49 protein-coding genes, 2 tRNA genes and 1 pseudogene are annotated in these 55,552 nt (G+C 65.0%); 29 read left to right on the forward strand and 23 right to left on the reverse strand.

From position 1 onward, the window contains the following. The 3 genes from A5740_RS17635 to A5740_RS17645 form a co-directional block, all read left to right on the forward strand. Nucleotides 1-195 (forward strand): isocitrate/isopropylmalate family dehydrogenase (locus tag A5740_RS17635; protein WP_254849234.1); only part of this gene is annotated, 195 nt, incomplete at its 5' end. 5 nt (nt 196-200) lie between these two features. After that, nucleotides 201-782, forward strand: a complete 582-nt coding sequence (locus tag A5740_RS17640) for a hypothetical protein (RefSeq protein WP_076196042.1) — start codon at nt 201-203, stop codon at nt 780-782. 110 nt (nt 783-892) lie between these two features. After that, entirely contained in the window at nt 893-1,507 is a 615-nt protein-coding gene (locus A5740_RS17645; protein ID WP_076196044.1) for a dihydrofolate reductase family protein, read from the forward strand. Between the two features lie 100 nt (nt 1,508-1,607). Here A5740_RS17645 and A5740_RS17650 read toward each other — a convergent pair whose 3' ends face one another. After that, nucleotides 1,608-2,798 carry an MFS transporter gene (locus A5740_RS17650; protein ID WP_076196046.1) on the reverse strand — a complete coding sequence of 397 codons (1,191 nt, stop codon included), beginning with the start codon at nt 2,796-2,798 and terminating at the stop codon, nt 1,608-1,610. A 117-nt stretch (nt 2,799-2,915) separates the two neighbouring features. On the opposite strand from A5740_RS17650, the gene A5740_RS17655 reads away from it, so the two are divergent. The 5 genes from A5740_RS17655 (at nt 2,916) to A5740_RS17675 (ending at nt 6,718) form a co-directional block, all read left to right on the forward strand. Then, nucleotides 2,916-4,061 (forward strand): S9 family peptidase, encoded by a 1,146-nt coding sequence (locus tag A5740_RS17655; protein WP_076196048.1) that lies wholly within the window; start codon nt 2,916-2,918, stop codon nt 4,059-4,061. Nucleotides 4,062-4,120: 59 nt separating this feature from the next. Beyond that, on the forward strand, nt 4,121-4,912 hold the full coding sequence (locus A5740_RS17660) for a fumarylacetoacetate hydrolase family protein (protein WP_076196050.1): 792 nt from the start codon (nt 4,121-4,123) through the stop codon (nt 4,910-4,912). Between the two features lie 9 nt (nt 4,913-4,921). Next, nucleotides 4,922-6,388: a glutamate--tRNA ligase gene (gene gltX, locus A5740_RS17665; protein WP_076196052.1), complete on the forward strand. Its 1,467-nt coding sequence runs from the start codon at nt 4,922-4,924 to the stop codon at nt 6,386-6,388. A gap of 114 nt (nt 6,389-6,502) precedes the next feature. After that, nucleotides 6,503-6,577 (forward strand) — tRNA-Gln (locus A5740_RS17670). A 68-nt stretch (nt 6,578-6,645) separates the two neighbouring features. After that, nucleotides 6,646-6,718 (forward strand) — tRNA-Glu (locus tag A5740_RS17675). 257 nt (nt 6,719-6,975) lie between these two features. Here the strand turns inward: A5740_RS17675 and A5740_RS17680 are convergent. After that, a complete protein-coding gene (locus tag A5740_RS17680; protein ID WP_076196054.1) occupies nt 6,976-7,677 on the reverse strand; it encodes an IclR family transcriptional regulator in 702 nt (233 codons plus the stop codon). A 119-nt stretch (nt 7,678-7,796) separates the two neighbouring features. On the opposite strand from A5740_RS17680, the gene leuC reads away from it, so the two are divergent. From leuC to A5740_RS17695, 3 genes are all read left to right on the forward strand, one after another. Further along, a complete protein-coding gene (leuC, locus tag A5740_RS17685; protein ID WP_076196056.1) occupies nt 7,797-9,251 on the forward strand; it encodes a 3-isopropylmalate dehydratase large subunit in 1,455 nt (484 codons plus the stop codon). Between the two features lie 13 nt (nt 9,252-9,264). Further along, nucleotides 9,265-9,858 (forward strand): 3-isopropylmalate dehydratase small subunit, encoded by a 594-nt coding sequence (gene leuD / locus A5740_RS17690; RefSeq protein ID WP_076196058.1) that lies wholly within the window; start codon nt 9,265-9,267, stop codon nt 9,856-9,858. A gap of 214 nt (nt 9,859-10,072) precedes the next feature. After that, nucleotides 10,073-10,717, forward strand: a complete 645-nt coding sequence (locus A5740_RS17695) for an HU family DNA-binding protein (protein WP_076196060.1) — start codon at nt 10,073-10,075, stop codon at nt 10,715-10,717. 79 nt (nt 10,718-10,796) lie between these two features. On the opposite strand, the gene A5740_RS17700 is transcribed toward A5740_RS17695, so the two are convergent. From A5740_RS17700 to cofC, 3 genes are read right to left on the reverse strand one after another with little or no spacing between them, the layout of a single operon-like run. Beyond that, the gene (locus tag A5740_RS17700) at nt 10,797-11,753 is read right to left on the reverse strand and encodes a bifunctional NUDIX hydrolase/histidine phosphatase family protein (RefSeq protein ID WP_076196128.1); all 957 of its coding nucleotides are present in this window, start codon (nt 11,751-11,753) and stop codon (nt 10,797-10,799) included. Between the two features lie 48 nt (nt 11,754-11,801). Beyond that, nucleotides 11,802-14,009, reverse strand: a complete 2,208-nt coding sequence (locus A5740_RS17705) for an RNA degradosome polyphosphate kinase (RefSeq protein ID WP_076196062.1) — start codon at nt 14,007-14,009, stop codon at nt 11,802-11,804. Between the two features lie 27 nt (nt 14,010-14,036). After that, nucleotides 14,037-14,702: a 2-phospho-L-lactate guanylyltransferase gene (gene cofC / locus A5740_RS17710; RefSeq protein ID WP_076196064.1), complete on the reverse strand. Its 666-nt coding sequence runs from the start codon at nt 14,700-14,702 to the stop codon at nt 14,037-14,039. Between the two features lie 82 nt (nt 14,703-14,784). Between cofC and A5740_RS17715 the strand changes: the two genes are divergently transcribed. The 3 genes from A5740_RS17715 (at nt 14,785) to A5740_RS17725 (ending at nt 18,068) form a co-directional block, all read left to right on the forward strand. Next, nucleotides 14,785-15,765 carry an NAD(P)H-dependent glycerol-3-phosphate dehydrogenase gene (locus tag A5740_RS17715; protein ID WP_139335198.1) on the forward strand — a complete coding sequence of 327 codons (981 nt, stop codon included), beginning with the start codon at nt 14,785-14,787 and terminating at the stop codon, nt 15,763-15,765. A gap of 13 nt (nt 15,766-15,778) precedes the next feature. After that, on the forward strand, nt 15,779-16,885 hold the full coding sequence (locus A5740_RS17720) for a cystathionine gamma-lyase (protein WP_076196068.1): 1,107 nt from the start codon (nt 15,779-15,781) through the stop codon (nt 16,883-16,885). A 61-nt stretch (nt 16,886-16,946) separates the two neighbouring features. After that, entirely contained in the window at nt 16,947-18,068 is a 1,122-nt protein-coding gene (locus A5740_RS17725) for a D-alanine--D-alanine ligase family protein (protein ID WP_076196070.1), read from the forward strand. Between the two features lie 4 nt (nt 18,069-18,072). Here the strand turns inward: A5740_RS17725 and A5740_RS17730 are convergent, their stop codons facing one another. Beyond that, nucleotides 18,073-18,654: a DUF3515 domain-containing protein gene (locus A5740_RS17730; protein ID WP_076196072.1), complete on the reverse strand. Its 582-nt coding sequence runs from the start codon at nt 18,652-18,654 to the stop codon at nt 18,073-18,075. Nucleotides 18,655-18,664: 10 nt separating this feature from the next. Further along, nucleotides 18,665-18,907, reverse strand: a complete 243-nt coding sequence (locus tag A5740_RS17735) for an Lrp/AsnC ligand binding domain-containing protein (protein WP_076196074.1) — start codon at nt 18,905-18,907, stop codon at nt 18,665-18,667. Nucleotides 18,908-19,015: 108 nt separating this feature from the next. Here A5740_RS17735 and A5740_RS17740 point away from each other — a divergent pair, with 108 nt between their 5' ends. After that, a complete protein-coding gene (locus A5740_RS17740) occupies nt 19,016-19,996 on the forward strand; it encodes a thiamine-phosphate kinase (RefSeq protein ID WP_076196076.1) in 981 nt (326 codons plus the stop codon). Between the two features lie 24 nt (nt 19,997-20,020). Next, on the forward strand, nt 20,021-20,761 hold the full coding sequence (locus A5740_RS17745) for a uracil-DNA glycosylase (protein WP_371454768.1): 741 nt from the start codon (nt 20,021-20,023) through the stop codon (nt 20,759-20,761). A 4-nt stretch (nt 20,762-20,765) separates the two neighbouring features. Here A5740_RS17745 and A5740_RS17750 read toward each other — a convergent pair whose 3' ends face one another. Together A5740_RS17750 and rpmB are read right to left on the reverse strand one after the other, a co-directional pair. After that, entirely contained in the window at nt 20,766-20,957 is a 192-nt protein-coding gene (locus tag A5740_RS17750) for a hypothetical protein (RefSeq protein WP_076196078.1), read from the reverse strand. Between the two features lie 137 nt (nt 20,958-21,094). Next, the gene (gene rpmB, locus A5740_RS17755; protein WP_075923345.1) at nt 21,095-21,289 is read right to left on the reverse strand and encodes a 50S ribosomal protein L28; all 195 of its coding nucleotides are present in this window, start codon (nt 21,287-21,289) and stop codon (nt 21,095-21,097) included. Nucleotides 21,290-21,558: 269 nt separating this feature from the next. On the opposite strand from rpmB, the gene A5740_RS17760 reads away from it, so the two are divergent. The 3 genes and pseudogenes from A5740_RS17760 to A5740_RS17770 form a co-directional block, all read left to right on the forward strand. Next, a complete protein-coding gene (locus tag A5740_RS17760) occupies nt 21,559-23,199 on the forward strand; it encodes a DAK2 domain-containing protein (protein ID WP_076196080.1) in 1,641 nt (546 codons plus the stop codon). Next, complete coding sequence (gene recG, locus A5740_RS17765; protein ID WP_076196132.1) at nt 23,199-25,448, forward strand: ATP-dependent DNA helicase RecG; 2,250 nt, start codon at nt 23,199-23,201, stop codon at nt 25,446-25,448. The genes A5740_RS17760 and recG overlap by 1 nt, the downstream gene beginning before the upstream one ends. After that, nucleotides 25,445-25,717, forward strand: a pseudogene (locus A5740_RS17770) (hypothetical protein); the annotation flags it as partial. The gene recG and the pseudogene A5740_RS17770, both read left to right, overlap by 4 nt. Before the next feature lie 141 nt (nt 25,718-25,858). Here the strand turns inward: A5740_RS17770 and A5740_RS17775 are convergent. The 8 genes from A5740_RS17775 to A5740_RS17810 form a co-directional block, all read right to left on the reverse strand. Continuing rightward, nucleotides 25,859-29,371, reverse strand: a complete 3,513-nt coding sequence (locus A5740_RS17775; protein WP_076196084.1) for an NACHT domain-containing NTPase — start codon at nt 29,369-29,371, stop codon at nt 25,859-25,861. A 309-nt stretch (nt 29,372-29,680) separates the two neighbouring features. Then, nucleotides 29,681-30,199: a thermonuclease family protein gene (locus tag A5740_RS17780; protein ID WP_076196134.1), complete on the reverse strand. Its 519-nt coding sequence runs from the start codon at nt 30,197-30,199 to the stop codon at nt 29,681-29,683. A gap of 435 nt (nt 30,200-30,634) precedes the next feature. After that, nucleotides 30,635-32,263: a UvrD-helicase domain-containing protein gene (locus A5740_RS17785; protein ID WP_217696702.1), complete on the reverse strand. Its 1,629-nt coding sequence runs from the start codon at nt 32,261-32,263 to the stop codon at nt 30,635-30,637. 29 nt (nt 32,264-32,292) lie between these two features. Further along, nucleotides 32,293-34,194 carry a hypothetical protein gene (locus A5740_RS17790; protein WP_076196088.1) on the reverse strand — a complete coding sequence of 634 codons (1,902 nt, stop codon included), beginning with the start codon at nt 34,192-34,194 and terminating at the stop codon, nt 32,293-32,295. A 377-nt stretch (nt 34,195-34,571) separates the two neighbouring features. Beyond that, nucleotides 34,572-34,997, reverse strand: a complete 426-nt coding sequence (locus tag A5740_RS17795) for an ankyrin repeat domain-containing protein (protein ID WP_076196090.1) — start codon at nt 34,995-34,997, stop codon at nt 34,572-34,574. Between the two features lie 21 nt (nt 34,998-35,018). Then, the gene (locus A5740_RS17800; RefSeq protein WP_076196092.1) at nt 35,019-35,450 is read right to left on the reverse strand and encodes an ankyrin repeat domain-containing protein; all 432 of its coding nucleotides are present in this window, start codon (nt 35,448-35,450) and stop codon (nt 35,019-35,021) included. Next, nucleotides 35,440-36,099: a hypothetical protein gene (locus tag A5740_RS17805; protein WP_139335195.1), complete on the reverse strand. Its 660-nt coding sequence runs from the start codon at nt 36,097-36,099 to the stop codon at nt 35,440-35,442. Before A5740_RS17805 ends, A5740_RS17800 begins: the two co-directional genes overlap by 11 nt. Beyond that, nucleotides 36,099-37,784: a GH-E family nuclease gene (locus tag A5740_RS17810; protein WP_076196097.1), complete on the reverse strand. Its 1,686-nt coding sequence runs from the start codon at nt 37,782-37,784 to the stop codon at nt 36,099-36,101. The genes A5740_RS17805 and A5740_RS17810 overlap by 1 nt, the downstream gene beginning before the upstream one ends. A gap of 749 nt (nt 37,785-38,533) precedes the next feature. Between A5740_RS17810 and A5740_RS17820 the strand changes: the two genes are divergently transcribed. The 4 genes from A5740_RS17820 (at nt 38,534) to A5740_RS28760 (ending at nt 40,681) form a co-directional block, all read left to right on the forward strand. Continuing rightward, nucleotides 38,534-39,124: a DUF4433 domain-containing protein gene (locus A5740_RS17820; RefSeq protein WP_076196101.1), complete on the forward strand. Its 591-nt coding sequence runs from the start codon at nt 38,534-38,536 to the stop codon at nt 39,122-39,124. Beyond that, nucleotides 39,108-40,253 (forward strand): macro domain-containing protein, encoded by a 1,146-nt coding sequence (locus A5740_RS17825; RefSeq protein ID WP_076196103.1) that lies wholly within the window; start codon nt 39,108-39,110, stop codon nt 40,251-40,253. Before A5740_RS17820 ends, A5740_RS17825 begins: the two co-directional genes overlap by 17 nt. 66 nt (nt 40,254-40,319) lie before the next feature. Continuing rightward, the gene (locus tag A5740_RS17830) at nt 40,320-40,541 is read left to right on the forward strand and encodes a hypothetical protein (protein WP_139335196.1); all 222 of its coding nucleotides are present in this window, start codon (nt 40,320-40,322) and stop codon (nt 40,539-40,541) included. Further along, on the forward strand, nt 40,538-40,681 hold the full coding sequence (locus A5740_RS28760; protein ID WP_175616279.1) for a hypothetical protein: 144 nt from the start codon (nt 40,538-40,540) through the stop codon (nt 40,679-40,681). Before A5740_RS17830 ends, A5740_RS28760 begins: the two co-directional genes overlap by 4 nt. Nucleotides 40,682-40,860: 179 nt before the next feature. Here the strand turns inward: A5740_RS28760 and A5740_RS17835 are convergent, their stop codons facing one another. Together A5740_RS17835 and A5740_RS17840 are read right to left on the reverse strand one after the other, a co-directional pair. Further along, entirely contained in the window at nt 40,861-43,401 is a 2,541-nt protein-coding gene (locus A5740_RS17835; RefSeq protein WP_076196108.1) for a DEAD/DEAH box helicase, read from the reverse strand. Continuing rightward, entirely contained in the window at nt 43,398-45,407 is a 2,010-nt protein-coding gene (locus A5740_RS17840; protein WP_076196110.1) for a site-specific DNA-methyltransferase, read from the reverse strand. The genes A5740_RS17835 and A5740_RS17840 overlap by 4 nt, the downstream gene beginning before the upstream one ends. Before the next feature lie 235 nt (nt 45,408-45,642). Here A5740_RS17840 and A5740_RS17845 point away from each other — a divergent pair, with 235 nt between their 5' ends. After that, nucleotides 45,643-46,509 carry a restriction endonuclease gene (locus A5740_RS17845; RefSeq protein WP_256386377.1) on the forward strand — a complete coding sequence of 289 codons (867 nt, stop codon included), beginning with the start codon at nt 45,643-45,645 and terminating at the stop codon, nt 46,507-46,509. A 102-nt stretch (nt 46,510-46,611) separates the two neighbouring features. After that, a complete protein-coding gene (locus A5740_RS17850; RefSeq protein WP_076196114.1) occupies nt 46,612-46,878 on the forward strand; it encodes a helix-turn-helix transcriptional regulator in 267 nt (88 codons plus the stop codon). A gap of 233 nt (nt 46,879-47,111) precedes the next feature. On the opposite strand, the gene A5740_RS17855 is transcribed toward A5740_RS17850, so the two are convergent. Further along, nucleotides 47,112-47,774, reverse strand: a complete 663-nt coding sequence (locus A5740_RS17855; protein ID WP_076196116.1) for a hypothetical protein — start codon at nt 47,772-47,774, stop codon at nt 47,112-47,114. A 27-nt stretch (nt 47,775-47,801) separates the two neighbouring features. Beyond that, complete coding sequence (locus A5740_RS28445; protein WP_139335197.1) at nt 47,802-49,133, reverse strand: hypothetical protein; 1,332 nt, start codon at nt 49,131-49,133, stop codon at nt 47,802-47,804. 880 nt (nt 49,134-50,013) lie between these two features. Here A5740_RS28445 and A5740_RS17860 point away from each other — a divergent pair. The 3 genes from A5740_RS17860 to A5740_RS17870 are packed head-to-tail and all read left to right on the forward strand — an operon-like array spanning nt 50,014 to nt 52,541. Then, complete coding sequence (locus A5740_RS17860) at nt 50,014-50,739, forward strand: peptidase E (protein ID WP_076196118.1); 726 nt, start codon at nt 50,014-50,016, stop codon at nt 50,737-50,739. A gap of 3 nt (nt 50,740-50,742) precedes the next feature. Continuing rightward, nucleotides 50,743-51,738, forward strand: a complete 996-nt coding sequence (locus tag A5740_RS17865; protein WP_076196120.1) for a GNAT family N-acetyltransferase — start codon at nt 50,743-50,745, stop codon at nt 51,736-51,738. Between the two features lie 2 nt (nt 51,739-51,740). Continuing rightward, nucleotides 51,741-52,541: an SDR family oxidoreductase gene (locus tag A5740_RS17870; RefSeq protein WP_254849236.1), complete on the forward strand. Its 801-nt coding sequence runs from the start codon at nt 51,741-51,743 to the stop codon at nt 52,539-52,541. A gap of 278 nt (nt 52,542-52,819) precedes the next feature. Here the strand turns inward: A5740_RS17870 and A5740_RS17875 are convergent, their stop codons facing one another. Continuing rightward, the gene (locus A5740_RS17875; RefSeq protein ID WP_076196122.1) at nt 52,820-53,392 is read right to left on the reverse strand and encodes a chloramphenicol phosphotransferase CPT family protein; all 573 of its coding nucleotides are present in this window, start codon (nt 53,390-53,392) and stop codon (nt 52,820-52,822) included. Between the two features lie 72 nt (nt 53,393-53,464). Here A5740_RS17875 and A5740_RS17880 point away from each other — a divergent pair, with 72 nt between their 5' ends. Further along, nucleotides 53,465-54,976, forward strand: a complete 1,512-nt coding sequence (locus A5740_RS17880; RefSeq protein ID WP_076196124.1) for a glycosyltransferase family 39 protein — start codon at nt 53,465-53,467, stop codon at nt 54,974-54,976. Between the two features lie 25 nt (nt 54,977-55,001). On the opposite strand, the gene A5740_RS17885 is transcribed toward A5740_RS17880, so the two are convergent. Next, entirely contained in the window at nt 55,002-55,478 is a 477-nt protein-coding gene (locus A5740_RS17885; protein WP_254849237.1) for a TetR/AcrR family transcriptional regulator, read from the reverse strand. Nucleotides 55,479-55,552 lie beyond the last annotated feature (74 nt).

Raw genomic sequence — 55,552 nt, forward strand, 5'->3', positions numbered from 1 at the left:
GCACCTGACATCGCGGGGCAGGGGATCGCCGATCCGACGGCCGCGGTGATGAGCGTGGCCCTGCTGCTCGCCCACCTTGGTGAAACCGATGCAGCGGCGCGGGTCGACAAGGCGGTGTCCGAGCACCTCGCGACCCGTGGTGAGGCGAAGCTGTCCACTTCGCAGGTGGGCGAGCGGATCCTGTCACTGCTGTAGGCGCCATGCCGCGGCTCGCGACCCTGACCCGGCAGTGCTGGCTGTTCGCGATCGGGTCGGCGTTCTTCGCCGTCGCCACCATGCCGGGATTCCCCATGGTGGCCGGCGCAGGTACGACGAATGTGCTGTGCTTTCTCGGCTCCTGGTTCTTCACGACGGCGGCGTGGATGCAGTTGGTTCTGGCGGACCGCGGCGCCGGATGGTGGGCGGCGGCCACACAGTTCGCCGGGACCCTGCTGTTCAACCTCAGCACGGGCGCGTCGGTGTGGGCACATGCGGTTCTGGCCGAGCGGCGCTACGTATGGGCACCCGACGCCACCGGTTCCCTGGCCTTTCTGATCAGTGGGGTGCTGGCGGTGGTGGCTGTCGGCCTGTGGTCACCGAAATCCCTTGACTGGCAGGCGTCGTGGATCAACCTGGCCGGTTGTGTGGCGTTCGGTGTCTCGGCCCTTGCCGCATTTGTTCGCAAGACCGGTGTCACCGTCGACGAAAGGCTGGCCAACTTCGGCACTTTCGTCGGGGCGCTGTGCTTCTTGCTGGCGGCCTTGATGCTGCGTCCCCGGTCTGCGGCATCGACTCTGCGTTGAGGGGCGCTTGCCACTGGCACTTTTACGCCCTGATTGCCGGCTCAACAAGGGGACGCGCTTCACCGCCTCGGCCCCGATGAGTTCTGCGATGCCCACGGGTCTGTACGGGCATGGGAGTAATCGATATCGAACTTTTCGCCACGCTGGACCTCGTCGGGCAGGCACCGGGCGGTCCCGACGAAGATACCGAGGGATTCTCGTTCGGTGGTTGGCAGGCGCCGCTGATCGACGAGGTCTCTGGCGCACAGGTCGACGCCGCCTACCAGGGCACCGATGCGCTGCTGCTCGGCCGGCGCACCTATGACATCTTCGCTGCGCACTGGCCACAGCAAGACGACGAGTTCGGTGCGCTGTTCAACAGCATCCCGAAATACGTGGCCTCGCGCGGTACACCGGATCTGTCCTGGGCGGGGTCGGTGCAACTCGGTCCTGATCTGGTGGGCGCAGTGCGTGAGATCCGGGATCGCCACGAGAAGGTGAAAGTCGTCGGCAGCCTGCAATTCGTTCAGACACTGTTGCGCGAGAAGCTCTTCGACCGGATCGACCTCTGGGTGCACCCGATCATGCTCGGTGCCGGGAAGAAGGTGTTCGACGGTGGCGTGGTGCCGACCAACCTCACGTTGCTGCAGCCGCCGGCGGCCAGCCCGAGCGGCATCGTGTATCTGCAGTACGGATTCGTCGACGGGGTGCCGGAGACGGGGGACATGGGCGAGCTGAATCAGTAGTCTCGGCCGACTGTCGGGGCTGGGACCGGTTCTGCTGGGCCGAAACGGAAGCCGCCGATCGAGTGGGAATGCCCGGTCTCGTCAGCGCGGCGGATGGCGCCTAGAGTTCTTCGCGCACCGGATCCGCCGGCACCAGCGGCACCGCCAACAACGGCAACAACGCACACACGGCGAACGCCGCCGGATAACCGGCCACGCCGATCAGTGCACCGAACAGCGGCGCCGAGCTGGCCGTCGCCAGATGTTGGCTGGTGTTCTGCGTACCCAGCGCGCGTCCGCTCCAGAACGGCCCGGCGATCTCGGCGATCGCCGTGAACGCCAAGCCGTTGTCGGACACCGTGATCACCGAGGCGATCACGATCAACGCGACGCTGATCGGTGAGCCCAGCCAGTCGGTGAGAGCCAGTAGTGCCATCGTGGCTGCGGCCGCCAACGCGATGGTGCGGATGGGCCGAAGCCGTTGGCCCACCACATCGGACCATCGGCCGGCGGCGATACGGCCTGCCGCACCGAGCAATTGGGCGAGCGTGACCAGGGTGCCGGCGGCCGCGGCGGACCAACCTCGATCGCTCATCAACCACACCAGGGTGAAGGTCCACACCATGCCCTGCGGCACCACCAGCAGCACCGATACGGCGTGGATGCGCCACAACACATTCGAGCCGCGATACGGGTTGGCCAGGTGCTCAGCAGGTGCTTCGTGCCGGGGTGGCCGTGGCGGATCCAGCACGCCGACAGCGCACATCACCGCCGACAGCACGCACACGATCGCGGGGAAGAGCAACGCGGCTGTCACCCCGTGCGATTCGGCCAGGCGCGGAATGACCAACGCTCCCAAACCGACGCCCAAAGGGGTTGCCGTCTGCCGGATCCCCATCGCCAAACCGCGCTGTTCGGGCGGGAACCAGCCGACCACGACCCGCCCGCTGGCCGAATTGCTGCTGGCCGCGGCCATTCCGCCCAGCAGCAGAAACGCACCCACCGCGACCAGGGAATCGGCCGAAGCCGCTGCGAATGCCGCTGCGGCGGTCAACGCCGAACCGACCGTCAATACGATCCGCTCGCCGAACCGGTCGACGATGTACCCCCAGGCGATGAGGGTGATTACCAGCCCGAAGCTCGGCATCGACGACAGCAGACCCGCTTTCGCGAGGTCCAGCCCCCGCTCGGAATGCAGGGTGGGGATGAGGAACGCCGCGCCGTTGATGAACACGTTGGCGCACGTGGTCGCGGTGAGTGCGAGCGCCAGCATCGACCAACGGCGGAACGTGCTGATCGATGAAACGGACATGACAGCATGGTTTCACGGATGTCCCAAAATATTGAACTCGAATACCACTATATGAGACGCGATCCGCTGCCATAGGCTGTGCGGGTGAAGTTGTGGCTGACGGCAACCGTCTTACTCATGTGTGGATTCCTGGCAGCGCCGACCGCGGCTGCGGCGGCGCCGAACTGGTCGGGATTGGATGCCCGCCACTACGACGCGCCGATTCCTCCGGCCGGCAGCCTGATCGAGGTGGTGCCGTTGGATCCGGCCCTGTCGGTAGCCGGAGCGGAACGCGCTTACCGGATTCTGTATTCGACAGTCGATCAACATGATTCACTCGCACTGAGTACCGCGGCCGTGTTCCTTCCACGGGGCGAGGCTCCCGAGGGCGGGTGGCCCACGATCGCCTGGGCGCACGGAACTGTCGGTCTCGGCGACGATTGCACGCCCTCGGCGCAGCCCCGCAGCGACCGGGACGTCGAGTACCTGACGCACTGGCTCGATCAGGGTTACGCCGTCGTCGGCTCCGACTATGCCGGGCTGGGCACGCCCGGCCTGATGAGTTACCTCAACAGCGTGGCGACCGCCCACAGCGTCGTCGACTCGGTGATCGCGATGCACCAGATGGACCTACCGCTGTCGCGCAAGTGGGCCATCGTGGGCCAGTCCCAGGGCGGTGGCGCCGCGGTCAACAGTGCCCGCTGGGCCACCGAGTTCAGCCGGGGCACCGGTCTGGACTACCGCGGAGTGGTGGCCACCGGAACGCCGTTCAACGTCGAGAGCGTCGTCAAACAGGCCGGGCCGGACATGGCGTTGCCGCCGAACCTCGGACCGGCCGCCAACAGCTACACCGGCTACATCCTGGCCGGCTTGCGTGACGCGCGCCCAGATCTCGACATCGACAGCGTGCTCACCCTGGCGGGCCGGGACGCAGTCGACAAGGCCGAGACGTTGTGCAAGCCCCAACTCGACCAGCAGCTCACCGCCATGACACCGACCGGGTACTTCAGCGCCCCGCTGGCCACCCTGCCCGGTGCAGCCGAAGCCATCGACGCCTACCTGGGCACACCGACCACCGGGTACGACCGGCCGATCTTCCTCGGCGTCGGGATGCTGGATCATGATGTCCCGCCGAACATGTCGCTGCAGCTCGACGAACAGCTACGGGCCAACGGCGAGAATGTCACCCTCAAGGTCTATCCCGACGAAGATCACTCCGGCACTGTGCTGGCGTCGATCCCGGACTCCACGCCGTTCCTGGCCGCGGCGTTCGCCGGTGACTGACGCAATCTGACAGGAGGCGTCGGCACTGAGCGTCAACCGCCGCGCACTACCCTGGACAAATGCGCTTAGGTCGAATCGCCAGTCCGGACGGTGTCGCTTTCGTCAGTGTCGAAGGCGACGGCGCCGACGCCGTCTGCAAAGAGATTGCCGAACATCCCTTCGGCAATCCCAACTTCACCGGACGGAGCTGGCCGCTGGCCGACGTCCGTCTGCTGGCGCCGATCCTGGCCAGCAAGGTCATCTGCATGGGCAAGAACTACGAGGCGCACGCCGCGGAGATGGGCGCGGTGGCGCCGGAGGATCCGGTGATCTTCCTCAAGCCCAACACGTCGATCATCGGGCCCAACGTGCCGATCCAGCTTCCGGCCGACGCCAATCCCGTTCACCACGAGGGCGAACTCGCCATCGTGATCGGACGGCCCTGCAAGGACGTGCCCGCCGCGCGGGCCGCCGAGAACATCCTCGGCTACACGATCGCCAACGACGTGTCCGCACGTGACCAGCAGGCCAAAGACGGTCAGTGGATGCGGGCCAAGGGGCACGACACGTTCTGCCCGGTCGGTCCGTGGATCGTCACCGACCTGGACCCCGCGGACCTGGAGATCCGCACCGAGGTGACCCGTGGAACTGCCGGCGGCGAGGTGCGGCAGCGCAGCCGCACGTCGCTGATGATCCATGACATCGGTGCCATCGTCGAGTGGGTTTCGGCGGTGATGACGCTGCTGCCGGGCGATCTGATCCTCACCGGAACCCCTGAGGGCGTCGGCCCGATCGAAGACGGGGACTCCGTGAGCGTCACCGTCGAAGGTATCGGCACCCTGACCAATCCTGTTGTACGCAAGCAGAAGTAGAGGTAAGTGATGACATCCCCGTCTGGTCCGGTCAGGGTCCGTTTCTGCCCGTCACCGACCGGCACGCCGCACGTCGGCCTGGTCCGCACCGCACTGTTCAACTGGGCTTACGCCCGACACACCGGCGGTACGTTCGTCTTCCGGATCGAGGACACCGACGCCGCGCGCGACAGCGCCGAGAGCTACGCGGCGATCCTCGATGCACTGCGCTGGTTGGGCCTGGATTGGGACGAGGGTCCCGAGGCCGGCGGTCCGTACGAGCCCTACCGGCAGTCGCAGCGCAGTGAGATCTACCGGGACGTGATCGCCCAGCTGCTGGAGGCCGGCGAGGTGTACGAGGCGTACTCGACACCCGAAGAGGTCGAGACCCGTCACGTGGCGGCGGGGCGCAATCCCAAACTCGGGTACGACAATTACGACCGCGACCTCACCGACGAGCAGCGCAAGGCGTTTGCCGACGAGGGGCGTAAGCCGGTGCTGCGCTTGCGTATGCCCGACGAGGACCTCGGCTGGACCGACCTGGTGCGTGGGCCGGTGAGCTTCCCGGCCGGCTCGGTGCCGGACTTCGCGATCACCCGGGCCAACGGAGATCCGTTGTACACCTTGGTCAATCCGGTCGACGATGCGCTGATGAAGATCACGCACGTGCTGCGCGGCGAGGACATCATGCCGTCGACGCCGCGCCAGATCGCGCTGTACCGGGCGCTGATGCGGATCGGGGTGGCCGAGTGGGTCCCCGAATTCGCACATTTGCCAAGCGTTCTCGGCGAGGGCAACAAGAAGCTGTCCAAGCGCGACCCGCAGTCGAATCTGTTCCTGCACCGCGACCGCGGCTTCCTGCCCGAGGGGCTGCTGAACTACCTGGCGCTGCTCGGTTGGGGCATCGCCGATGATCACGACATCTTCAGCCTCGACGAGATGGTGGCCGCGTTCGACGTGGCGGACGTCAACTCGAATCCGGCCCGGTTCGACCAGAAGAAGGCCGACGCGATCAACGCCGAGCACATCCGGCTGCTGACGCCGGAGGATTTCACCGCCCGACTGCGGGCCTATCTTCAGGCGCACGGCCACGACACCGGACTGGACGACGCGGCATTCGCCGAAGCTGCCGGTCTGGTCCAGACGCGCATCGTCGTACTCGGCGATGCATGGGGGCTGCTGAAGTTCTTCGATGACGACTCGTACGAGATCGACGAGAAGGCCGCCGGTAAGGAGTTGCGCGAAGAGGCTGCGCCGGTCCTGGACGCCGCGCTGAGCGCACTGGAAGGCGTCGGGGAGTGGAACACCGCCAACATCGAAGCTGCGCTCAAGGCGGCCCTGCTGGACGGTCTGGAGCTCAAGCCCCGTAAGGCGTTCGGTCCGATCCGCGTTGCGGTCACGGGTGCGACGGTCAGCCCGCCGCTGTTCGAGTCGATGGAATTGCTCGGCGCCGACCGCAGTCTGACGCGGCTGCGGGCCGCTCGGGGCCGGGTGTGAAAAAGGCTCCGAAATCTTTGGTAGTCTGCTCGTCGGCCCGAAAAGCAAAGCGGGGAAGCCCCCACTGAGCCGATCGGATCGAAATTGCCCTGACCTGCAGTGATGGGCAATTAATGGGGTATGGTGTAATTGGCAACACAGCTGATTCTGGTTCAGCCATTCTAGGTTCGAGTCCTGGTACCCCAGCCATCCGGAGCGGATCAGCCGGATTAGGTGAGTACGACCGCCTGAGCTATGCTGACCATCCGGAAGTTCTAGCCCCCGTCGTCTAGCGGCCTAGGACGCCGCCCTCTCACGGCGGTAGCGTGGGTTCGAATCCCATCGGGGGTACAGAAGTAGAAGCGCCCAGTTCGTGAGAACCCCCCCCCCGGGGCCCACCCCCGCCCCCCCCCCCCCCCCCCCCCCCCGCCCCGCTTCTGCGTTGTGTGGGTTCGGACTGCCGGTTCGTCATTTGCCCGGTTTCACGTGCCCGGTTTCTCACGTGGCCGGTTTGTCACGTTGGAGTGGCGTAGGAGCTCGACGGCCACGCTGGCGTGACGCTCGGCGGGGACGCACCCGACGGCATCAGCGGCGGGCTGAGATTCGCCTCACAGTCGACGGGTCAGGGCGTCGGCGGCGGCGAGCAGATCGGCGGCCCAGCGGGCCCCGGGGCGACGACCCATTCGGTCGATCGGCCCGGACACCGACACCGCGGCGATCACGGCGCCGCGGCCGTCACGCACCGGTGCCGAGACGCTGGCCACACCTGGCTCGCGTTCGGCGGCGCTCTGGGCCCAGCCGCGCTTGCGGACCTCGGCCAGCGCGCGATCGGTGAACTTGGCGGTCGACAGCACCGCCTGCTGGGTGGCCGGATCGGCGTAGGCCAGCAGCACTTTGGCTCCAGAGCCCGCCGTCATCGGCAGATGGGTGCCCACCGGCACGGTGTCGCGCAGCCCGGCCGGGGGTTCCAGTGCGACCACGCAGACCCGCGATTGACCCTCACGGCGGTACAACTGCACGCTCTCGCCGGTGATCTCACGCAGGCGGGGCAGTACCGCGGCGCCGGCGGCCAGCAGCGGATCGTTGACGTGCGAGGCCAATTCGGTCAACGCCGGGCCGAGGCGCCAGCGGCCGTCGCCGTCGCGGGCCAGCAGCCGGTGGGTTTCGAGCCCGGCGGCCAACCGGTGCGCGGTCGCGCGGGGGAGCCCGGTCCGCTCGCAGAGTTCGGCGAGCCCGCAGGGTGACTCGGCCACGGTGTGCAGCACACCCACCGCTTTGTCGAGAACGCCGATGCCGCTATCATTTCTCACAGAGAGATACTAACGTCTCGCATTGTGAGATGACAGGCGAGATGACGACAGTACCGCCCCAGCCCGGCGGACTCTTGATGCCAGCCCGCATTTGCCGTTAATCGAATCGAGAAGTAGCGATGGACCAGCCGACACAGACATCCGTGAAGCCACGCACCCTGGCCGAAAAGGTTTGGGACGACCACGTCGTGGTGCGCGGCCAGGGGGAGGGCGCGGCCAAAGAGCCCGACCTGATCTACATCGACCTGCATCTCGTCCACGAGGTCACCAGTCCCCAGGCATTCGACGGACTGCGGCTGGCCGGGCGGCCGGTGCGACGCCCGGATCTGACGATCGCCACCGAGGACCACAACGTCCCCACGATCGACATCGACAAGCCGATCGCCGATCCGGTGTCACGCACGCAGGTCGAGACATTGCGGCGCAACTGCGAGGAATTCGGCATCCGGCTGCACCCGATGGGCGACGCCGAGCAGGGCATCGTGCACATCATCGGACCGCAGCTCGGTCTGACCCAGCCGGGCATGACGGTGGTGTGTGGGGACAGCCACACCTCGACCCACGGTGCGTTCGGCGCCATAGCGATGGGCATCGGTACCTCTGAGGTCGAACATGTGATGGCCACGCAGACACTGCCGCTCAAGCCGTTCAAGACCATGGCGGTCAACGTCGACGGTGTCCTGCCGCCGGGCGTGAGCGCCAAGGACATCATCCTGGCGGTGATCGCCAAGATCGGCACCGGTGGCGGGCAGGGGCATGTCATCCAATACCGGGGCAGCGCCATCGAAGCGCTGTCCATGGAAGGCCGGATGACGATCTGCAACATGAGCATCGAGGCCGGGGCGCGGGCCGGCATGGTCGCTCCCGACGAGACCACCTTCGAATTCCTCAAGGGCCGCCCGAACGCTCCCAAGGGAGCCGACTGGGACGCCGCAGTCGCGGCATGGCGTGAGTTGCGTACTGACGAGGGCGCAGAATTCGACACCGAGGTCTACCTGGACGCCGCCGCCCTGAGCCCATTCGTCACCTGGGGCACCAACCCGGGCCAGGGGGTTCCGCTGTCCGCGTCGGTTCCCGATCCCGAGCTGATGGGCGACGACGCCGAGCGTCAGTCGGCGGAGAAGGCGTTGGCCTATATGGATCTCCGTCCCGGGATGGCGATGCGTGACATCGCCGTGGACACCGTGTTCGTCGGGTCCTGCACCAACGGTCGCATCGAGGATCTGCGGGTGGTGGCCGACGTCCTGCGTGACCGCAAGGTGGCCGACGGGGTACGGATGCTGGTCGTGCCAGGCTCGATGCGGGTTCGCGCCCAGGCCGAATCGGAAGGCCTCGACGCGGTATTCACCGCCGCCGGCGCGGAATGGCGTCAGGCCGGTTGCTCGATGTGTCTTGGTATGAACCCCGACCAATTGTCTCCGGGACAACGTTGCGCTTCGACGTCCAACCGGAATTTCGAAGGCCGACAGGGCAAGGGTGGCCGAACCCACCTGGTCTCCCCGGCGGTCGCGGCTGCCACCGCCGTCCGCGGAAAGCTGGCGTCCCCTGCCGATCTGCCCGCCGCGGCGTCCTGAGAGGAACCCAAGAATGGAAGCGTTCAACACTCACACCGGCATCGGCGTCCCGCTGCGGCGGTCCAATGTCGACACGGATCAAATCATCCCGGCCGTCTATTTGAAGCGGGTCACCCGAACGGGTTTCGAGGACGGATTGTTCGCCGCCTGGCGCACAGATCCGTCGTTCATTCTGAATCTGCCGCCATTCGACAAAGGCTCCGTGTTGGTCGCCGGCCCCGATTTCGGTACCGGATCATCGCGCGAACATGCCGTCTGGGCACTCATGGACTATGGCTTCCGGGTGGTTATCTCATCCCGTTTCGCCGACATTTTCCGCGGCAACGCCGGCAAGGCCGGGCTATTGGCGGCCGAAGTCGCTCAGGACGATGTCGAGCTCTTGTGGAAGCTCATCGAGCAGAATCCGGGCCTGGAAATCACTGTGAATCTTCAAGATCGCAATGTCGTCGCCGGAACGGTTGTGGTGCCGTTCAGAATTGACGACTATACGGCCTGGCGGCTGCTCGAGGGACTCGACGATATAGGCCTTACGCTGCGGAAACTCTCTTCCATCGAGGATTACGAGAAGCGCAGGCCGGCCTGGAAGCCGCGTACTCTGCCGGCCTGATTTAAGGGTCGCAGGGGTGTTTTGACACCCGAATTCGCCGCCTGCCAAACCGGTTCTGGACCCTCCCGAGGGGAGACCAAGTGGGGCAAGCGGATTGCCGGATTGTTCGCTAGCTACGCCTGAAATTGCGCGTGGCTCTTGGAAATCAGTGGTCACAGGGTTTACCGTGTCCTCTAGTCGGTCCAAGGAGGACCACTGGTTTCGGAGGTTTTGGATGAACAAAGCGGAGCTCATCGACGTACTCACAACCAAACTGGGCACCGATCGTCGGCAGGCTACCGCCGCGGTCGAGAACGTTGTGGACACCATCGTCCGCGCGGTCCACAAGGGCGACAGCGTCACGATCACCGGCTTCGGTGTTTTCGAACAGCGTCGTCGCGCTGCCCGGGTGGCGCGTAACCCGCGCACGGGCGAGACGGTGAAGGTCAAGCCCACCTCGGTGCCGGCTTTCCGTCCGGGCGCTCAGTTCAAGGCGGTTGTCTCTGGCGCGCAGCGTCTCCCGGCTGAGGGTCCGGCCGTCAAGCGTGGCGTGACCGCAGGCCCGGCCAAGCGCACCGCCGCCAAGAAGACCGCTGCCAAGAAGGCGCCGGCCAAGAAGGTGGCTGCCAAGAAGGCGCCGGCGAAGAAGGCCGCGACCAAGGCACCGGCGAAGAAGGCCGCGACCAAGGCGCCGGCCAAGAAGGCCGCGACCAAGGCACCGGCCAAGAAGGCCGCGACCAAGGCACCGGCCAAGAAGGCCGCGACCAAGGCGCCCGCCAAGAAGGCCGCGACCAAGGCACCGGCGAAGAAGGCCGCGACCAAGGCACCCGCCAAGAAGACGGCTGCCAAGAAGGCACCGGCCAAGAAGGGCCGCAAGTAATTCCGGTAAAGGCACGTCGCGAGCCCAAGGTCAGCTCGCGACGTGCCTTTCTCCGTGCCTGGGCCCGGTGCGGCTCTGTCTAGTGAGGCTTCGACAGCGGACTGCACATGTGGTCGGCCGCGATGAGCCGGCCGCCCACCAGGGACAGAACCCAGCTGCTACCTTTGCGATTTCCGGTCGTGGTGGGTCGCACCCCGTCGCGTTCGCACCACCAGGAGATCAGCCCCGGGATCACTTTGCCCTGTGAGCAGATCACCGGCGTGCCTGCGCGGGCAGCGATATCGAGCAGTCGATTCCGCGCCGCCTTGTGGTCGTGCGCGTAACCCTCTTCCGACAGGGCCGGCTCATTGTGGATGTCGACGCCGAGTTCTTCAGCCAATGGCGTAATCGTCTGATGACAGCGCAGGCGGTCTGCGGCATACAACGTCGTCGCACCGAACGCGAGCAACTGGCCGACCAGTGACTCGGCCTGGGCGCGCCCCTTCTTGTCCAGCGGCCGCTTACGATCGTCACCTTTGAATCGCGACCTTCGGCCGGCCGACCCGTGCCGCACGACAATCACGGTCTTGGTATCCGGCGGGTATTTTGCAAAGCGGCGCAACACTTTTCGATCGTGCTCATAGTGAAGCTCGGTGGACGCCGCATCGATCGGCAGCCAAACCAGCTTGTCCACCTCATCGTTGGGCGTGAACTCACCGGCCGTCGCGCGGGCGGCCCAGTACCAGACTCGTTTCTTGCCCTCTGGCACAGCGTAGGAGATCGAACCGAGGCGTCGACCCAAAACCGCGTGATGGCCGGTTTCTTCGTCGACTTCGCGGACCGCGGCCACCGGTTCGATCTCACCGGGATCGAGCTTGCCCTTGGGAAATGACCAATCGTCGTAGCGCGGACGGTGCACCAGCGCGACTTCGATGCCGCCGGCCGAGCTGGCCGAGCCGGCAGAGCCGGCCGCGTCGGCCCGCGGCCGCCAGAGCACGGCACCGGCCGCCGACACGGTCGGAACCGACTTGTCCGCTGTCGTCTTGTCGTTCGACAACCTCAACTCCTGCAGGTCGTGCACCGGTACCCCGTTGCCAGGCCCGGGTCAGGGATGCCGGTGGCGTTCCATCAGCGATACCTGGTGATCGCGGACTGTTTGTCCTTCCTGTGGCAGCGCGGTCCAATGACCGTCCGCCTGCAACTCCCAGCACCGGGTGGCCGGGTCCATTGCGGACTCGAACACCGCGTTGAGTTGGCCGGTCAATCGTGGATCCTTGACCTGAGCCATCACCTCGACGCGGCGGTCGAGATTACGATGCATCATGTCGGCACTGCCGATCCAGAACTCGTTGATGGCGCGGAAATGAATTATCCGCGAGTGCTCGAGGAAACGCCCGAGGATCGAGCGCACCGTGATGTTGTCGGAATACCCGGCTACGCCCGGCCTCAAAGCACAGATGCCGCGTACCACGATGTCGATCGGGATCCCGGCCTGCGAGGCCCGGTACAGCGCGTCGATGACCTGTTCGTCGACCAGTGCGTTGGCCTTCAACCGAATTCCGGTGGTGGCTCCCTCATGATGCGCGGCGATCTCGCGATCGATGCGCTCGATGATGCCTTTGCGTACCCCGCGGGGTGCCACCAGCAGATTGCGGTAGGAATCCTTGCGGGAGTATCCGGTCAGGGAGTTGAACAGATCGGTGAGGTCGGCACCGATGTCCGGATCGGCGGTGAGCAGCCCCACATCTTCGTACAGCCGCGCGGTTTTCGGGTTGTAGTTGCCGGTTCCGATATGGCAGTACCGACGGATCGTCGACCCTTCCCGCCGCACCACCAGGCAGGTCTTGCAGTGGGTCTTGAGTCCGATCAATCCGTAGACCACATGAACCCCGGCCTGTTCGAGCGCCCTGGCCCATTTGATGTTGGCCTGCTCGTCGAAGCGGGCCTTGATCTCCACGAGGGCGACCACCTGTTTGCCGGCCTCGGCCGCGTCGATCAGCGCGTTGACGATGGGGGAGTCGCCGGAGGTGCGGTACAGCGTCTGCTTGATGGCCAGCACGTTGGGATCGGCCGCGGCTTGCTCGATGAAGCGCTGCACTGTGGTGGAGAACGAGTCATAGGGATGGTGCACCAACACATCCCCGTCGCGCAGCGTGGAGAAAATACTCTTGGGTGTCTCCCGCTCGCCGAATGCCGGCGGGGTGGCGGGGACGAAGGGGCGGTCCTTCAGAAGCGGTCGATCCACGTTGTAGATCTGCCACAGCGCAGACAGGTCCAGCAGCCCGGGCACTTCGATGACATCGCCGGGCGCCACATCCAGTTCGCGCAGCAACAGCTCGAGCATGCTCTCGGTCATGTCGTCGGACACTTCCAAGCGGACCGGTGAACCGAAACGCCTGCGCGCCAGTTCACGTTCGAGCGCTTGCAGCAGGTCCTCGTCGCGATCTTCTTCGACTTCGAAGTCGGCGTTGCGGGTGATCCGGAATGCGTGATGTTCCACGATCTCCAGACCGGGGAACAACACCGGCAGGAACGCCGCGATGAGTTCCTCCATCGGCAGGAAACGCAGCACTGTCGATCCGTCGGCCGGTGGGCTCAATTGCACGAAGCGGCCGACGTTATCGGGCACCTTGATCCTGGCGAAGTGCTGTCCGCCATCTTCGGGATGCTTGACGGTGATGGCCAGATTGAGGCTCAGCCCACTGACGAACGGGAACGGGTGGGCCGGGTCGACCGCCAGCGGGGTCAGGACCGGGAACACCTGTTCGTGAAAGTACGTCGAGAGCTTCGCGCGTTCAGCCTCGTCCAGCTGGGCCCAGTTGACGATGACGATGCCCTCTTCGGCCAGCGCCGGGCGTACCGAGCTGAGGAACACCTTGGCGTGGCGGTTGGCGATCTGCTGGGTGCGTTCGTTGATGCGGCGCAACTGCTCCCGCGGCGAGAGGCCGTCGGCCGAGCGCACCGAGAGTCCCATCTCGTCGCGCCGTTTGAGACCGGCCACCCGGACCATGTAGAACTCGTCGAGATTGGAGGCGAAGATCGCCAGGAACTTCGCCCGCTCCAGCAGGGGGAGCGATGGGTCGGCGGCCAGTGCCAGTACCCGGGCGTTGAAATCCAGCCAGCTCAGTTCGCGGTTGAGGTAGCGGTCTTCGGGCAGCGCATCGTCCACCGCCGGTGAGGTCGCCGCAGGCGGCGCTTCGGGCGTCGACGACTCGACCAGCGGCCCCGATGCGGCTGCGGAGACGTCCCGTTGGCCGTCGGCCGGCCTGGTCCCGGGTTCAGCTTCGGTGGCTTCGCTCACCCGTCCGATCATTCCTTATCGCGAGGGTCCGCGGCTACCTCAGCGGGAATGCCTGCCGAGGGTGCGTGCGGTTGCCGGGCCGACGCCGAGGCGGCGTGCGGTCTGCAGATCGTCGGGTGTGTCGATGTCGCAGCGCAGACCGGGCCAGGCGCCGGTCAATTCGATTGCGCCGGAGTGCCGATGGCGCGCAGCAGAATCGGATCCGAAATGTGGGGCCAGCGGGGCGCCGAAGGCGAACAATGCCGACGTTCCCGTCCCGTGCCGGTCACCGACGAAGCTGCGGCGGTGGCCGCGGGCCAGTGCCAGGGCCTCGGCCAGCTCCTGTGGCTGCAAGGCCGGCAGATCTCCTTGAAGTACAACGATATTCGGTGCGGCGGCACGTAGTTCGGACTCTGCCGTGCTGATGGCATTGTTGAGCGGGTCCTGATGGCCGGTCGGTGTCGGATCCACCAGTACCGCCGCGCCCAACTCTCGCGCGGCATCTGCCGCGGTGTCGTCCGGGGTCACGACGGTCACCGGGGCGATGGCCGACGCGGCGGTGATGGTGTCGACGAGCATGGCCAGCACGACGGCTTCGCGGGTGGCCGGGGAGAAGATGGGCGCCAGCCGCGTCTTGGCGGCCGACAGCCGCTTCACCGCGATCACCAGGGCGACGTCGGTGGCCTGCGTTGCTGCCGCGGCGGTGTCGCTTCGGAAGCCGCTCATGGGTTCATCCTGCCAGCCCGGCCGGCGGCGGCGAGTGGCGCCGGAGCCGGGATAGGGTGAACGGGTGGTAGAGGCTGCGGTCATGGGTGCCGGCGCGTGGGGGACGGCGCTGGCCAAGGTCCTGGCGGACGCCGGTAATCCGGTGACGATGTGGGCGCGGCGTCCCGAGGTTGCCGACGAGATCAACTCCGAACACCGCAACAGTCGTTACCTCGGCGATGTGGTGCTGCCGGCGTCGATCAAGGCCACCGGTGATCCGGCCGAGGCGTTGTCGGGCGCGTGCACGGTGCTGCTGGGTGTCCCGGCGCAACAGTTGCGGGCGAACCTGGAGGGCTGGAAGCACCTGATCGGAGACGATGTCACGTTGGTGAGCCTGGCCAAGGGCATCGAGCTCGGCTCCCTGATGCGGATGAGTCAGGTCATCGTCCAGGTCGCCGGAGTCGATCCGTCCCGCGTCGCGGTGGTCACCGGACCGAACCTGGCCAGCGAGATCGCCGACGAGCAGCCTGCGGCCACGGTGGTCGCGTGCAGTGACTCCGGCCGTGCGGTTGCTCTGCAGCGGGCGTTGACCACCGGATACTTCCGCCCCTACACCAACGCTGATGTGGTCGGCGCCGAGGTGGGCGGTGCCTGCAAGAACGTCATCGCCCTGGCCTGCGGCATGGCGGTGGGAGTCGGGTTGGGGGAGAACACGGTTGCCGCCATCATCACCCGCGGCCTGGCCGAGGTGATGCGATTGGGTATCGCGCTGGGTGCCAACCCGGCCACGTTGGCCGGGTTGGCCGGCGTCGGGGATCTGGTCGCCACGTGTACCTCCGGGCATTCCCGTAATCGCACCTTCGGCGAGCGGCTGGGTAAGGGCGGCACCATGGAATCGGCCTTGGTCGCCGCCGGCGGGCATGTGGCCGAAGGCGTCGCCTCATGTGAATCGGTGCTGGCGTTGGCTTCCAGTTACGGCGTCGAGATGCCGTTGACCGACGCGGTTCATCGGGTGTGCCACAAAGGATTGTCGGTGCACGAAGCAGTCGCGTTGCTGTTGGGGCGCAGCACAAAACCGGAGTAGGTGAGGCGCAGCTATGGACGGCTGGTACGGAGATTCCACTCGCAGCGTCAAAGCTGTTGGCCTGGAATCGATCCCCGGGCAACCGGTGGCACCCGTCCCGGTGCCGGCTTCTGCGTACCATCTCTCACCCGATGAGGCCGAGCCGCTGGACAGCTACGGCCGCAGCTCGAATCCCTCCTGGCGTCAGCTGGAAGCGGCGCTGGCCGAACTCGAGGGAGCTGCCGGCGCACTGACATTCGGCTCGGGTATGGCCGCGATCACCGCGGCACTTCGCGTGCTGGCCAAACCCGGCGCCACCCTCGTCGTTCCCGCCGACGGGTACTATCAGGTCCGCCGATATGCCGCCGAATACCTTGCCCCGCAAGGAATCACCGTGATCGAGGCGCAAACGTCCGACCTCTGCGAGGCGGCCGCGGGGGCCGATGTGGTGCTGGCCGAGACACCGGCCAACCCGGGGCTCGACGTCGTCGACCTCCATCGGCTCGCGATGACCTGTCGCGGCCACGGCGCCACCCTGCTCGTCGACAACACCACCGCCACTCCGTTCGGGCAGCAGCCGCTGTCACTGGGCGCCGATCTCGTGGTCGCCAGTGCCACCAAAGCACTGTCGGGTCACAGCGATCTGATCGCCGGTTACGTCGCGGGCAGTCAACAAGAACTGCTGGCCGCGGTGGAGCGCGAGCGGCTGCTGGCCGGGCCGATCCTCGGCGCGTTCGAGGCCTGGTTGGTGTTGCGCAGCCTCGGCAGCGCCGGTCTGCGTTTCGAGCGGCAGTGCCAGAACGCCGCCGCCCTGGCGTTGATGCTGCGTGACCATCCCGCCGTGCGCTCGGTGCGCTACCCGGGATTGCCCGACGATCCGGCACACGAGTTGGCAGCCGCGCAGATGAAACGGTTCGGCGGCTTGGTGTCCATCGAGTTGGCCGACGCCGCCGCCGTGCACGCCCTGGTGGAGCGCAGCGCGTTGCTGATCGCGTCGACCAGCTTCGGCGGGATGCACACTTCGGTCGATCGCCGGGCCCGCTGGGGCGACCCGGTGCCGGCCGGCTTCGCCCGTATCTCGGCGGGAATAGAGGACACCGAGGACCTCCTCGCCGACATCAACCGGGCACTGAGAGGCTGAAACGCCAGGTCGGGATGCGCCGGAAGGGCCCAGCCGCCCGGGACGGTAGCCTCTCTAGGTTGTGAGCGCCCGCAATCAGACCGGATCCCGCACCCGCGTCGCCGTCGTCTACGGCGGGCGTAGCTCGGAGCACGCCATCTCGTGCGTGTCGGCGGGCAGCATCCTGCGCAACCTCGACCCGGAACGGTTCGAGGTGGTGGCGGTGGGAATCACTCCCGGCGGTTCCTGGATGTTGACCGATGGCCGGCCCGATACGCTCGCGATCACCGACGGGCAGCTGCCCGAGGTCACCGAGACATCCGGTACCGAGCTCGCGATACCGGCCGCCCCCAACCGCAGCGGACAGATGCTGGCGCTGAGCAACGGCCCCGGTGAGTTGCTGGACGCCGTCGATGTGGTTTTCCCGGTGCTTCACGGGCCCTACGGGGAGGACGGCACCATCCAGGGTCTGCTCGAGCTGGCCGGGATTCCGTACGTGGGCTCCGGGGTGCTGTCGAGTGCCGCCGGAATGGACAAGGAATTCACGAAAAAGCTGCTGGCCGCAGAGGGGTTGCCGATCGGCGACTTCGTGGTGTTGCGGTCCAGGGACGTGACCGTCGATCTCGAAGACCGCGCACGTCTCGGCCTGCCGGTGTTCGTCAAACCCGCCCGCGGTGGGTCTTCGATCGGCGTGAGCCGGGTCGCCGCGTGGGATGAACTGCCCGCCGCGATCGAGTTGGCGCGTCGCCATGACCCGAAGGTCATAGTCGAGGCGGCGGTCCCGGGGCGCGAGTTGGAATGCGGTGTGCTCGAGTTTCCCGACGGCAGTGTGGAAGCCAGCACGGTGGGCGAGATCCGGGTGGCCGGCGTGCGGGGCCGCGAAGACGGTTTCTACGACTTCGCCACGAAATACCTTGTCGATGCGGCCGAACTGGACGTCCCGGCCAAGGTCGACGACGACATCGCCGAGGAGGTCCGCCGGCTGGCCGTGCGAGCCTTCACTGCGATCGACTGCCAGGGACTGGCCCGCGTCGACTTCTTCCTCACCGATGACGGACCGGTGATCAACGAGATCAACACGATGCCGGGCTTCACCACGATCTCCATGTTCCCGCGGATGTGGGCGGCCAGCGGAGTCGATTATCCGACGCTGCTGACCGCGATGGTCGACACCGCCCTGGCCCGCGGCACCGGCCTGCGCTGACGGATCAACCCGCCGGGGCCGGCGCGGGTTCCTGGGCAGCCATGGTGCGCGCGATCTGACCGGAGATCTGTTGAATGGGTGTCGGGCCCGAACCGGCCGGCAACGTCAGTGCGACATAGACCGGACGGTCCACCGCATACCAGGTGCTGCGGCTCTGATCGTCGGCCTCGCCCCCCGGGCTGCCCACGCCGGATTCTCCCACCCGGAACCACTGGATCTCGTCGACCACCTGCAGCGGAGCTCCCACGACAAAGTCCGAGGGCCGCTCCACACCGCAGCGCAGCACCACCGGTTCGGTGTCCGGCTCGGCGCGCCACGCTGCGGTTCCCGGCGGCGTCGGGTCGACGGTTGGGGCCCGCCGAAAATCGCCCAACTGTTGCGGAAGCGCGTTCAGCAGGTCACGGCACTGCTGGCTGTCGGCCTGGGGGGCGGGCACCGACGGGATGGCGACGGGTTGTTGCTCCGGTGAGCGTTGCCGTGACGCGGCGATGCCCAGCACGGTGATCAGCACCGACACCGCGACCACCACCGCAGCGATCAGCAGGGCGCGGGGCGGGCCATCGGTGGTGGCGGGCGAGTCGGTCACGCCACCAACTCTATGGCTGGCCGCTGCCGGCGATGGGGCAGGTCAAGGTCCGGGTGATCCCGGAGACCTGCTGCACCGCGGGCACCACATCGGACTGCAGGACTGCCAGGGTGTCCGCGCTGATGCGCAGGACCACGTCGTAGGGCCCGGTCACAGATTCCGCGGTGACCACGCCGGGCAGCGCAGCGAGTTGCTTGGCGACGACTTCGGCGCGGCCCACCTCGGTCTGGATCAGCACGTAAGCCTCCACCACCGGCGATCTCCTCCGTCTCGCTGCATAAACTGCTGGCCGCAGGCACCAAACGTACCGCAGGTCCGGACCGGGCCCGCCGGATGCGGCACCCGACCGGCAGGAGACAAGATGACAGGTGATGTTCCCGGTACGGACAGGGACGACACCCTGGCGACCGCCGGTGAATTCGTCGTCATCGACCGGCTGGTGGCCGGGCGTACCCAATCCTCGGCCGTCACACTCGGTCCGGGCGACGACGCGGCGGTGGTGACGACGACGGACGGGCGCACGGTGATCTCCACCGACATGTTGGTGCAGGATCGGCATTTCCGCCTCGACTGGTCTTCGCCGCACGACATCGGCCGCAAGGCCATCGCCCAAAATGCCGCCGACATCGAAGCGATGGGCGCTGCGGCCACCGCCTTCGTGGTGGCGTTCGGCGCACCGGGGGACACCTCGGTGACCGCCGCGGCCGAGGTGTCTGACGGATTGTGGGACGAAGCGCGGTTGGTGGGTGCCGGCATCGCCGGCGGAGACCTCGTCCGTGCACCGCTGTGGGTGATATCTGTCACGGTGCTCGGCGACCTCGGCGGCCGGGAACCGGTGCGCCGCAGCGGTGCCCGCGTCGGCGACATCGTCGCGATCGCCGGTGAACTGGGCCGCTCGGCAGCCGGATACGCGTTACTGCACCGCGGCATAGAAGGGCAAGCCGGGTTCTCCGAACTGCGACAGCGGCATCGGACACCGCAGCCGCCCTACGGCCAGGGTGCGCTGGCCGCTGCGGCAGGGGCATCGGCGATGACCGACGTCTCCGACGGTCTGCTGGCCGATCTCGGCCACATCGCGTCGGCTTCCGGCGTCGTCGTCGACGTGGATCGCAGTGCCCTGGACGGCGATCGGGCGGCCGTCGCCGCGGCCGCGGCCCGGACAGGCGAGGATCCGTGGGAATGGGTACTGGGTGGTGGTGAGGACCATGCGCTGGTGGCGACGTTCCCGGGCGCGGTGCCGACCGGTTGGCGCGTCATCGGACGGGTGCTCGACGGAGCGCCACAGGTGCTTGTCGACGGCGCCGCGTGGGCGGGAAACCGTGGATGGCAATCGTTTGACTGACCCGGACCGCTAAGTTGGATGTCCGTGACTACGGAGGCGACGAGCAACACCACGGAGACGGACGCCGGCAACGCTGCAACGGCAGGTGCGCGTCCTTTGAACGAACTCGTCGAGGCGGGCTGGGCCCGCGCGCTCGAGCCGGTGGGAGCGCACGTCGCACAGATGGGGGAGTTCCTGCGGGACGAGCTGAGCGCCGGTCGACGGTATCTGCCCGCCGGTCAGAATATACTGCGTGCCTTCACTTTTCCGTTCGATCAGGTGCGTGTGCTGATCGTCGGTCAGGATCCGTACCCGACGCCGGGACACGCCGTCGGCCTGAGTTTCTCGGTGGCTGCGGATGTGCGCCCCCTGCCACGCAGTCTGTCGAACATCTTCACCGAGTACACCGACGATCTGGGTTACCCGCCACCGGCCAACGGTGATCTGACGACGTGGGCGCAGCGCGGCGTCCTGTTGCTCAACAGGGTGCTCACGGTCTCTCCGGGCGCTCCGGCCTCGCATCGTGGCAAGGGCTGGGAGGCGGTCACCGAGTGTGCGATCCGAGCTCTGGTGGCCCGCGAGCAGCCGATGGTCGCGATCCTGTGGGGGCGCGACGCCTCGACACTCAAACCGATACTGGCAGAAGGTGACTGCGTGACGATCGAATCACCGCACCCGTCGCCGTTGTCGGCATCGCGAGGGTTCTTCGGATCCCGCCCGTTCAGCCGCGCCAACGAGCTGCTGCAGCAATTGGGTGCCGATCCGATCGACTGGCGATTGCCCTGAACGCTCAGGGCATCGGAACTGCCGGCGGCGCCGGGATCACCGGCGGGGCCGGGATCGGCGACACCGGGGTTTCGATGACGGTGGTCTCGGTGTGGGTCGCCGGACCCTCCGAGGTCACCGGTACCTCGGTCGCCGAACGGGTCTCCGAGGTGGTCGTATTGCCGTCGGAGGTGGTTCCACCACACGCGGACAGCACCGAGCTGACTGCGACTGCGGCGGCAACCGCACAAAGACGTGTGTGCGATGCACGACAGAAGGTCATGGCGGCGGGTGATACCCCGCCGTGACCTCAGATAAACAGAGAGTGGTCGCGTGCCGTTCAGGCGAGCGACGTCAGCCGCGCGAGACCTTGCCGGCTTTGATGCAGGAGGTGCAGGCGTTCACGCGCTGCTTGTTGCCACCCGGACGCGCCACGGCACGCACCGACTGGATGTTCGGATCCCACCGCCGGCTGGTCCGCCGATGCGAGTGCGACACCGACTTACCGAAGCCCGGGCCCTTTCCGCAGATATCGCACACGGCAGCCATATCAACAACTCCTCGAAGTCAGTTCTTGGGGGGTCTGGGCCCGCTCGCCGCAAAACGGCGGGGCTCAGCCCGACAACCCGATCAGAATACCGGGACGTCAGAGGATCGCCAAAACGGCCTGTGAACACGGCGTCAGGTTGTCCACAGGCGGCGATGCTGTGATCGGGTCTGTCGCCGTCACTGGATAGGCTGGCGGTCGGCGATGACGGCGCTGCACGGGGGATCGCACCGGGTTTGGGCGGGGATCTGATTTGGGATTGGGAGGTCCGATGTCGGCTCGGCGGTTGGATGCCACCGCTCTGCGGGCCTGGGCCCACGCTGCCGTCGATGACCTGATCACGCATACCGACGAGATCAACGGGCTCAACGTGTTCCCGGTGGCCGACGCCGATACCGGGACGAACATGCTGTTCACCATGCGCACAGCGTGGGCGCATGTGGTGGCCGAGCCGGCTGGGGGCGACGTCGTGGCGGTGGCCAGCGCGTTGGCCGCCGGGGCGTTGCAGGGCGCGCGCGGCAACTCCGGGGTGATCCTCTCGCAGATCCTGCTCGGTCTGGCCGAGGTCATCACCACGGCGGCGGCCCAACGCGACGGCGACCTGTCCGGCATCGACGGCGTGCTGTTCGGTGCGGCGCTGCGGCACGCCGCCGCTCTCGCGGTCACCTCGATGGGCGAACCGGTGCCCGGCACGATCGTGTCGGTGCTGCAGGCGGCGGCCGAGGCCGCCGAGCACTGCGCGGCCGAAGGCGGCGACGTCGCAGACACTGCGGCGGCGGCCGGCGATGCCGCGTCGGTTGCCCTGGACCGGACGCCGGAGCAACTTGACGTCCTGGCCAAGGCCGGTGTCGTCGACTCCGGTGGTCGTGGCCTTCTCGTCCTGCTCGATGCGATGACCGCCACACTGGCCGGGCACGCGCCGCGCCGCCCGGTGTATGCACCGGCCTCACCACAGGCCAGGCAGGCGGTCGCGGATCTGGTCAGCACCGGGGCACCGCCACAGTTCGAGGTGATGTACCTGCTGAGCGGTTGCCGGGCCGCTGCCGTGGAAGGGTTGCGCGCCGCACTCGAGGAGATGGGCGAGTCGGTGGCGATCGCGGCCTCGGACAAGGATCACTATTCGGTCCATGTCCACGTCGACGATGCCGGCGCGGCGGTCGAGGCGGGCCTGGCGGTGGGGTCACTGAGCCGTATCCAGATCACCGCACTGACAGGTGGCCCCGGTCTCCGGCCGTCCGGTGGGTGGGCGCGAGAGCGGGCGGTGTTGGCCGTCGTCGACGGTGACGGCGGTGTCGAACTGTTCGCCGGGGAGGGGGCGCACGTGCTGCGGCCCGAGCGCGGCGAACCGATCACCGCCCAGCAGTTGTTGCGTGCCTTGATCGACGTGGGAGCCGCGCAGGTCATGGTGCTACCCAACGGTTATGTCGCCGCCGAGGAACTGGTGGCCGGATGCACGGCCGCGATCGGCTGGGGCATCGACGTGGTTCCGGTGCCTGCCGGTTCGATGGTGCAGGGATTGGCTGCCCTGGCCGTCCACGACGAGGGCCGCCAAGCCGTCGACGACGGCTACACGATGGCGCGCGCCGCGGCGGGCGCCCGCCACGGCGCGGTGCGGATCGCCACCGAAGAGGCCCTGACCTGGGCCGGGGCCTGCAAGCCCGGTGACGGGCTCGGCATCACCGGTGACGAGGTGCTCATCGTCGGATCTGACGTCACCGCCGCGGCGGCCGGATTGATCGACCTGATGATGGTGGCCGGGGGAGAGTTGGTCACCGTGTTGACCGGGGAGGGTGTGGACGGCGCCGTCGGTCAGGCCCTGCAGGCCCATGTGCACCGGGAGCACCTCGGTGCCGAGTTGGTGACGTACCACACCGGCCATCGTGGCGACGCACTCCTGATCGGGGTGGAGTGATGGCTGCCCTCGCCGACCGGCTGGATCTGGTGATCGGGGGGCGTTCGGCCAAGCCGCTCGAGGAACACTTCGGCATCGTCACCGTCAACGATCTGCTGCGGCATTACCCCCGGAAATACAGCGACGGCATGTCCATTCGCGGTGAGGGTGAGGCCCTGGATCTGGAAGAGGGCGAGCACGTCACGTTCATCGAGGTTGTCACCGAAACGAAGACCGGTGAGATGAAGCCGGGCTTCAGCAAGAAGACGGGCAAGCCGATGACCCGGAAGTGGCTGCGTGTCACCCTGGGTGAGCACCGGCCCGCCGTGACGGCGACGTTCTTCAACGCGGGGTGGATGGTGGACAAACTGTCGACCGGCACGCGGCTCATGCTTTCCGGCGAGGTCAAGTACTTCCGCAAGACCCTTCAACTGGACCATCCGGCCTTTCTGGTTCTGAATGCGCCGTCCGGCAAGCAGATCGGGACCAAATCACTCAAGACGATCGCCTCGGCCTCCGGGGCCTCCGGCGAGGAGATGCTGGCCGAGTTCGAGCGCGACTTCTTCCCCATCTACCCGGCCTCGGCCAAGGTGCAGAGCTGGGACATCTACGCGTGCGTGCGGCAGGTCCTCGACGTTCTCGACCCCGTTCCCGATCCGCTGCCGGAAGCGTTTGTGCGGCAACACAATCTGATGTCCGAAGATGAGGCGTTGCGGGCCATCCACCTGGCCGAGAACGCGGCTCAACGCGAGCGCGCCGCCGAACGGTTGACCTATGACGAGGCCATCGGCCTGCAGTGGGGGCTGGTGGGACGGCGTCACGGTGAGTTCAGTGAATCCGGGCCCGCCGCACCACGCACCGACCACGGTTTGGCCGCTGCGATGCGCGGCCGCCTGCCGTTCGAGTTGACCGCCGGGCAATCCGAAGTGCTGGAGGTGATCTCGGACGAGTTGGCCTCGACGCGTCCGATGAATCGGATGCTGCAGGGTGAGGTGGGCTCCGGCAAGACCATCGTGTCGGTGCTGGCGATGCTGCAGATGGTCGACGCGGGTTACCAGTGCGCGTTGCTGGCGCCCACCGAAGTGCTGGCCGCCCAACATGCTCGCTCGATACGGGACGTGCTGGGACCACTGGCGATGGCGGGTCAGCTCGGTGGTGCCGACACGGCTACCGGCGTGACGCTGCTGACCGGCGCGATGACCGCGCCGCAGAAACGCGCCGTGCGCGAGGATGTGGCGTCGGGTCGGGCCGGCATCGTCGTCGGCACCCACGCGTTGCTGCAGGAGGCCGTCGAGTTCCACAACCTGGGGATGGTGGTCGTCGACGAACAGCACCGGTTCGGTGTCGAACAACGGGACACGCTGCGCGCCAAGGCACGGGACGGTTTGACGCCGCATCTGCTGGTGATGACGGCCACGCCGATCCCGCGGACGGTCGCGCTCACGGTCTACGGCGATCTGGAGACCTCGACGCTGCGGGAATTGCCCAGGGGGCGTCAACCCATCACCACGAACACCATTTTCGTCTCCCAGAAGCCGGCCTGGCTGGACCGCGCGTGGGCGCGTATCCGCGAAGAGGTGGCCGCGGGTCGACAGGCGTATGTGGTCGCCTCCCGCATCGACGAGTCCGACAAGCCCGGCGACAAGGGCGAAGGACGCGCTGGCCCGCCGCCGATCACGGTGGTCGATCTCTTCGACCGGTTGAGTGCGGGCCCGCTGTCGGGGTTGCGCATCGGGCTCATGCACGGCCGGTTGTCCGGGGGCGACAAGGACGCGGTGATGGGCGCCTTCCGGGTCGGCGAGATCGATGTACTGGTGTGCACCACGGTCATCGAGGTCGGCGTCGACGTGCCCAACTCGACCGTGATGGTGGTGATGGATGCCGATCGGTTCGGTATCAGCCAGTTGCACCAACTGCGCGGGCGGATCGGTCGCGGGCAGCATCCCAGCCTGTGCCTGCTGGCCACCCGTCTGCCCGAGACATCCAAGGCCGGTGAACGGATCAAGGCCGTGGCCGCGACCTTGGACGGGTTCGCCCTGGCGGATCTGGATCTCGACGAGCGGCGGGAGGGAGATGTGTTGGGCCTCAACCAGTCCGGCCGCACCATCAACCTGCGGTTCCTGTCCCTGCGGGATCATCTCGAGGTGATCCAGGAGGCCCGGTCGTTCTGTGAGCAGCGGTACGCGCAGCACCCGCATGACCCCGGAATGGACCTGCTGGCAGCACAGTTCGTGAACACCGACCGCGTCGAATACCTGGAAAAGGCATGACCCGCCGCCGGCTGTGGTGGCTGGGGGCGGCCGCCGTGTTGGCGGTGGTGGTCGCCGTCCAGACCGTGACGTCGTCGTCGGCGGACCGACCGGCGATGTTGGTGTCCGAGTCGAACCTACCGACGGTGACGGCCGGGGTCGACGTTCTGGCCGGCGTATCGGTGGTGCCCTCGCGTACTCGAGGGCACGACTATCGTCGTGCGGCCTTCGGGGACGCGTGGGACGACGACAACAGCGCACCCGGTGGTCACAACGGCTGCGACACCCGCTTCCTTGGGGACTCCAGCGTGTTGCCATCGCTGCGTGCTGGCCTGTCGTTTTAGCTTTCGGTCACGTGCGTCCAAGTAATCGGCGGCAAACTTAAGGCGGTTGAGGTCGGAGGCCAGGTCCGACGGGTCGGACCTATGGGGTCATAAGTCAGGAACCCACTGTTTCTCGGTGGCGACTTTCGCGAGCGGCAACTCGACGTGGCTTAACGAATGCCAACGTTCGACGACGGCAACCCAGCCGAGCGGGAAGTTGTTTGGTCGGCTGAGAATCGAGTCCGCCAACGAGGGTAGGTCCGGCGGTTCGTCACTCGGGATTTTGATAGCGGAATCGGGCCCGCAGGCTTCGAGCGCGTCCAACAGTCGTTCCAGAGGTTCGCCCATCACTATGCGGGTCGTGATCGCGCGGATTGCTGGCCATGAAGCATTGCCGTATCGAGCCAATTGGCTCAACTGGTCGGTCGTTAAACCCGTCAACGGGTCGAGTGTCTCAAGGCTAGCGGCGTGGTGCGCTATGAGTAGCTGAGTTCTGTGGGAGGCGGATTGAGCTGCGGTCCAGATGTCGGAATGGAGGCGTCGGCCGATCGCGCTAGCTGCAAGTCGGCTGGACGACTGTGCGATGTTGAAGAAAGTGTCATCACCGATCTGGCTCACTACCACGTCCAAGGTGGGGATATGCACTTGTGCGACTTCAAAATCGGCGATTGCCACGAGCGCAAGAGCCCAGGTGACGCGCGATAGCTCGTCGTCGCATTCGCTAAGTTGGTTCGTCCACCACGTGGCGGACGATTTGTTGGCACGGGTCTCTTGCACGAACATGCCGTAGTCAGCCGATGTCCCGAACGCGGGTGAGCCGGGAGTAACCGAACCTCCGGTCCTGATGTCGACCTGTATCGCACCGATAAGCGCGATTTCGGCTGCAAGAAGGCAGGGACCGTGGATAGCGGCGAGTTCGCGTGCGGTGTGTTGCCACGGAGCGGTTGTGCCAGCCTCACCTCGTCGAACTGCGCTGGCACGGTAGACGTTTTCGTAGCGAGAATCCACCGAACTCAAGCGTTTGAATATGCTAGAGCGAGCCTTTCGCTCAACTTCGCTGTCAACAGGATGGCCTACAGTGGCGAGATAAAGCGGATCGACCGCAGGGGTCGCTAGCCGCAAAAAGTGTTGTGGCCGTAGCGCCTTGAGCAGATCGCCAGCGACAGACGTCCCTGCAGTAGGAACATCGCTTGCCTCACCGTCGATGACACTTCGAATCAAGATTTCGTGAGCCGTCGATTTCGCAGGCGGTCGCGCTTTGAGGGCTATGGCTGCGCGACGGGCGGCCGGACAATCGAGTGCGATCCCTAGGGCCGATGGGTCGTCCAGAGTTGCTGTAGGGAAACACGCGCCAAGTTCTAGCCAGTCGACTTCGTGCCTTGAACCCACGGCTGCGGCTAGTCGTGGTCGCCACCATGCCTCGAACTCGGCACGGTCCATACCCAGGCTGGGAAGAACACGCATCCTGTCTCGTGAGAGAGGCTCTCCCGGTGCGGCGGCGCTGGCCGTCAGGAGGGCTGCAGCCAGGTCGCTGCCACCGCGCTCAGCAGGGAGGTCGATTGGCGACGACGTGGGGTCAGGGTGCGGTTGCAGGAGTCGTATCGATAGGGGGTCCGACAGCAGATGAGCAGTCGCCCTTTGGGCCTTGGCGACGGGAGTGAATACACCATCGGCCAGCAGCGTGAGGACCGCGACGCGTGCTTGCAGGGGATGCCGGCCGCATTCTATCGAGTCTTCCAGTCCTGCAACCAGAGTCATGAGTTCGTTCGGACTGGCGAATCCTGCATAGAACCGTGCAGTGTTGGCCCAGTAGGAGCGATCGACCAGCGCTTGGAGGACCTCACTGCGGAGGACCGGGGTGTCCCCAAAGAGGCCTGCGTACTCAGACAGGAACCGCGCTGCAAAATATTCTCTGACCGAGTGGACCGAGAATTCGAATGTGCCTTCTACCTTGCTGGATAGCGCCCAGAATCGATCTGAGATCGCGCTGAACAACTGATCCACCAAGTCCATTGGTCCGTCGACCTCGTCGAGGTAGTTGCGGAGATGACGCTTGATTCGTTTTGTTTCTAGGCGATCGGGCAGCGTGCGGGATTCAACGCCTGACTGCATCAGCCACCCAAGGTAGGCCGTAAGTTCGTGTACCAGCGGGATGTTGTCTTTGACGAGCTGGTCTTTCTCCACCTCTCGATCGAGCAGGGTGTCCATGAACTGGGTGTACATGGCGGTGCGCGCATCGGGGACACCTTCGCCACGGCGGTTGACGAGAAAGAGCAGAATCGTCAGTTGCATCGGGTTCTTGGCGAGTTCGGCGACGTGATCTTGGGCGCTCCGATCTCGGAAGACCTTGGTCAGCCGTCGCTGCTTGCTGCCTCGGATGTGATGAACGGCGGTCCATTTCCGCATGTACTCGTGCTGCAACGCCGGTGACAGACGGACCAGTCGCACAGTCTCGAACATGTCCTGCGAAGGTTCCCGAAGCCCTCCATTATTGGGTCGCGTTGTAACGACAATTTGGAACCGTCGTTGAGCGGTACCACCCATCCTGTGAGCGAACCTGTCAATCTGTTCTACGACTTCGGATCTCAATGCGGCGTCGGCGACTTCATCGAGTCCGTCGAGGACCACCAGCAATGGATAGCGTTGCGTGAGATCCTGAACCTGTTCGACGCTGACGGATCGCCCACCACTGTGATAGGCACAAAGCGACGCTAGGAAGTGCTCGATACTGCGCTCAGCAGCTCTGGGGCGTTTGGCGCTAGCGTCGCCACGACCCCAAGGATCCTGGCCGAGTAGCCAGGTTGCGTATTCCTTGAGATCAGCACGCAGCGCCAGCTTCGGGTCAGCCGTTAGGTGATCCGGCGACTTACCCATTGTGATCTCGTTATTGGGCAGAATCGCAGCTCGGTGGACCTGGCACAGATACTGCCCGAGAGTTGATTTGCCTTGACCAGGCTCCCCTCGGATGAGAGTCAACGGCATCGTGGTGCGGAGCAAGTACTGAACGGCGCCTTCTCCGCGGGATTGCTGGTTTCCGACGTACGCGTCGATCACATTCCGGGCTGGTTGGTCGAGCGTTTCCTCGACATCGACGAACAGATCCACAATGTTGAGGTGGTCCATATCCACCTGGCTGAACTTGACTTTCGCGTCCTCGCCCCATTGAGCGGACATGACGTTCAACAGTGTTTCGCGCATTTCGGCGGCGCGGCCCTCGATCTGTGCGCCATGGATCAGATACCGGATGAGGTCGTGTCCGACAAGCATCTGCGCGTACGACCACTTTGTCGCGTCCGGGGCGTTGTCGACCATCGAGTCGATGTCGGCTTGCCACAGGCAACGCATCCGGATGCCATATTCCGCGGACAGCTTGTCCAGCTCCTTGTCGAGCCGATCCATAGTGCCTGATTTGGGTGTGCTTGTACCCGCCACGGACGTCATTAACCGGTACTCAGTTGCGCCTTCCTCCCGAACGAGCCGCTCGATGTTCTTTCGCTCGGCCTCGACCGCACCTTTGAGCCAGGTCACCGGGTTCTGCAGGGCTTTGCTCGTCCATTTGACCTGGAAGACCAACGTGTGTTCGCCGTCGGAACCAGTGATGTCACGGCCACCGTCGCTCATACCGACTGGAAAACAACGTGCGTCGGGGTGGGTACCACGGATCAGCGCTCCACAAAGCTGTTGAAACTCCTTCTCCTCCAGGCGTTGATACAGATACCGGAAAGAGTTACCCGGTTGCTCCGAGGCAGGTTTTCCCGGAACCGCACCCGTTGGGGTGCTTCGCTTCCGCGTGTTCTGGCGGGCGGTCGGCTTTGGGCCATCAGCGTGAGCACCCCCGTGGCCTTTTCGCTGTGGTCTGTCAGATGGGCGCATGTTCACCCGTCAGCCTCCACTCTTCGGACGTGGCTCAGTGATATCAATGATGTTCCCCTAGCCAGGGACCGAATCGGTGATGCCGAAGCACGGCGCTCCCCAGAGCCCTCGTTTCGCGGCGATCGCTTCTTGTTCAGCCGCGCGGATAACGGGGTATTCGGTTACCGGCTTGTTGTGGTAGACGTACGACTTCGCCGTGCCCGCGCGCGCAGCCTCGACTGAATAGTTCCAGCCGTCGGCCTTCACGAGGTAGGCCAAAGTTCGGCCGTAACGGTCATACGTCCCCTGTGGGGGATCCGGCGTCACGGCAACGCGCTGCCCCAGCAGCGTCGAAGTCGCAAAGTCGGTGGCCTGTGCGCCCCAGCAGCCGACGGTGTAGCCGGGTTTCTTGGTCTCCGGAGTATCGATGCCCAGCAGGCGAATTCGCAACCGTCCCCGTTGGTCGTCCTTCACGTCGACGGTGTCCCCATCGACGATCTTCAGCACGGTTGCAGTCGTGACGATCGGAACGGCGTGCGCCGCGGGCACGGTGGATGTGACCCCGACCGCACACTGCAGGACGGCTGCGGCGGTCATGGCGATCCGAGCGATGCGCATACGGGGAGTTTGCCCGAGATGCCGACAGCCGTCCGCGCTTCGGACTGCGACGGGGCGTCCGTTCCTGGACACCGGAGTCGGCGCGCTTGGCGTCGGCGCAGGAGGTGTCGACCTCGTACGTCGAAACCTGAAGGCCTATTAGTCGCTGCCCTCATCGCGAACCTACGGGTCGAGGCCATGGATCGCCATCGAGCCGGGTAATCCTCCTGCGCGATAGCCGATCTCGTCGTGTCATGTCGATCGTCGTCCAATCGGGGTCGGTGGGCAATGGACTCGCCGCTGTCGCCAAGGGAGCATCGACTCCGCGTCGTCCGTGATTCGCATCGAGTGGGATTCTGGGTGCGGAGGTCGGGCCCGCGGCGAAGGGGGTCGGTACTGATCGCCGGGTGTCGCCGCCACCTTGAGCGAACTCAGTCAGTTGGTTGCCGTCATCTCCTCAATCACCCGATCGTGGGTGTGGACGAGGGGGGACCACAGCGGGTGCACTCGGTCGGGAATTACGATGTGCGCGCGCTGGCGCGCCCTGGTCAGGACGACGTAGAGCAGTCGCGACAGCGTCGGGTACGGGGGGCCCTCGTCGCCGTGGTACTCGTCGTCCTGCAACAGCAGGATCGTCGCGTCGGCCTCCCTTCCCTTGGTTTGATGCAGGTTCATGACCTGCAATGGGTGCGGTCGCAATCCCGCGTCGCCCACAAGCGCTGCATGTCGTGATCGCTCCAAATCTGCTTCGACTGCGCTGAAGGGCTCGCCGTCGCGGAGGCGCCGCAGGGCTGCACGTGTACGACGTGCAGCTAGGGACCATGTCTCCTGGCCGCGGTGCGTTCCCAGACGCGCGTAGGCGTTCGCGACCACTTCGGCGAGCCCCTCTACGTCCAACGGGTTCGACGCCGCGAGAAGATCTCCCGTTACGTCCGCGAGTGCGCGTTCGAACGCGGAGTTCGTCCCCTGCACAATCTGTTTGACAAGCGGAGTGCGCGCCCGGTGGTTCGCTGCGACGAACACCGCGAAGGCCTGTCGGCCCGGAACGCCCTGCAGTGCGTAGCGGAGCATGGCTGCCTGCGCGTTGAGCGCCTCTCCGTACGCCTCCGACAGGCCGACCTGCTCGTGCCGTACGCCGTTCTCGGTCAACACATCCGAGAGTTCCGTTGTCGCAGCGTTGGTGTGGGTGAAGACGCTCACGGTGTGCCGCGCCGAGCGTTCGGCGGCGATGATCTCCATAGCGGTCTGGTAGCGGTCCCCGGCCCCGCTCCGTGTAACGACGAGACGTTGGCTCGTCACGGCACCTATCAACGCCGGGTCGTTGAATCGGCGTTCGCGTGCTGCGTCAGCGGCCGCGGGTAGCACTCCCGTCGGGTCGCGGTGACTCGTCGCCGGCAGGTCGATGCCGATCGCGTCCGGAAGCAGCAAGGCCTCCGCCACCCGTCGCTCCGGGTCGATCCGCTTCATCTCGGCGTAGATGCACTGATTGACGTCGCCGAGCAAAATCCGGCGCGACATCGGGGCGATGGATTGCGTGAACCGCCACTCCTCATCGCTGGTGTCCTGAAACTCGTCACAGATCACCAACGGGTAGCGGCGTTGGTAGTACGCGGACACCGCGTCGTTGCCCAGGATGTCGAGTGCCAGCGGAATGAGCTGCGCATATCGGAGCCTGTCGGCGGCGGGCCCCTGCACCCGGTACTCCGCTTCGGACTGGATCCGTAGCGGCGGAGGATGGCCGTACGCTGGTCCCCAGTCGGTCACGACGCGGAACGCGAATCCGTGAAAGGTGACGACGTCCATGCGCGACAGCAGCGGGCCGACCACCGGACCGGCGCGCTCGACGACCTGAGTCACCGCGGTCCTGGAGAAGGACAGGAACAGCACCCTCGCCCGCGGTGGCAGCGGCGATGCCGCCTTGTCGATCAGCATCCTGCGACGACGCGCGTCCCGCGACGCGTCGTCGGCGCGGATGAGGGCCGCGGCGGCGGCCGCGGCTGTCGTCGTCTTGCCGGTACCGGCTCCGCCAAGCACTACGGTCACTGCCGCCGTCGACTCGATCACGTCGGTCTGCGTCCCGACGGGGTTGTAGGTCACTGCGCGGCTTTGGCGCTCGTCGCGGCGGGCGGCGACGACAAGTCGACACGGCTCGGCCCGCCGTAGGCGGGGTCCGCGACGCGGTTCACGGTCGTAAGGGCCTCTTCGATGACCGGAGGCAGCGCGCCCGAATTCTCGACCACGGCGTCCAGGAACTGCTCCTGCAGGCCCTTCTTGTGTAAAACCAGCGACACGGCGCTCGACAACTCACTATCGGACCTGCCCAGGGACGGATCGGGAATCCCATAGGTTGGCAGCACGCCGGCGGCGGCGCGGAGATGGACTGCGTCGACTCCGGTCTGTAGTGCCTGCTCGATTGCGGTCTTGGGGGGGAGCCGAACGACGACGTCGCACGCGGCCTCGATATCGGCTAGTACGGTCGCCGAGGTCTTGTCCGGATCGCGGTCGATGAGCGCGATGACGCGGAAGCCAAAAGCACGCGCGAGATCCGCCACTCTCGGGATCTGACCCGTCCCGCCGCCGGAGCCATTGTCTGCCGACACAAGACGGACACCCACCGCCGCCAGCGGAGGCCGTGTGGTTCCGTAGTACCGGTCCGCTGCGGTGAAGGTCGTCAGATCGTGCGGGCCCTCCACGATCGCAACCACCGGCGCCGTCAAGGCGGGCAGCAGCTGGGTGTGCACGAGGCGCCGCACCGCGATCTCCTTCTTGTCGACCGGCGCCGCAAGCCGATGATGACTCCGGACTCCACCGAGGCGCGCGAGTCGCACCAATTCGGCAGGGACGAACGCGCGTGCCACCTCCGGCCTGCGCGTGGACAACCACACCTGCGCGGCCGCGGCGCGCAGCGACGCGGCCAGATGCTCGGATGTGGCCGCGTCGAGGCCGTCACCGAAGTCGTCGCCGAGCACGACCGCGTGGTGGGTGGTGGTGGCGAGGAGCAGTGCCTCGGCCGCGGCCAGGACCGCCGACGTCGTCGATCCGTGGTTCGGCAGGCCCAGCAGTCCCGCGTCGTCGAGTTCGAGCGCAGGCTGCACGGTGCGCAGCAGAGCCGACAGCGAGCCGTCCTCAGGCTGGAACCGCACCGCCTCGGCGGTGATAGCCGTGTCGGCCAGACGCTGAGAGAGACCGCCGACCTGCAGGACGTCATCGACGGTCGCCGAGATCGTGGGATGCGCCGCGAGTGTGGCCGTCGCGGCGGCCACCGACTGCTCGAGCGCGCGAAACGCTGCAGAGGCGCCCTCAGCGTCACGTTCGTCGACCAGGCGCCGCAGGACACCCTCCGCTCGTAACTGCAGCGGACGCTGTGCCGAGAGGACGATCACGGGCAAGGCGCGGCGCGTTGCAGCGGGCACCCTCGCGTACTGCGCTGCCGTGGGATCGCTGCGAGCCGGGTAGTACACCACGTGCTCGAGACCGTCGGTGACCGGATCGTAGATGACGCGATAGCACAGCCGCACTCCGAATGCCGCGTCGGGTGCTGCACTGCCGCTCCCGTCGATCTGGTCGTCGACATCTAACGGTTCGAGGAACCCATCGCATAATTGCTCAAGCTCGGGGTCGAGGTCGACGAGGGTCACCTCGACTTCGGCGAACGGTGCCAGACCCGGTTCGTCCGCGGCGGTCGCCCCGGACGACCCCGAGGACGATGTCTTCGCGCTCGGCTGATCACCGGGCCGACCGTCCGGAACGGCGGGGTCGACGCCAGCGGTCTGCGCGGCATCAGCGGTCATCGAAGTCGTACGCCGGTGCCGGCGGATGTCGGTGAGCAACGGCTGCACCCGGATGTAGGCCGGATCGAGCACTCTAGAGAGCGCAGCGATCACATCGCTGCGACCCGATCTGGGCACGCCCGCCAGCACCAGGTGCCCCTGCGGGCGAAGCTCCAGCTCTGGCCAACCACGGAAGTCCTTCAGTCGCAGGAGCGAGACGCGCACATTTCCCCTCTCGAAAGGCCGGAACCAGCCCGCACCATTTTAGTGACCTGCGCGACAATGAGACATCGACCAAGCGCTGACGGTGCCGTGAATCTCACGCCGGCTGCGTTCCGGTGGTCGCGGCGGCGGATCATCGCCGTCGGCGACAGCGGCCGTGGCGAGACGGTGGTGTTGCGCGCTGCAGATCGACGTCGGGCTCCTGGCACAACCCGATTGATCGTCGATGGTGCCCGAAGCCGCATTGCTTTCGTGTGCAATGAGCAGGGAAAGGCGAAGGAACGACGATGGACCCTGTTCGAAAGTGGGGTGCCGGTGCCGTCGCGGCCGCTTATTGCCGGCCGGAACGCCCCGAAAGTTCCGCAGAGAACTGAATGTTGTTACTTGGCCTTCTGCTCTAGCAGGGCGACCAGGTCCTCGGGGAAGCCCGCGAGCAACTTCGCCGACTTGAGCGGTGAGCTCTCATTCTCACTGCGGTTTGGGTCCGCACCGTGGTCAAGTAGGAGACGGATCATCGATCCGTCAGGGCAGTTCCGGCGCCGCTTGCGTACAGCGACCCATAGTGGTGTGTTGCCCCAGACGTTGATGGGATCGATGTTCGCGCCGTTGTCGAGCAGCGCCTTGGCGAAGTCGACGTTGCCGCGATCGGCCGCGATGTGTAACGGTGTCATGTCTTCGGGTCCGGGGGTGTTGATGTCGCTGCCGGTGGCGAGTTCGACACCGAATGCCGCGACGTCGTTGTCCATCACCGCGCGGTGGATCGGCTTGAGGGGGTCGATCTTGGGCGGGCGACCGCTACGAGCCATAAGAATGTGCTTCGACGAAGATCAGGCCTGGTGCGCTTTCTGTTCGATCAGTTCGATGAGATCGTCGGGGAATCCGGCGATCCGGCGAATCATCACCAGGGGGGAGTTCTTGCCCTCGGTGCGGTTGGGGTCGGCGCCGCGGTCAAGGAGGAGGCGGATCATCGATCCATCGGGACATGTTCGGCTCTGCTTCATGATTGCCATCCACAACGGGGTGTTGCCCCAGACGTTGATGGGATCGATGTTCGCGCCGTTGTCGAGCAGCGCCTTGGCGAAGTCGACGTTGCCGCGATCGGCCGCGATGTGTAGCGGTGTCATGTCTTCGGGTCCGGGGGTGTTGATGTCGCTGCCGGTGGCGAGTTCGACACCGAATGCCGCGACGTCGTTGTCCATCACCGCGCGGTGGATCGGCTTGAGGGGGTCGATCTTGGGCGGGCGACCGCTACGAGCCATAAGGATGTGCCTCCGTTACTGGAATAGGGGTGGTGGGTGCATCGGCATTCACGGTAGCTACCGCGGTGAGAAAGGCATCATGTAGGACGTCTGAGAGTTCGGTGATCCCATCACGTAGCCGGGCGCGAGCGTCGGCGCTGACGAATAGCCCGTGCAACACTAGCCAGGCATCGTTGGCTGTGCTGTCGCCCATAACGTAGGTGCTGTATTGCGCCCACATACGCCGTCCCGCGGCACTGAAGTAGCCGCTGCTGCGCACCGCGCACACTTGCCGCCACGCAGGCACAGTCAATGGGTGCGTCGTGAGCGACTCGGCGCCCAGTCCGCGCAAGGTGCAGTCGTTGCGTTCAGTGATGACGCCGCAGGGCGGGAAACCGGTGAATCGATAGACGCTGATGGTTTCGCAGCCGTCCCACCCGCCGTCGACGCGAGCGTCGGCGACGGCCGTCCTGGTGGGCCGGACAGGCGCGGTATCGAGTTGGACGACTTGCCACGTGTCCGGAACAGTCAACTGCCACAACCATTCCGGGGTCTCCTGCGGCGGGAGCAGCCTGAGGTCGGCGACATAGGGGACGATGGCGTCGACGACTGATTCCACCGTGATCAGTCGACGGTGGTCATTGTCGGGGTTCGCGGGTGGGTCGGTCATCATTTGAGCGGATAGACCAGTTCGCCGGCGAATTTGCCGAGGAGCGCGAGGAACGCGCCGATTCCCGCCACGACCCCAGCTCCTTTCCCGGCTTCCTCGGGCGTGATGTTCACGTCGGGCATGTGCACCGATATGTCGGGCGGAGTCCACCCCGGTGATGGAGCCGGCGGGGCAGGGGCGGGCAGGGCGTCGATATTGACGCCGATCGGACCACCCAAGGGATTGTGCGTGTATTCCCCGCCGCCCGCGCCGGTGAGCCACGGCGGCAGCGGTGGCGTCGGGGCGACAGGCGGAAGTCCCGGAATCGGCGAGTGATGGCTGCCATCGAACGAGGGCAAGGCGACGGGCGGATGGTTCAACACATTCGGCAGATTGGGCGGCAGTGAGATGCTTGGCGCCGAGGTGCTACCCGCCGCAGCGTTGGCACCGCCCAGCAGGCGCTCCGGCGTCCAGGCAGGATTTGGTGCGTAGGGGCGGTGGTCCTCGTTGGCGTGGCCGGAGTTCTCTGCCGGTGTTTCCAGCCGGAAGTGCTCGTGGCGATTCACAAAGTCGTTGAGTTCCTGTTGCGTCCAGCCCTCCTCGGCCGCTTGCCGCAATATTCTCCAGTTCTCGGAGCCAAAATCGTGTCCGAGGTGGAATCCTCCTTGAGCCGGGATGGTCATCGCCCCTGGCGTTCCCTCTGCGACACGCCTGCCCGTAGTCTCATCGACCCAGATCAACTCACCGGCAGCGTTGCGCGCCGCCGGGATCACATCACCGCTGACGTCTGACAGGAAGTCGCCTTCAGGCGTGCGGAGCGCATCGGCAAAAACTCCCAGCCGCGTAGACAGCCGGATGTAGGGCCGATGCAGCTTCGACATGAAGTTGGCGGCGGTTTCTTCGGCCTGCGCGTAGGCGTCGTTCGCGTTCAGACCACGGTTGGACGCGACTACGAGGCCCTCGCGCAGTACGTTCTCCAGCTGTGCCGCTTCAGCCGCAGAAAGATCCTGTCCGTTGAGCAGATCGCTAAGGGCCGCTTTGAGCTGGGCGTCCGACATCGGCCCCGACCCGTCGTTCGGCGCACCAACCACGGTCGGATGGTTGGGGTCTTCCTCAGTCTCGTGGTCGATGAGATACACCTGACCGTTGCCCTTGTCGCCCTCGCCGTCGAACCGGATCGCCTCCAGTTCAGCGGCTTTGGCTTCAAGCCGGTCGCCGACGAGCTTGTCCGCTTGCGCGAGTTGCTGGGCGGTCCATCGGATGTCCTCCGCATGCTCTGCGGCGGCTCTGTTCCGGTCGACGATCGTGGTGATGTCGTACTTGCGAGTGTCTGTGACTGACAAGTCTTCGGCGACGCGGAAATCGTCGTCTTCGGCGGCGGTGATCGCTTCCACGGCCTTGTCTTTGGCGGCCTTGATGTCGTGGCTGCCGTTCTCGGCGAGGTCAGCGGCTTCGCGCAGCACAGCGCCCTGACGACCGACCACCGCGAGGTCCGCGGTCACCCGGTCGAGTGCGGCGTCCTTTGCATTGCCCTCCCAGGTGGTACCGCCCGGCGAGGACACGTTCTGGCGGTGCAGGTCGAAGGCGCTCTCGCTCGCAGTGGCGGCCGTTCGCCAGATGCTGGCCGCCTCGGTGACGTGCGAGGTGCTCCACGCCTCGATCTCCGAGCGTGTGGAGATTGGGGCGGGAGCAGCCGCCGGACTCACACAGACACCGTGGTGATGGCGTCGGACCCATCCGTGTCAGTGGTGTCGTACCGGGCGCCGCTCACGGACAAATCATCGGCCTGCCCGGTAATCCGGCTCGACTGCCGCTGACGTACCGATGCCAGCGCCGCGTTGACTGCGGCCACCCCAGCACCACTCGGGTATGTGGAGCACGAATCACCGCCAGCCGCTGCTTTGAGAGTCGCGGACACGTCATCGCTAGTGGCGGCCGCGATCCGCAGGCCACTTGCGTCGACTTCCAACCCGTTTGCCACGTCATCCCCCCAACCACGACGTACATCCTCGCGTGAGGCTACCGCACGGTTTACGCCTCCTTGGGCACGAGATTGCTCACGCGGACGCCGGAGCGACGAGTACGACGGTTCGGCACTTGAGGGGGAACCATTCGGGGGCTGGCAGCGTCTAAACCAGCGTGGATGTGTTATCAGAGGATCTGAGCGGGCCCGCTCTGCCGGACTGGGCCGAGACGTACCTGGCCCGGGAGCGTGACTGGCATCGACTGCTACGAGCTAGCGGGATGGTGACGGCGGAGAACGCCGCTGAGGGCCTGCGACGGTGGATACGGTCCTGACCTCAGTCGAACGCCAGTATCCATGCGAACGGTGTGCGGAAGCGCTGACCGGCACCACCTCATCACCACCAATCGCGTATACCTCGCCGTGTCAGACCCAACCCCTACAGTCCGACTCAGCACAACTGTCAGAAGGGGCACACGGCACAATCTGTGAGTGGACCGCAACCGGGTGCAGGAACTGCACTACATCACGCCGCTGGGCAACCTGGCGTCGATCCTGCAGCATGGCATTGTCAGCCACAACCGCGCCGCCACACTCCCACACACATCGATCGCCGACGAAGGAGTGCAAGACCGCAGGACCGGCAAGCCGGTACCCGGCGGCATGCAACTACACGACTACGTCAACCTCTACTTCCATGCCCGCAACGCCATGATGTCCAAGCGATACCCGATGCGATCGACACTGGCAGTGCTCCGGATATCACCCGCAGTGCTCGACATGCCTGGCGTAGTCATCACCGACGGCAACGCCGCCTCCACAGTGACCAAGTTCGGCTCATCACCGAACGCCTTGGCCGGCCTCGACCCCGAACGCGTCTACGCCCACACCTGGAACCACCCCGACCCCTGGATCAAACGTGAACAAAAGCGCCAACGCTGCGCCGAGGTACTGGTGCCGCACAGAGTCGGCCCGGAATATCTCACCGGCTGCTACGTGCACACCGCCGACGGCATCGGCCAATGCAATAAGGTCAGCGCAGAATTGGCAGTGGAGGTGAACGCGTATGTCTTCTTCGGATGACCGTTCCAACGTGCGCCTGGTCACCGGCAACGTGCTGGACTCGCCGGCACAAACCATCGTCAACACCGTCAACTGCGTCGGAGTGATGGGCAAAGGCGTCGCCCTCGCATTCAAAAAGCGCTACCCCGACATGTTCAAGGACTACGTCGTCCGCTGCGATCGCAAAGAAGTGCAACTCGGCCGCCCCTACCTGTACAAGGCCGACGACCACCTCATCATCAACTTCCCGACCAAAGGCCACTGGCGCGCCGTGAGCCGCCTGCAAGACATCGTCGAAGGCCTCCAATACCTGCAGGCCCACTACAAAGAATGGGGCGTGACCTCCCTCGCGGTCCCGCCACTCGGATGCGGCAACGGCCAGCTCGAATGGAAAGTCGTCGGCCCCACGCTGATGCGCTATCTGCAGCAGCTCGACATCCCCGTCGACCTCTACGTGCCCCACGGCGAATCACCCGACGTCGAACAGCTTTCCCTCGATCTCGACCACCCCAGCGCCGATTCCGGTGATGTAGACACCACCGACCGCTACGTGCCACCGGAATGGGTCGCCATCATCGCGATCCTCGACCGCCTGCAACGCCAAGAGCACCACTGGCCGGTCGGCCGCGTCATGTTCCAAAAGCTGGTCTACTTCGCCTCCCAGACCGGCATCCCCACCGGCCTCGACTTCCACAAAGACAGCTACGGACCCTTCGCGCCGACCCTCAAACGTCACCTCGCGACGCTGCAGAACAACGGCCTCGCCATCGAACAGCAAGCTGGCAACATGTTCATCGTCCGAGTCGGCCCCACCTACCGCGACGCCGTCAGCAGCTACCGCGACTGCATGGAGCAGTGGCGCACCGCCGTTGATCGCACCGTCGACCTGATGGCCCGCATGAACACCAAGACCGCCGAAGTCGCCGCCACCGTCCACTTCACCGCGGCGGCCCTGGCCGACGAGTACGGCCGCCGGCCAACGGCCACCGAAGTCATTACCTCGGTCGAGCAGTGGAAAATTCGCCGCACCCCCAAAGTTGAGCGCAGTGACATCGTCGACGCTCTCGCAGTGCTGGGCCTGCGCGGCTGGCTCGACGTCGAACTCGATGACGAAGCCGCCGAAATGGTCGACGAACTCGTCGACAGCTGACACTCATCCCGGAGGCGGCAAACCGACAGCGCAATCATTCAGAACAGACATGTGGAGCGACGATAAATGGCTGAGCCGGAAAGCTTTCCACCTATGGTGTTCATGGGTGTGAAGAACGAACCCAGCGCGCGACGCGCCACCATCCGCGAGTTGACACCGCAATTCCATCGCCCACCCGACGCGGTGTGGGCGCAGTGCTTCCGCATCGAATGCACCACGTCTCCGCAGATCGACTGGCACGACGCCGACTTCGCGAAGTGCACCGCTGGACAGGAGACCCCCCCATGATCGACGCACTACGCGACGCCACTGCCGCAGCAGACAAGCGGTTCATCGCACAACTGAGACAGACAGACCCCGACATCGCCTCCGACGTCGTACAAGCCGAGATCATCAGCGCAGCATCAGTAAGTGCCGACGGCCCATAACTGCTCCCGATCGGCCCACCCACCCGCCTCTACTAGCGGGCTCTAGTCCTGGCCAGTCCGGAAAACGTCGCGGTGCTGCTGCTCCGCTACACCTGCCACCGAACGATCCTGCACGCCGGTGACTCACAATGAGGAACGATCGCCTCCCGTGTCGCGGCGGAGGTCGACGAAGTTGGGCGTCACGGGTAGGCCATGCCCTCCGCGGCGAACAACGCTTCGATCAGGATGCCGTTCGTAGCTCCCGCGATGCGCTCGTCGATGCCGTCAATCGTCAGGTCGAGTGCCCGTAGGGAACCGCCGATCTTGATAATGGCCAGGCACCGCCGGACTCGGTCGGAGTGGTCCTGTGCGTAGCACGCAAGTGCCGACCATTTCGCCGAGGTGTCGGCGAGGTCGTAACGGTGCGGATCCACGATGTCCATGACGAACTCACCGTCTGCGTCGTCGTGCCAGAACAGAAAGTCCGGGTGCATCAGCTGGTACTTGTCGCCGAACAGATAGGGAACGGCGAGTGCATGTTGTCCCGACGAGGGGTTTCGGTACCACGCCACCAGTGTGCTCGCTCCAAGTTCCGATTCGAGCACTGCGGACTCCCAGGACGAACGGGAGGTGTCGACGGGGAATTCGCCGGCGTTCGGCTTGCCGTCGGGGATCACGTAGAGGTGATAGGGGTATGTCGCGATTGCCTCGGTGGTTTGTCCGCGGACCTTTTCGGTTGCCGCCGGGTAGACGTCGCGCACTTCGACCGTCGTGGGCAGCATCGGCATTCCGCCCAGGTGCCAGAGCGGCTCGATTTGATCCCGGACGTGGCGTTGACGCCTCGACACCTCCGAGCGGTGCTGTTCCCGCCAGGTACTGATCAGTGCTGCGGCCTGTGTGTCGATGATTTCCTTGAAGCCCAGTTCTGCCATGGCCGTTAAGCGCGCGGCCGCGTCGACTTCGTCCTCCCCGGCGTCGCACAAGGCGTTGTAGTACCAGTTCGCCGAGCCGTCAGGCAGGACCCGCTGGGCGCGGCGGAAGTATCCGTCCAAGTCACGCTCGTTGGTTGGGGTGTCAGCCTTGACGATGCTCTGCATGAGGGTCTCGCCGTAGGCGACCATGGTGGTGCTGACCGTCAGCGACAGGATGTCCTTGACCTTGGCGTCGATCTCATTGCTCCGCTGGCCATCCGCGGCTTTCGTCTGGTCGATGATCCATTGCTTGGCCTTCGCTGAACCCTGACTCACAAGACCGTGCTCGGTGAGCGCGGCGGCGAGCCGCATCAATTGCGCTGTCCGGGACGAGAACGTCGCCCTCTGCCGGGTGTATGAGGGCACGGTGTCCAGTAGGTCGAACACCTCGGCCGGCACCTTCGGTGAACGTACGCACATCACCGGAGCCACGACGACGTCGACTTCGACTGTCTCGTCCTCGGTGAGCGCGTTGACAACTCGCGCAACGTGCTCGGTGCGGAACCCGGGTAAGTACGCGGCCACCTCGTTCAGTCGGTCATCGCCCTCGACCCGCTTCGCCAGTGGCGTCCGGACCAGCCGGCCGATCAGCTGAGCGATCTCCGTGTAGGAGTCCTTGCCCTGGAACGACACCAACACCTCGGCCCGCGGGCAGTCCCAACCGGTGGTGAGTGCCGACTTGAACAGCACCACCCGGGCGCGATCATCGCCGGAGATCGCCTCCGGCGGCAGGTACCGCACACTGCGGTCACCAACCTTGAGCGGACCGTGAGGGTCGCCGAACGCGTGGGCGACGGCGTAGTCGGACAGTTCCGACCATGCGGACTCAAGCACCGACAGGATCTCCGCAAGCCGGGCCTCAGTCACCTTCGGCTCGACCTGCACTACCAATAGCGGCTCCACCAACCGGTCACCGGTCGTCTCGTGGTGCGTCCGCCAGGCCGCATCGGCGTTCCGTAGATCCTCGACGGCGAGGGTCAACATGGTGTTGTCGGCGGACTGCGACTCGCCGATGCTGCGTAACAGGATTCTGTCTTTGAGCAGTCCGGACTCGCGTACGTCGCCCGCCTTTACTTCGACGAGTCGCATTGTGCGGTCCGCGGCCTGCATCGCGGTTTGGAATCTGTCTGGAGTGGCCGAGATCCCGAGCACCACCGGGGCGGCCGGTTGCTTGGTCCCGATGTTGGTCACACCACCTCCGACGATGGTGCCGGCGATCGACTTCCGCTCCGTGCCCTTGGTTCCCGAACCGCGGTGCGCCTCGTCCCAGATCACGAGAAAGTTTTCGCCACGTTCACGCACGGTGTTGGCGATCATGTCCCAACCGCCGTAGGTGCGCTTGTCGTTGTGGGTGCCGTCGGGCCGCGTCGCGTGCAGAGTCGAGTTCTTCTGCATCGCCTGGATGTGCACGAAGTAGATGAGGCCGGGTTCGAGGGTCCGGTGGTCTTCCTCTCCTAGGTACCGGATCTGGTTCATGTCGATCCCGCCGCCGGATGCTTGGTGGATCTTGCTGATCGTCTGGGCGTTGAGAGAGCGGTCGTCGGTGATCCACAACACCGTCATGTTCGGGTTGGCTGCCCGTGTCGGAGTGCCTTTGTACAGGCCTTCGAGGACCGCGGTGGCGATGACTGTCTTGCCGGCGCCAGTAGGGGCGGTGAGCCCGACAGCGGTGCGCTCACCGTCGTCCAGGTAGCCAGCGCGGGCCTTGGCCAGGTGGGAGAGCACGGACTCGACGGCCGTGCTTTGGTAGGGCTCTAGCGCGAATCTCACCGCGTACCGCCAACCGTGTTGATGGTGTAGTTCGACAGGTAGTCCTCGTATAGCTGGACCGTGTCGATCCCAACCGGCAGGCGCTCGGTGGCCTGCTGGTACTCGGCTGGGGAGTCCGTGATGATGAACAGCACGGACGGTGCACGTCCGTCTACCGCAGCATCGGCTACCGCTGCGGCGAACCCGGTGAGTGCGTCGATGTCGAACAGCACTCCATACGCGTCGGTGAGCGCCCATCCTTCGGCCGGCAGATCTTCGATTCGTCTGCCGCGGGCACCGCTTTCGAGCCAGAACAGCGGTGCGACGGCAGGGAACTCCTGTCCGCGGCGCACCGCGGAGGGGTCGAGGTACGTGAGGTCGAACATCTCGACGTTCGCAGCCAACCCGTCGGAGTAGACCGACCCGTCCGGTCGCTTGCCGGTCACCACGGTCGATATCCTCGGGCGGCAGACGTACTCGAATACGCCACGTTCCTCCCATTCGGGATCGCCAGGGTGTACTCCTTCCGATCGGAGTTTTTTCGCCTCCTTGGCGCCCAACTCGTTGTTGGTGACGAGGATCGATTGCCGGGTGCCGCCGTCTTCGGCGTTGAGTTGCATGACGGCCTCGGTGGTGGTGCCGGATCCGCCGAAGAAGTCCAGGATCACTGCATCCTTTGGCGCTGCGAGCCGGAACCACCGCATCAGCACTTCGTGGTCCTTCGGGAAAGGGAATCGCTTGTCTCCGAAGATGTCCTGCAGGTGCCGCCCGGAGTGCGTCCGCAGCCGTTCGAATACGGACTGGACGACATTGCCGGAGGTGTGTTCCAAGGGACGCTTCATGCTGACCACGTCTGCGTGCGAGTCGCGGAAGATGATGCGCCCTTCCTTGATCATCTTCTGCATCGTTGTCTTGGAGTAGGCCCACCCGTTCGGGTGCATGCGGCACGGCTTGCCGGTCTTCGGGTGCGGAAGGTCATACCGCAGGTTCGGCCGCGGGCTGGGACTACGGGTGTCGGCATCTCGGCAAAGCGTCCCGTCAGGTAGGAACCACACGTTCCGGGCTAGCGCTTGCACCGGCGAATCTTTCGGCTGAGACTTGAACCATGCGCGCATCGCCGCAGTCGCCTTGACATCGTCCGGGCCGTGCTCCTTCCATACAGCCGCACCCTGTTCGAGAACCTGTTGGACGCCGGGCTTCTCCTCACGCCAACGAGTCTCCCGTGCGGCCAACGCAGACTCGTCGCGTGCGTAGATCAGCATGTAGTCCGCGCCGTTGGACACGTAGCGGGAGTCGTTCTTGCGACCGCCCTGCCACACGACATCCGAGAGAAAATTGTGGTCACCGAAGACCTGGTCCAACAGCATCCGGAGTCGGTGGTGCTCTTCATCGCCGATCGCCACGATGATCACGCCAGTCGGCTTCAGCAGGCCTCGTGCGATCCGTAGCCGGCGCTCCAAGAATGACAGCCACTTCGACGACTTCGCGCGGTCGTTTTGGTCGACGTACCGGTCGTTGTAGATCCAGCCGTCGTTGCCGGTGTTGTAGGGCGGGTCGATGTAGATCAGGTCGACCTTCTCGCGATGCGTGGATCGCAACGCCTGAAGCGCGTGGAAGTTCTCGCCGTTGATGACCACGTGCCACGGCCCATCGTCCGGGCCGTTTGGGATCCGTTCGACCGAGCGTAGGCCTGGGTAGATCGGCTCCCCGAACTCTCGAACGACGACGAGCTCGGCGACTGGTCGCTCACCGCCGTCTCCGGTGAGCACCGCGACCTCGCGGGTCCGGTCGGTAAAGCGCTCCACGGTCCACGTATCGGCGCTTGACTCGTCGCGCAGCGCCACACTGATGCCCTTGCGAATCGGGTAGTCGGTCAGGCGCACTGACTCCGGAAGATGCCTGTCGAAGAGGAGTCCGAACCGGCGGGATCCGCGCAGCAGTTCCACCTCGATGGCGAGTCGATTGCGCAGAGACTCGTCCTGGATCCGGCCGATCAGCTGGTCGAGGACGTTAGTCTCGTCTGCCATCTAGCCGCCCCTCCAGCGCCGCGTTCATCAAGTCCCCGGAAGCCTATGTGGCGGCAGGTCCGGGGTGTCGAGCTGCTCCCGGTTTCTCGGCTTTTGTCGCGCTGTGGTGACCGGCTCGATGCGGAAGCGCAACAGTGCAATGTCAGAGGCATCACCCGGTCCGATCCGCCGCGGCAGCTTACGGTTCTGCATGCCGATCGGCTCCATCCATGCGCTCCCCGAATAGATTCGGAGCGTGACCGCTGTGCCGCCGTATCAGGATCTGCTCTGGCCCGCTGTCCTCGCGATGCGCGACCTCGGCGACTCGGGATCTATCGACGAGATCACTGAGCGTGTCCTCGAGCGGGAGAACTTCTCTGAAGCGCAGCAGTCGGCCCTGCACGGTGACGGACCCGGAACCGAGATCGCCTACCGGTTGGCGTGGGCGCGGACATACCTCAAGGGGATGGGCCTCGCCGACAACTCACGCCGCGGTGTCTGGAGCCTCACCGCCGCGGGCCGGACCGTCACCGAACCCGAGATCGAGCCGCTGCGGCAGAAATACATCGCTGCCTCCCGGAAGCCGCGTAGGCGCAAAGCCACTACCGACGACCCTGCAGAGCTGTTCGACACGAACCCGGAGGGGGCGAGCCGCGAGGAATCCTGGCAGGACCAGCTTCTCGACGCCGTGATGCAGATGGAGCCCGCCGCATTCGAGCGGCTTGCGCAACGGCTTCTCCGCGAGGCCGGATTCACCAACACAAGGGTCACGGGCAAGTCCGGTGACGGCGGCATTGACGGCGTCGGCGTGTACCGCCTTTCCCTCGTGAGCTTCCCCGTGTTCTTCCAGTGCAAGCGGTACGTCGGCTCGGTCGGAGCTGGGGCGGTTCGCGACTTCCGCGGTGCGATGATGGGCCGAGGCGATAAAGGCCTGATCATCACCACCGGCACCTTCACCGCCGACGCTAAGGCCCATGCAGCACGAGACGGTGCACCACCGCTCGACCTCATCGACGGAGCCAGGCTGTGCGAGCTGCTCAAGGAGTTCGACATGGGAGTCACCACGCGGATTCGGCAGGTCGAAGATGTGTCCGTCGACAGCTCGTTCTTCCAGAGGATCTAACCGTCCTCGCCCAGTGCTGTGTACCCGTGATGACTGATACCCAATGAGCGATGCCCCACTAGTAGGGCAGACTCTTTTGCTGTCTGACTGGCTACTGGTGTCGTGCCGACTCGACCCAGTCAGACAGATCCCGCAAGAGCCGCCCTGTGGGCCGAGCGCCGCCGTGCGGTGGGCCGGCGGATCCGCAGTGTGCGACTCCAGCGCGGTTTGACTCAAGAAGCGCTCGCCCTGGAGTCAGGTGTCACGCGCAATGTGCTCATCCACGTCGAGCACGGCAAGCGCGGGCTGTTATTCGAGCGGCTGTATGACATCGCCGAGGTACTGGGGGTGACGGCCGGCGACTTGCTTGACGACCCGACCGACGACTGAACCGTCTAATTGCGCATCTGCGTGCGACGCGGATGCGATCGACTCGAGTGCGGGAGGCAATGGTGGGGCAGCGATTCACATTCTGAGGTAGCGGGGTTCAGTGCGCACCAAATTCGAATAGCGAACCGTCCGTTCGTCGGTTGCCGTACACGGCAGCTCTTCGCGGGAATGCGCTGCGGTGATGCCATCACATTGCTTTGTTGCGGAAGCGTTCCACACAGTCAATCGGAGACTCATTCGTTCTCGGCCATTGCCGATGCTCGACGTACCATCCACTGCTGAACGACGTGGCTACCTGCAGCGCGAATCGCATCGCGATGCGTTGCCATGTGGCGCTGCCTGCGGCTGATCAATACTTTTTCGATTTTATTGCGGTATCCATCCGGGTTCTCCTCGATTGAAATCTCGGTACCGCCTGAATCCAGTCGACTTTCTTGATCGTTATGTGTGGCCGATTTGTCCACTGCCGCAGCAGCGGACGGATGTATGCCCGGCGCTCCGCCCGTCAACGGGGCGCCACCAAAAAACAGGCCGCCAATCTCGGTCTCGAACTCGTCGACATCGGATCGATCCGGAGCGACGGCGACCGCGCCTTCGGCGACTGCGGCCCGGTGTCGATTGATGATCGAACCTGGCGTCGTGCAACTGTCGTCGCAGCATGCCGCGGTCAGCTCCGCGCCTTGGTGCAACAAGCTTGCCGCAATGAACGTCTGCCGGGCGACCTGGCTTGATACGGCAAGGGTTTCGGTGAGGGTTCCAAAGTCGATGGTGGCTTCTTGGTCGATCGCATGTAGTGCTAGCAGGCACTCCAGAATGGACACGCGCAGTTCGTCAAGTACCTCGACCGCCAGTGCTGTCGCTGATTGTTTGCTGTCGCTCATTCCATCGAGAACCATCGAGCGAATGTACTACTAGTAGTTCTTTCATCCGCGTCCGCTGCCCCAAACGGTTTCTGATCGGCAAAACGCGTCACCACAGTGCTCGACCGCGGGGACCGAACGAGGGGTATGACCGCTCCACCAAGCGTCCAGGTCATCTATCCACCCCGATACCTTGACGTATGCCGCCCACAGCATTACCACTACGAAAATCGTGGCCGCGGCTATCGCGACCCTGTCCGCTACCGCCTCCCAGTCAGTTCTGGGTTTAGGCGGCGGCGTCGCTCTTCGAACTGGCTGCCGAGCTGTCGCACGGGGCACCGACCCGGGCGTCGGCACCACCGGCGGCTGAGGCCTCGGCGCCGGGGGTGCAGAAGGCGCCTCGGCGTCACCACGTTCCGCAGCACCAGATTCATCGGGCTCTGGCAACTCCGGTTCCACTGTGACCGCTGCAGCTCCCGCGGCCGCCGCCTCGTCACGGGCGATGCGGGCACGGATCTCGTGGAGATCATCCAGCAATACCCAGCCCGTTTTGGGTCGACCGGATGGTGATCGTGGCATAGCAGGGTCACGGCTTACCCAGACTCGGCGTCCTTCCAGGACCTGCTGCATGAATACCTGCAGGTCCAACTTGCACGTGCGCAGATATGGCGGCTCGCTAATCAGCTGCCACGTCGTGGCCCATACATCGACCGTTGCGAATTCGTCGAGCGCCTCACTGTCTAACCAGGGCTCGAACTCAACTGCCCACTGCTCTTTTCGCGTCAGCCGGCGATCAACCACCTTGAACCGTGCGGCCGGAAGCGAGAACAGCGCATTCCGACTTGTGGGGTCGTTTGCATCGTGCGATAGCAACCAAATCGTTTGCGCTGCACCGCCTTCACTGCGTGCGTTCGTCCGTCCCTTGAAATCAGTGCGGCGCTGCTGGACCTCAACTGCCATCCGGGCAGGCTCGACCCACACGTCCGCACGTGCGACACCCTCACCGTCAGGTCCGGTGAGCTCATGCTCAGGGACCGCCGCGTACCCCATCCGTCGGCAGAGAGCCGTTATCCGGTTCTGCATCCACCGATGACGCTCACTCATCCGACGATCCGTCTCAACAGGCTCTTCGGGCTTGCCGTCGTGGTGACCACAGCCACCACCAGAGCCCTTCGGGTAAGCCATGTGTCGACGCCGCTTGACTTCATCACAATCCACCGGGACCAGCGGCCCCCGGCAGCCTTCGCGATCACAAATGACCGAGTACCGGTTCTGCATGATCAAGGCCCAATCAGCGTCGTCGCCCGCCCACAGCGGACGCTCCAAAACGACGTCACGCAACAACGCGTGGCGCTTGATCCGCTTAGACCGCTCATGGTCATGGCCCCCGCTCATAGCAGCCATCATCGCGGCCCGCACCGACAAGTCGGGTCTTGTCGGACCCGACGCCTACCGTCAGGATCATGACCGCTGACTACGGGGGAGACGGGCGCTGTTATTTCACGGCACCGCCCGAGCTCCACACTGAGGGACAGCTACGTTCAGCAGGCTTCACACCGCTGAAGCTGGACAAGCCAGCAGCGTGGCTGCTGCAACCACGCGACGGTGAACTATGGCGAACCGGTCTATACCGCATCGCAGACGCAGTTCCAACGCATGCACACGATGGAGCCGACACCATCCGGCAAGAAGACATCGTCAAACGCCAATTGACGGTCGTCTGGTGGACGAACACCGCTAGGCCACCAAAATCGCGACAGCGCACTGACTATGAGCGTCGGACAAAAAACCACGCCACTATCGACGGTCAACTGACCCGATGCGGGTTTGCGATCCCAGAGCAGGCAATTGTCGTGACGCCGGCGGCCGACTGGCACCTCCATGTCAACTGCTACAACTGCGCCTATCGATTGTGGCCAGAGTATGGGCCTCCCGGTTTCAGGCGACCGGTGAGCGGAGACGATTTCCCCCCGAAACCCCTCAAATAGCTGCAGTCCGGGGCTGCCTCAGCCGGTCAATATCGCGTTCAACCGCTGGACAATTTTTCGCTGTGCTAAGGCACGTGGGTTCATCGCCGAGCTGTCCGCCGCTTTGCGAGAGGGGTGAAGTGCAGAGCAGAGCTTGTGCACCGACGCACCGACGGGACCTGTCGAAAACCCCGACATAGCTGATCAGCTCCGGCGAGCCGCGCGGCCACGGAACGCGATCACGCCGTTTCCGGAACGCGCCAGAGTATTCGGTTGTCTTGCTGCGGGTGTACACATAGCGTCGCGTCATGTCTGCCGACGCACCTACCATTTTGGCGACCAGCGGTGGAATTGCTGCGGGGCAACGCACACGGTTCACGTTCACCGCATTGACCGATTTCGCGGTGGAGTTGTCCGGGGTGACGGGCCGTGCGCCGCGGGTCTGTCTTCTGGCCACGGCAATGGGTGACGACAAAGCTGTGCTGCACTATCTGACGGAGGCCGCGCAGAGTCGGGGATTCGTGCCGTCGCATGTGGCGTTGTTCCCGATGCCCACCGTGGAGGACATCACGGCTCATTTCCTGGAGCAGGATGTGGTGTGGGTGTTCGGTGGCAGTGTCGCCGGTCTGCTCGCGATGTGGCGCCTACACGGGATGGATGACGCGCTGCGCACGGCGTGGCAGGCCGGGGTGGTGTTGACCGGTATCTCGGCTGGGTCGATCTGCTGGCATGCCGGCGGTACCACCGATTCGTTCGGACCTGATCTGCAACCGGTCAGCAACGGCCTCGGTTTCGTCCCATACGCCAACGGTGTGCACTACGACTCCGAGGAGCAGCGCCGCCCTCTCCTGCATCGACTGGTCGGTGACGAACTGTTGCCCGCAGCGTATGCCACCGACGACGGAGCCGGCCTGCTGTACCTTGGCACCGAGTTTGTTGAAGCCGTCGCCGAAAACCGCACTGCCGGAGCTTACTTCGTCGAAGCGGGTGACGGCATCGCCATCGAGACGTCGCTCGATATCAGGCGGCTGTAGAGCATGATCGCAATCACCTGGCGGGAAGCTCGCCCCGAGGACTTCGAATACTTCTTTGACCTGCATCGGCACACACTGGGCCCCTACGTCGACCAGGTGTGGGGGTGGGATGACGACGAACAGCGTGCCTACCTGCACCGCACCATCGATTTCGATACGACCCACGTCATCGTCGTCGACGGTGCCGACGCCGGCCGACTCAACCTCGTCGAGCAGGGTGATGACGTCTATATCAGACTCATCGAAGTCGCCCCACACCTTCAACGACGGGGTATCGGCGGCCGCCTCATTCACAGCGTGCTCGCCTCAGCGGGCGCCGAAGGCAAGGGGGTTCGACTGAACGTGTTGGCCGTCAACGCTGGCGCTCACCGGCTGTACCGCCACCTCGGATTCCACGAAGTGAGCCGAGAGGGCACCGCTGCGCGTGTGCGGATTCAGATGCGGGCAGATCCGCTGACTGCCGCCGCAGATCCCGGTGTCGAGGTCGTCCCGGCGATGAGCGATCCTTGGCGAGTGCGTCCCGCAACCCCTGAGGATCGTGTCTTCATCGTCGAGATGGCTCGTCAGGCAAGCGTTCTAGAAGGCTGGGCACTACCCGCGGCCGACTCCGACGACGTTCGAAGTGTCCTGCCTGGCGATGACGACGAGGTGATAGTCGCCGAGAACCTGCTTGGCCGGCCCGCCGGGGCAGCGTGGACGTTCCACAGCGATCCGCCACTCATGGTGGACGCGACCGGAGCCTCCATACCCGAACTGGGTATCGCGGTGGCACACCAGAGCCGCGGACGCGGCGCAGGCAGCGCATTACTCGACGAACTGGCAGAGCGGTGTGCGCAAAGGTATGACGCGCTCTGTCTGAACGTGCACCAAAACAACCCCGCCCGCGCGCTCTACCGACGCCAGGGATTCGACGAAATCGGACAGGGGCGGGGCGCGCTGGGAGTGGCGATGCGCAAAGACCTCCGAGGGGCCCCCACGATGGGTGGCGGAGGGAAATGATGATGACAGGCAGCGTCGTGATGATCACCGGAGCGGGGCGTGGGATCGGCGCCAGCATCGCGCGACTGCTCCATCGCCGGGGTGCCCGCTTGGTGCTCACCGATATCGACGAAGTGTCTCTTGATGGCATTGCCGATGAGCTCGGTGACGACACCGTCGTGTGCATCGGTTGTGATGTCACCGATTTCGAGGCCATGCAGGCTGCGGCCGATACGGCTGTGGCGCGATTCGGTGGAGTCGACATGGTGGTGGCCAACGCCGGTATCGAGCAGTGGGCACCGGTGCGTACTGTCGAGCCGGACGACTTCCGGCGGGTCATCGAAACCAACGTCATCGGTGTCTTCAACACCGTCCGAGCCGTGCTGCCGTCGATAATCGAACGCCGCGGCTACGTCTTGGTGGTCTCATCGGTGTCGTCGTACACCGCGCTACCGGGCACGGCGTCCTACGCGGCGAGCAAGGCCGGAGTCGAGCAGTTCGCGAATGTGCTGAGGATGGAACTATCAGCCCACGGCGTTAGAGTTGGCTCGGCTCACATGTCACTGATCGACACCCCGATGCTGCGCGAAACCAAGTTCAGTGCACCCGGTTTCGTCAAGCTGCTCGCAGTGCTGCCGCTGCCATTGCGTCGACCGCTTGCGGTCGATGAGTGCGCGGCGCGGCTCGTCACCGCGATCGAGCGCCGCACACGCTACGTCGACGTGCCGCGATGGCTAGCCGCGACCCGGTGGCTCAAGCCACTGCTGTCAACTTCAGCGCTGCAACGACCGATGACGAAGCAGATGAAACACATCGAGACATGAGACCCCGCAACGGTGATGTGTTCTGTCTGTGGAGTCTTCAGTCTGCGTCAACGGCGTGTGGTTTGACTGCCAATTCGGGAGTCGATTGATCACGAATTCACGAGTCATTCCCGGATACGCGCCCTCCAGTCTTCGGCTTGGTCCGGATGCACCGTGCTCGGAGACTCATATGTCTTCTCCGATGTGTGGTAGACGGGTGCTTCACGATTTCGAGTCGACTGTTGGTTGCCGGTTGAGATTGGGCAGCAAATGCTTCGGGGATGTGGAGTGGGTGCCTATCAGCGACGGCGTCGAAGAGCGTGAAAAGCTCGAACAGTCGGGGCTGGCTGCTCCGCCAGATATTCACGAATTCGCGCCGCGCAGGACCGAATATCACCAGCGCTGGTGTCCACCTCAACGTCGTAGAGACCATGGTTGTGGGTGGGCTCGATCTGAGCGACAGCCGTGCCGACCACGCGGTCACCACGAGCGACTTCTCGATCCGTCAAGACCGCGGCATCGCAGTGCACGCCCACAAAGATAACGTCGACGTCTTCCATGACGGTAAGTAGATCAGCGAGCCTCCAGGGCTCACTCAGGACGTAATCCATCACGATGTTGTTCCCCGCCAACGCCATTCCTCGAACTGCGCGATGAAATCCAGCGCGGGTGCGGCGCAATACCTCGGTCAAACCCGCTTCGTCGAGATCGTGAGTCTGCGCTTCGGCGCGCATCGCCCCGAACATGTCCACGCCCATGTGAAACCACGGCGTGTCGAAGTCAGCCAGAAGCTGGCGGGCCAACGTGGACTTGCCTGAACTTGACACGCCGTTGAGTAACACCACCTGTCCGACAGCTGTGGCACCGACCATGACGACAATTTTCCCGTCTTCCTCACCCTGCCGCCATGGACCGTGAGTGAAGCATCCGTTACAGTAATCGCGATGCACGAAGTGACGTCCGTCCCAGAGGCGCAGGAAACCTGTCCACCCATCGCGACGGGCCCGGTGGCAGCCGTCGCGGCGGTGGCAGCCATTGTGGCGGCGCTTTCGGCGACACGTTATGGCTACTACTACGACGAGTTGTACTTCATCGCAGCTGGCAAGCGACTGTCCTTCAGCTACGCAGACCAGGGCCCCTTAGTTCCACTGCTTGCCCGATGTATGGATGGGATCTTTCCGGGATCATTTGCTGCGCTACGGATTCCGGCGATCATTGCGGCTCTGACGGTTGTCGTGGTCGGCGCGCTTATTGCGCGCGAACTGGGGGGCGGCCGAACGGCGCAGGTGTTGGCCGCGACCGCATGCGCGACTTCAGTCTGTGTGCTGGGTGAGGCGCATACGCTGTCCACCAACGGTATCGACACCGCTTTGTGGGCGGTGCTGTCTTGGCTGATTGTGCGATGGGTGCGCACTAGGCACGACTCGTTGTTGCTGGCGGCCGGTTTGGTGACAGTTGCGGCGTTACAGGTGAAATGGCTCATTCCGGTCTTTTGGGTCGTGATTGTGGTGGCTGCTGGATGCCTTGGACCCCGGGACTTGCTGCGCCGACCTGCGCTGTGGTGCAGCGGTGCGCTCGTGGCGGTGAGCGCGGTACCAATGCTGCTCTGGCAGTGGCAGCATGGTTGGCCTCAGGTGGGTATGGGCGCAGTGGTTCGGGGCCAGACCACGGGACTGGCGGGCGGTCTACTGCACTTCGTTCCTCAGGCGCTGCAAATGTGCGGTGTGCTCGGCGTTGTGCTGCTGCTGTGGGCACTGTGGCGTGTCTGGCGCTCCCCGCACTTGAGGCCGTACCGATTTCTCGGTTTGGCGTTTCTCCTGATGGTGGTGGTGTTCGCCAGCACAGGCGGCCGAACGGGATACGGCGCCGGCTTATACGTGGCGATCATCGCCATCGGCGCTGTGGAGCTGACCGCGGTGCGAACTCGTTGGACCATGGTGGTCGCTGTGCCGGCGGTCATCGCGTCGATCATCGCGTTCGTGTGGTGGCAGACGCCGTGGCGGCCAGTCTCACAACTTCCTCCGGCCGCCGATTTCGCCGATGGAGTGAACAACCAGGCGTACGGCGAGTTTGGCTGGTCGCAACTAACGGGAGCGGTGGTCGATGCGTATCAACAGTTGCCGCCCGAGCAGAGACGTACTGCCGTGGTTGTTACGGAGCGCTACATCCAAGCCAGCGCGCTGGACTATTACCGAACACCGGCCGGCCTGCCGGCGATTTACAGTCCCAAGCGCGGATTCGGATACTTCGGCGCTCCCCCCGACACGGCTCAGACTGTGGTGTGGGTTGGCAACACGGCACCCACCTTGCATCGATGGTTCACCTCGGTGGTGCCTGCGGCGCCCTTCAGTGTTCGGTTGGGCATGCCCCAGGTCACCCGCGACATCACTATCTGGACATGCACGGGCCCCAGGCGGCCGTGGTCGTCGCTATGGCCTGAAATGATTAATCTCTAAGCCCCTTATAGGGTTTGGTCGCTAATCAGGTCCGGGGTGCTGTCGTGGTGTCGGCGCTGCTCCACGGTGCTAGCAGGAATTCGTCGACAAACCGGGCAAAGGTGTCATCGACATGGATTGGGTCATCGGCTGTGAAGTACTCGATGATCAAGCCTTGGAAGGCTGCCAATGCGATGCGGGAACGGGTTTCAGCGATGTAGGCCGGAATTCCCAGGGCTTCGAGCCGGGCTTGGGAATTACGGGTCAGCAGCGACAGCGTGCTCCAGGTGTACGCGCGGTAGGCGCTGTTGCGCCCGCAAGCGGCGCCGAACACTTGCAAGACGATACGAAGAGTGTCACTGCGTTCGCCTCGGGTGCAAGCACGCCAGTCCTCGAAGCACCATTCCCGGTGCGCTGCAAGGGAGACTGGACGCTCCACATCCTCAGTCTCGGGAATGGCTGCACGCTGCTGGAGATTCAGCACCTCAAGAATCAGTTTTTCCTTGCTACCGAAGTAGTACACTGAGGTTCCCCAGAAAAAGTGGACGCGGTTAGCTTGCTTCCAGGGTGACAGTCAGGGCGCGCTCGTAGTTGATG

This window comes from Mycobacterium sp. GA-1841, from assembly GCF_001954135.1.
Lineage (GTDB): Bacteria > Actinomycetota > Actinomycetes > Mycobacteriales > Mycobacteriaceae > Mycobacterium.

What these genes read in the sequence shown, in the direction of transcription:
- A5740_RS17640 (WP_076196042.1), top strand. Translation starts at nt 201, where the DNA reads ATGCCGCGGCTCGCGACCCTGACCCGGCAGTGCTGGCTGTTCGCGATC.
- A5740_RS17645 (WP_076196044.1), top strand. Translation starts at nt 893, where the DNA reads ATGGGAGTAATCGATATCGAACTTTTCGCCACGCTGGACCTCGTCGGG.
- A5740_RS17650 (WP_076196046.1), bottom strand. Translation starts at nt 2,798, where the DNA reads ATGTCCGTTTCATCGATCAGCACGTTCCGCCGTTGGTCGATGCTGGCG.
- A5740_RS17655 (WP_076196048.1), top strand. Translation starts at nt 2,916, where the DNA reads ATGTGTGGATTCCTGGCAGCGCCGACCGCGGCTGCGGCGGCGCCGAAC.
- A5740_RS17660 (WP_076196050.1), top strand. Translation starts at nt 4,121, where the DNA reads ATGCGCTTAGGTCGAATCGCCAGTCCGGACGGTGTCGCTTTCGTCAGT.
- gltX (WP_076196052.1), top strand. Translation starts at nt 4,922, where the DNA reads ATGACATCCCCGTCTGGTCCGGTCAGGGTCCGTTTCTGCCCGTCACCG.
- leuC (WP_076196056.1), top strand. Translation starts at nt 7,797, where the DNA reads ATGGACCAGCCGACACAGACATCCGTGAAGCCACGCACCCTGGCCGAA.
- leuD (WP_076196058.1), top strand. Translation starts at nt 9,265, where the DNA reads ATGGAAGCGTTCAACACTCACACCGGCATCGGCGTCCCGCTGCGGCGG.
- A5740_RS17695 (WP_076196060.1), top strand. Translation starts at nt 10,073, where the DNA reads ATGAACAAAGCGGAGCTCATCGACGTACTCACAACCAAACTGGGCACC.
- A5740_RS17705 (WP_076196062.1), bottom strand. Translation starts at nt 14,009, where the DNA reads ATGATCGGACGGGTGAGCGAAGCCACCGAAGCTGAACCCGGGACCAGG.
- cofC (WP_076196064.1), bottom strand. Translation starts at nt 14,702, where the DNA reads ATGAGCGGCTTCCGAAGCGACACCGCCGCGGCAGCAACGCAGGCCACC.
- A5740_RS17715 (WP_139335198.1), top strand. Translation starts at nt 14,785, where the DNA reads ATGGGTGCCGGCGCGTGGGGGACGGCGCTGGCCAAGGTCCTGGCGGAC.
- A5740_RS17720 (WP_076196068.1), top strand. Translation starts at nt 15,779, where the DNA reads ATGGACGGCTGGTACGGAGATTCCACTCGCAGCGTCAAAGCTGTTGGC.
- A5740_RS17740 (WP_076196076.1), top strand. Translation starts at nt 19,016, where the DNA reads ATGACAGGTGATGTTCCCGGTACGGACAGGGACGACACCCTGGCGACC.
- rpmB (WP_075923345.1), bottom strand. Translation starts at nt 21,289, where the DNA reads ATGGCTGCCGTGTGCGATATCTGCGGAAAGGGCCCGGGCTTCGGTAAG.
- A5740_RS17760 (WP_076196080.1), top strand. Translation starts at nt 21,559, where the DNA reads ATGTCGGCTCGGCGGTTGGATGCCACCGCTCTGCGGGCCTGGGCCCAC.
- recG (WP_076196132.1), top strand. Translation starts at nt 23,199, where the DNA reads ATGGCTGCCCTCGCCGACCGGCTGGATCTGGTGATCGGGGGGCGTTCG.
- A5740_RS17775 (WP_076196084.1), bottom strand. Translation starts at nt 29,371, where the DNA reads ATGAGCGACGGTGGCCGTGACATCACTGGTTCCGACGGCGAACACACG.
- A5740_RS17780 (WP_076196134.1), bottom strand. Translation starts at nt 30,199, where the DNA reads ATGACCGCCGCAGCCGTCCTGCAGTGTGCGGTCGGGGTCACATCCACC.
- A5740_RS17795 (WP_076196090.1), bottom strand. Translation starts at nt 34,997, where the DNA reads ATGGCTCGTAGCGGTCGCCCGCCCAAGATCGACCCCCTCAAGCCGATC.
- A5740_RS17800 (WP_076196092.1), bottom strand. Translation starts at nt 35,450, where the DNA reads ATGGCTCGTAGCGGTCGCCCGCCCAAGATCGACCCCCTCAAGCCGATC.
- A5740_RS17805 (WP_139335195.1), bottom strand. Translation starts at nt 36,099, where the DNA reads ATGACCGACCCACCCGCGAACCCCGACAATGACCACCGTCGACTGATC.
- A5740_RS17825 (WP_076196103.1), top strand. Translation starts at nt 39,108, where the DNA reads ATGTCTTCTTCGGATGACCGTTCCAACGTGCGCCTGGTCACCGGCAAC.
- A5740_RS17830 (WP_139335196.1), top strand. Translation starts at nt 40,320, where the DNA reads ATGGCTGAGCCGGAAAGCTTTCCACCTATGGTGTTCATGGGTGTGAAG.
- A5740_RS28760 (WP_175616279.1), top strand. Translation starts at nt 40,538, where the DNA reads ATGATCGACGCACTACGCGACGCCACTGCCGCAGCAGACAAGCGGTTC.
- A5740_RS17840 (WP_076196110.1), bottom strand. Translation starts at nt 45,407, where the DNA reads ATGGCAGACGAGACTAACGTCCTCGACCAGCTGATCGGCCGGATCCAG.
- A5740_RS17855 (WP_076196116.1), bottom strand. Translation starts at nt 47,774, where the DNA reads ATGGTTCTCGATGGAATGAGCGACAGCAAACAATCAGCGACAGCACTG.
- A5740_RS28445 (WP_139335197.1), bottom strand. Translation starts at nt 49,133, where the DNA reads ATGAGCGGGGGCCATGACCATGAGCGGTCTAAGCGGATCAAGCGCCAC.
- A5740_RS17860 (WP_076196118.1), top strand. Translation starts at nt 50,014, where the DNA reads ATGTCTGCCGACGCACCTACCATTTTGGCGACCAGCGGTGGAATTGCT.
- A5740_RS17865 (WP_076196120.1), top strand. Translation starts at nt 50,743, where the DNA reads ATGATCGCAATCACCTGGCGGGAAGCTCGCCCCGAGGACTTCGAATAC.
- A5740_RS17870 (WP_254849236.1), top strand. Translation starts at nt 51,741, where the DNA reads ATGACAGGCAGCGTCGTGATGATCACCGGAGCGGGGCGTGGGATCGGC.
- A5740_RS17875 (WP_076196122.1), bottom strand. Translation starts at nt 53,392, where the DNA reads ATGGTCGGTGCCACAGCTGTCGGACAGGTGGTGTTACTCAACGGCGTG.
- A5740_RS17880 (WP_076196124.1), top strand. Translation starts at nt 53,465, where the DNA reads ATGCACGAAGTGACGTCCGTCCCAGAGGCGCAGGAAACCTGTCCACCC.